Source organism: Acinetobacter tianfuensis, from assembly GCF_003611465.1.
GTDB lineage: Bacteria > Pseudomonadota > Gammaproteobacteria > Pseudomonadales > Moraxellaceae > Acinetobacter > Acinetobacter tianfuensis.
On sequence record NZ_RAXV01000011.1, the window covers coordinates 1 to 56553 of the forward strand.

Annotated in this window: 61 protein-coding genes and 2 pseudogenes (1 of these 63 only partly in view); 24 read left to right on the forward strand and 39 right to left on the reverse strand. The window is 43.3% G+C overall.

Features of this window, described 5'->3' with window-relative positions; all coding sequences use genetic code 11:
* The 5 genes from D7V32_RS06510 to D7V32_RS06530 all read right to left on the reverse strand — a co-directional run.
* Positions 1-138, reverse strand: a 138-nt coding sequence (locus tag D7V32_RS06510) for a GTP-binding protein (protein WP_228200181.1), incomplete at its 3' end; no start/stop codon positions are given.
* 94 nt (positions 139-232) lie between these two features.
* Complete coding sequence (gene fusA, locus D7V32_RS06515; protein ID WP_120402082.1) at positions 233-2368, reverse strand: elongation factor G; 2136 nt, start codon at positions 2366-2368, stop codon at positions 233-235.
* 128 nt (positions 2369-2496) lie between these two features.
* Positions 2497-2967, reverse strand: a complete 471-nt coding sequence (rpsG, locus tag D7V32_RS06520; RefSeq protein WP_120402083.1) for a 30S ribosomal protein S7 — start codon at positions 2965-2967, stop codon at positions 2497-2499.
* Between the two features lie 179 nt (positions 2968-3146).
* A complete protein-coding gene (rpsL, locus tag D7V32_RS06525; protein ID WP_000246374.1) occupies positions 3147-3521 on the reverse strand; it encodes a 30S ribosomal protein S12 in 375 nt (124 codons plus the stop codon).
* A gap of 153 nt (positions 3522-3674) precedes the next feature.
* The gene (locus D7V32_RS06530) at positions 3675-5075 is read right to left on the reverse strand and encodes an EcsC family protein (RefSeq protein WP_120402084.1); all 1401 of its coding nucleotides are present in this window, start codon (positions 5073-5075) and stop codon (positions 3675-3677) included.
* A gap of 276 nt (positions 5076-5351) precedes the next feature.
* Between D7V32_RS06530 and D7V32_RS06535 the strand changes: the two genes are divergently transcribed.
* The 4 genes and pseudogenes from D7V32_RS06535 (at position 5352) to D7V32_RS17760 (ending at position 7924) form a co-directional block, all read left to right on the forward strand.
* A complete protein-coding gene (locus tag D7V32_RS06535) occupies positions 5352-6581 on the forward strand; it encodes a beta-ketoacyl synthase N-terminal-like domain-containing protein (RefSeq protein ID WP_120402085.1) in 1230 nt (409 codons plus the stop codon).
* Positions 6582-6648: 67 nt separating this feature from the next.
* The gene (locus D7V32_RS06540; RefSeq protein ID WP_120402086.1) at positions 6649-7101 is read left to right on the forward strand and encodes a CopD family protein; all 453 of its coding nucleotides are present in this window, start codon (positions 6649-6651) and stop codon (positions 7099-7101) included.
* A 135-nt stretch (positions 7102-7236) separates the two neighbouring features.
* Positions 7237-7452 (forward strand): annotated as a pseudogene (locus D7V32_RS17755) (sporulation protein); the annotation flags it as partial.
* Positions 7453-7612: 160 nt separating this feature from the next.
* Positions 7613-7924 (forward strand): sporulation protein, encoded by a 312-nt coding sequence (locus tag D7V32_RS17760; protein ID WP_322898856.1) that lies wholly within the window; start codon positions 7613-7615, stop codon positions 7922-7924.
* A 46-nt stretch (positions 7925-7970) separates the two neighbouring features.
* Here D7V32_RS17760 and lysM read toward each other — a convergent pair whose 3' ends face one another.
* The 6 genes from lysM to D7V32_RS06575 all read right to left on the reverse strand — a co-directional run bounded on the left by lysM (position 7971) and on the right by D7V32_RS06575 (position 11705).
* Positions 7971-8444, reverse strand: coding sequence for a peptidoglycan-binding protein LysM (gene lysM / locus D7V32_RS06550; protein WP_120402087.1), 474 nt, complete (start codon positions 8442-8444; stop codon positions 7971-7973).
* A gap of 202 nt (positions 8445-8646) precedes the next feature.
* The gene (acpP, locus tag D7V32_RS06555; RefSeq protein WP_120375630.1) at positions 8647-8883 is read right to left on the reverse strand and encodes an acyl carrier protein; all 237 of its coding nucleotides are present in this window, start codon (positions 8881-8883) and stop codon (positions 8647-8649) included.
* Between the two features lie 83 nt (positions 8884-8966).
* Positions 8967-9701: a 3-oxoacyl-ACP reductase FabG gene (fabG, locus tag D7V32_RS06560; RefSeq protein WP_120402088.1), complete on the reverse strand. Its 735-nt coding sequence runs from the start codon at positions 9699-9701 to the stop codon at positions 8967-8969.
* Complete coding sequence (gene fabD, locus D7V32_RS06565; RefSeq protein WP_120402089.1) at positions 9698-10684, reverse strand: ACP S-malonyltransferase; 987 nt, start codon at positions 10682-10684, stop codon at positions 9698-9700. The genes fabG and fabD overlap by 4 nt, the downstream gene beginning before the upstream one ends.
* Positions 10685-10887: 203 nt before the next feature.
* Positions 10888-11070, reverse strand: coding sequence for a 50S ribosomal protein L32 (gene rpmF / locus D7V32_RS06570; protein WP_120402090.1), 183 nt, complete (start codon positions 11068-11070; stop codon positions 10888-10890).
* 77 nt (positions 11071-11147) lie between these two features.
* Positions 11148-11705, reverse strand: a complete 558-nt coding sequence (locus D7V32_RS06575) for a YceD family protein (RefSeq protein ID WP_120402091.1) — start codon at positions 11703-11705, stop codon at positions 11148-11150.
* Between the two features lie 97 nt (positions 11706-11802).
* Between D7V32_RS06575 and D7V32_RS06580 the strand changes: the two genes are divergently transcribed.
* From D7V32_RS06580 to D7V32_RS06590, 3 genes are all read left to right on the forward strand, one after another.
* Positions 11803-12465, forward strand: coding sequence for an elongation factor P hydroxylase (locus D7V32_RS06580; protein WP_120402092.1), 663 nt, complete (start codon positions 11803-11805; stop codon positions 12463-12465).
* Positions 12466-12548: 83 nt separating this feature from the next.
* Positions 12549-13166 (forward strand): L-threonylcarbamoyladenylate synthase, encoded by a 618-nt coding sequence (locus D7V32_RS06585; RefSeq protein ID WP_120402093.1) that lies wholly within the window; start codon positions 12549-12551, stop codon positions 13164-13166.
* A gap of 31 nt (positions 13167-13197) precedes the next feature.
* Positions 13198-13467 (forward strand): hypothetical protein, encoded by a 270-nt coding sequence (locus tag D7V32_RS06590; protein ID WP_120402094.1) that lies wholly within the window; start codon positions 13198-13200, stop codon positions 13465-13467.
* Between the two features lie 117 nt (positions 13468-13584).
* On the opposite strand, the gene D7V32_RS06595 is transcribed toward D7V32_RS06590, so the two are convergent.
* Both D7V32_RS06595 and D7V32_RS17695 read right to left on the reverse strand, forming a co-directional pair.
* Complete coding sequence (locus tag D7V32_RS06595; RefSeq protein WP_228200179.1) at positions 13585-14133, reverse strand: hypothetical protein; 549 nt, start codon at positions 14131-14133, stop codon at positions 13585-13587.
* Between the two features lie 248 nt (positions 14134-14381).
* Positions 14382-14513, reverse strand: a complete 132-nt coding sequence (locus D7V32_RS17695; protein ID WP_265936380.1) for a hypothetical protein — start codon at positions 14511-14513, stop codon at positions 14382-14384.
* 137 nt (positions 14514-14650) lie between these two features.
* On the opposite strand from D7V32_RS17695, the gene D7V32_RS06600 reads away from it, so the two are divergent.
* From D7V32_RS06600 to rluB, 3 genes and pseudogenes are all read left to right on the forward strand, one after another.
* Positions 14651-15445: a segregation and condensation protein A gene (locus D7V32_RS06600; RefSeq protein WP_120402095.1), complete on the forward strand. Its 795-nt coding sequence runs from the start codon at positions 14651-14653 to the stop codon at positions 15443-15445.
* Positions 15442-16032 carry an SMC-Scp complex subunit ScpB gene (scpB, locus tag D7V32_RS06605; protein WP_120402096.1) on the forward strand — a complete coding sequence of 197 codons (591 nt, stop codon included), beginning with the start codon at positions 15442-15444 and terminating at the stop codon, positions 16030-16032. Before D7V32_RS06600 ends, scpB begins: the two co-directional genes overlap by 4 nt.
* A gap of 42 nt (positions 16033-16074) precedes the next feature.
* Positions 16075-16959: pseudogene (rluB, locus tag D7V32_RS06610) on the forward strand (23S rRNA pseudouridine(2605) synthase RluB); the annotation flags it as partial.
* Between the two features lie 475 nt (positions 16960-17434).
* On the opposite strand, the gene bioD reads toward rluB, so the two are convergent.
* From bioD to D7V32_RS06635, 5 genes are all read right to left on the reverse strand, one after another.
* Positions 17435-18076: a dethiobiotin synthase gene (bioD, locus tag D7V32_RS06615; protein ID WP_120402098.1), complete on the reverse strand. Its 642-nt coding sequence runs from the start codon at positions 18074-18076 to the stop codon at positions 17435-17437.
* Positions 18077-18850 (reverse strand): malonyl-ACP O-methyltransferase BioC, encoded by a 774-nt coding sequence (gene bioC, locus D7V32_RS06620; protein ID WP_120402099.1) that lies wholly within the window; start codon positions 18848-18850, stop codon positions 18077-18079.
* 1 nt (position 18851) lies between these two features.
* Positions 18852-20021, reverse strand: a complete 1170-nt coding sequence (locus D7V32_RS06625) for an 8-amino-7-oxononanoate synthase (RefSeq protein ID WP_120402100.1) — start codon at positions 20019-20021, stop codon at positions 18852-18854.
* On the reverse strand, positions 20018-21310 hold the full coding sequence (gene bioA / locus D7V32_RS06630) for an adenosylmethionine--8-amino-7-oxononanoate transaminase (protein WP_120402101.1): 1293 nt from the start codon (positions 21308-21310) through the stop codon (positions 20018-20020). The genes D7V32_RS06625 and bioA overlap by 4 nt, the downstream gene beginning before the upstream one ends.
* An 84-nt stretch (positions 21311-21394) precedes the next feature.
* A complete protein-coding gene (locus D7V32_RS06635; protein WP_120402102.1) occupies positions 21395-22138 on the reverse strand; it encodes an alpha/beta hydrolase family protein in 744 nt (247 codons plus the stop codon).
* Positions 22139-22452: 314 nt separating this feature from the next.
* Between D7V32_RS06635 and D7V32_RS06640 the strand changes: the two genes are divergently transcribed.
* Positions 22453-23025, forward strand: a complete 573-nt coding sequence (locus D7V32_RS06640; protein ID WP_120402103.1) for a peroxiredoxin — start codon at positions 22453-22455, stop codon at positions 23023-23025.
* A gap of 122 nt (positions 23026-23147) precedes the next feature.
* Here the strand turns inward: D7V32_RS06640 and ftn are convergent, their stop codons facing one another.
* From ftn to D7V32_RS06655, 3 genes are all read right to left on the reverse strand, one after another.
* Positions 23148-23612, reverse strand: a complete 465-nt coding sequence (gene ftn / locus D7V32_RS06645) for a heteropolymeric bacterioferritin subunit Ftn (protein WP_120402104.1) — start codon at positions 23610-23612, stop codon at positions 23148-23150.
* A 371-nt stretch (positions 23613-23983) separates the two neighbouring features.
* The gene (rlmF, locus tag D7V32_RS06650) at positions 23984-24958 is read right to left on the reverse strand and encodes a 23S rRNA (adenine(1618)-N(6))-methyltransferase RlmF (protein WP_120402105.1); all 975 of its coding nucleotides are present in this window, start codon (positions 24956-24958) and stop codon (positions 23984-23986) included.
* Between the two features lie 386 nt (positions 24959-25344).
* Complete coding sequence (locus D7V32_RS06655; RefSeq protein WP_033917544.1) at positions 25345-26679, reverse strand: ISNCY family transposase; 1335 nt, start codon at positions 26677-26679, stop codon at positions 25345-25347.
* 169 nt (positions 26680-26848) lie between these two features.
* Between D7V32_RS06655 and D7V32_RS06660 the strand changes: the two genes are divergently transcribed.
* Together D7V32_RS06660 and D7V32_RS06665 are read left to right on the forward strand one after the other, a co-directional pair.
* On the forward strand, positions 26849-27559 hold the full coding sequence (locus tag D7V32_RS06660) for an SH3 domain-containing protein (protein WP_120402106.1): 711 nt from the start codon (positions 26849-26851) through the stop codon (positions 27557-27559).
* A 372-nt stretch (positions 27560-27931) separates the two neighbouring features.
* Positions 27932-29017 carry an SDR family oxidoreductase gene (locus D7V32_RS06665; RefSeq protein ID WP_120402107.1) on the forward strand — a complete coding sequence of 362 codons (1086 nt, stop codon included), beginning with the start codon at positions 27932-27934 and terminating at the stop codon, positions 29015-29017.
* A 54-nt stretch (positions 29018-29071) separates the two neighbouring features.
* Here the strand turns inward: D7V32_RS06665 and ligA are convergent, their stop codons facing one another.
* The 5 genes from ligA to D7V32_RS06690 all read right to left on the reverse strand — a co-directional run bounded on the left by ligA (position 29072) and on the right by D7V32_RS06690 (position 37291).
* Entirely contained in the window at positions 29072-31102 is a 2031-nt protein-coding gene (ligA, locus tag D7V32_RS06670) for an NAD-dependent DNA ligase LigA (RefSeq protein ID WP_120402108.1), read from the reverse strand.
* Positions 31103-31195: 93 nt separating this feature from the next.
* Positions 31196-32170: a cell division protein ZipA C-terminal FtsZ-binding domain-containing protein gene (locus D7V32_RS06675; protein ID WP_120402109.1), complete on the reverse strand. Its 975-nt coding sequence runs from the start codon at positions 32168-32170 to the stop codon at positions 31196-31198.
* Between the two features lies 1 nt (position 32171).
* On the reverse strand, positions 32172-35624 hold the full coding sequence (smc, locus tag D7V32_RS06680) for a chromosome segregation protein SMC (RefSeq protein WP_120402110.1): 3453 nt from the start codon (positions 35622-35624) through the stop codon (positions 32172-32174).
* A gap of 10 nt (positions 35625-35634) precedes the next feature.
* The gene (locus D7V32_RS06685; protein WP_120402111.1) at positions 35635-36330 is read right to left on the reverse strand and encodes a GntR family transcriptional regulator; all 696 of its coding nucleotides are present in this window, start codon (positions 36328-36330) and stop codon (positions 35635-35637) included.
* A gap of 157 nt (positions 36331-36487) precedes the next feature.
* Positions 36488-37291, reverse strand: a complete 804-nt coding sequence (locus tag D7V32_RS06690) for a sulfite exporter TauE/SafE family protein (protein ID WP_120402112.1) — start codon at positions 37289-37291, stop codon at positions 36488-36490.
* Between the two features lie 29 nt (positions 37292-37320).
* Between D7V32_RS06690 and D7V32_RS06695 the strand changes: the two genes are divergently transcribed.
* Both D7V32_RS06695 and D7V32_RS06700 read left to right on the forward strand, forming a co-directional pair.
* Positions 37321-38088 (forward strand): biotin--[acetyl-CoA-carboxylase] ligase, encoded by a 768-nt coding sequence (locus D7V32_RS06695; RefSeq protein WP_120402113.1) that lies wholly within the window; start codon positions 37321-37323, stop codon positions 38086-38088.
* Between the two features lie 2 nt (positions 38089-38090).
* Positions 38091-38831, forward strand: coding sequence for a type III pantothenate kinase (locus D7V32_RS06700; RefSeq protein ID WP_120402114.1), 741 nt, complete (start codon positions 38091-38093; stop codon positions 38829-38831).
* Positions 38832-38912: 81 nt separating this feature from the next.
* Here D7V32_RS06700 and D7V32_RS06705 read toward each other — a convergent pair whose 3' ends face one another.
* Together D7V32_RS06705 and ffh are read right to left on the reverse strand one after the other, a co-directional pair.
* Positions 38913-39491: an RBBP9/YdeN family alpha/beta hydrolase gene (locus tag D7V32_RS06705; RefSeq protein ID WP_120402115.1), complete on the reverse strand. Its 579-nt coding sequence runs from the start codon at positions 39489-39491 to the stop codon at positions 38913-38915.
* Between the two features lie 224 nt (positions 39492-39715).
* On the reverse strand, positions 39716-41122 hold the full coding sequence (gene ffh / locus D7V32_RS06710) for a signal recognition particle protein (protein ID WP_120402116.1): 1407 nt from the start codon (positions 41120-41122) through the stop codon (positions 39716-39718).
* A 138-nt stretch (positions 41123-41260) separates the two neighbouring features.
* On the opposite strand from ffh, the gene D7V32_RS06715 reads away from it, so the two are divergent.
* The 7 genes from D7V32_RS06715 to D7V32_RS06745 all read left to right on the forward strand — a co-directional run bounded on the left by D7V32_RS06715 (position 41261) and on the right by D7V32_RS06745 (position 48372).
* Entirely contained in the window at positions 41261-42070 is an 810-nt protein-coding gene (locus D7V32_RS06715; RefSeq protein ID WP_120402117.1) for a cytochrome C assembly family protein, read from the forward strand.
* Between the two features lie 690 nt (positions 42071-42760).
* Positions 42761-43180 (forward strand): type IV pilin protein, encoded by a 420-nt coding sequence (locus tag D7V32_RS06720; RefSeq protein WP_120402118.1) that lies wholly within the window; start codon positions 42761-42763, stop codon positions 43178-43180.
* A 1-nt stretch (position 43181) separates the two neighbouring features.
* A complete protein-coding gene (locus D7V32_RS06725) occupies positions 43182-43706 on the forward strand; it encodes a pilus assembly FimT family protein (protein WP_120402119.1) in 525 nt (174 codons plus the stop codon).
* Positions 43678-44088: a type II secretion system protein gene (locus D7V32_RS06730; protein ID WP_120402120.1), complete on the forward strand. Its 411-nt coding sequence runs from the start codon at positions 43678-43680 to the stop codon at positions 44086-44088. The genes D7V32_RS06725 and D7V32_RS06730 overlap by 29 nt, the downstream gene beginning before the upstream one ends.
* Positions 44089-44090: 2 nt before the next feature.
* Positions 44091-44723 (forward strand): PilW family protein, encoded by a 633-nt coding sequence (locus tag D7V32_RS06735; protein WP_120402121.1) that lies wholly within the window; start codon positions 44091-44093, stop codon positions 44721-44723.
* A gap of 19 nt (positions 44724-44742) precedes the next feature.
* Positions 44743-47241 carry a hypothetical protein gene (locus D7V32_RS06740; protein ID WP_120402122.1) on the forward strand — a complete coding sequence of 833 codons (2499 nt, stop codon included), beginning with the start codon at positions 44743-44745 and terminating at the stop codon, positions 47239-47241.
* A 198-nt stretch (positions 47242-47439) separates the two neighbouring features.
* Positions 47440-48372, forward strand: coding sequence for a tRNA dihydrouridine synthase (locus D7V32_RS06745; protein ID WP_120402123.1), 933 nt, complete (start codon positions 47440-47442; stop codon positions 48370-48372).
* Between the two features lie 37 nt (positions 48373-48409).
* Here D7V32_RS06745 and D7V32_RS06750 read toward each other — a convergent pair whose 3' ends face one another.
* The 5 genes from D7V32_RS06750 to sugE form a co-directional block, all read right to left on the reverse strand.
* Entirely contained in the window at positions 48410-48769 is a 360-nt protein-coding gene (locus tag D7V32_RS06750; RefSeq protein ID WP_120402124.1) for an SseB family protein, read from the reverse strand.
* Between the two features lie 237 nt (positions 48770-49006).
* Positions 49007-49342 (reverse strand): hypothetical protein, encoded by a 336-nt coding sequence (locus D7V32_RS06755; protein WP_120402125.1) that lies wholly within the window; start codon positions 49340-49342, stop codon positions 49007-49009.
* Between the two features lie 30 nt (positions 49343-49372).
* The gene (locus D7V32_RS06760) at positions 49373-49855 is read right to left on the reverse strand and encodes a methylated-DNA--[protein]-cysteine S-methyltransferase (protein WP_120402126.1); all 483 of its coding nucleotides are present in this window, start codon (positions 49853-49855) and stop codon (positions 49373-49375) included.
* Between the two features lie 37 nt (positions 49856-49892).
* Positions 49893-50210 carry a DMT family transporter gene (locus tag D7V32_RS06765; RefSeq protein WP_120402127.1) on the reverse strand — a complete coding sequence of 106 codons (318 nt, stop codon included), beginning with the start codon at positions 50208-50210 and terminating at the stop codon, positions 49893-49895.
* Positions 50211-50314: 104 nt separating this feature from the next.
* On the reverse strand, positions 50315-50632 hold the full coding sequence (sugE, locus tag D7V32_RS06770; RefSeq protein ID WP_120402128.1) for a quaternary ammonium compound efflux SMR transporter SugE: 318 nt from the start codon (positions 50630-50632) through the stop codon (positions 50315-50317).
* Positions 50633-50901: 269 nt separating this feature from the next.
* On the opposite strand from sugE, the gene D7V32_RS06775 reads away from it, so the two are divergent.
* On the forward strand, positions 50902-51339 hold the full coding sequence (locus tag D7V32_RS06775) for a DUF6985 domain-containing protein (RefSeq protein WP_228200180.1): 438 nt from the start codon (positions 50902-50904) through the stop codon (positions 51337-51339).
* A gap of 73 nt (positions 51340-51412) precedes the next feature.
* Here D7V32_RS06775 and D7V32_RS06780 read toward each other — a convergent pair whose 3' ends face one another.
* The 5 genes from D7V32_RS06780 to rpe all read right to left on the reverse strand — a co-directional run bounded on the left by D7V32_RS06780 (position 51413) and on the right by rpe (position 55981).
* Positions 51413-52357, reverse strand: coding sequence for a copper resistance protein B (locus tag D7V32_RS06780; RefSeq protein ID WP_120402130.1), 945 nt, complete (start codon positions 52355-52357; stop codon positions 51413-51415).
* Positions 52344-52589: a hypothetical protein gene (locus tag D7V32_RS06785; RefSeq protein WP_120402131.1), complete on the reverse strand. Its 246-nt coding sequence runs from the start codon at positions 52587-52589 to the stop codon at positions 52344-52346. Before D7V32_RS06785 ends, D7V32_RS06780 begins: the two co-directional genes overlap by 14 nt.
* Positions 52576-54318: a multicopper oxidase domain-containing protein gene (locus D7V32_RS06790; protein WP_120402132.1), complete on the reverse strand. Its 1743-nt coding sequence runs from the start codon at positions 54316-54318 to the stop codon at positions 52576-52578. Before D7V32_RS06790 ends, D7V32_RS06785 begins: the two co-directional genes overlap by 14 nt.
* A 45-nt stretch (positions 54319-54363) precedes the next feature.
* Entirely contained in the window at positions 54364-54828 is a 465-nt protein-coding gene (locus D7V32_RS06795) for a hypothetical protein (protein ID WP_147394211.1), read from the reverse strand.
* Positions 54829-55294: 466 nt separating this feature from the next.
* Positions 55295-55981: a ribulose-phosphate 3-epimerase gene (gene rpe, locus D7V32_RS06800; RefSeq protein WP_120402134.1), complete on the reverse strand. Its 687-nt coding sequence runs from the start codon at positions 55979-55981 to the stop codon at positions 55295-55297.
* Between the two features lie 172 nt (positions 55982-56153).
* Here rpe and D7V32_RS06805 point away from each other — a divergent pair, with 172 nt between their 5' ends.
* On the forward strand, positions 56154-56441 hold the full coding sequence (locus tag D7V32_RS06805; RefSeq protein ID WP_120402135.1) for a DUF2218 domain-containing protein: 288 nt from the start codon (positions 56154-56156) through the stop codon (positions 56439-56441).
* An 83-nt stretch (positions 56442-56524) separates the two neighbouring features.
* Here D7V32_RS06805 and fghA read toward each other — a convergent pair whose 3' ends face one another.
* Positions 56525-56553 carry the end of an S-formylglutathione hydrolase gene (gene fghA, locus D7V32_RS06810; protein ID WP_120402136.1) on the reverse strand. It continues 808 nt past the right edge of the window, so only the last 29 of its 837 coding nucleotides appear in the window; its start codon lies beyond the right edge, outside the window — the gene reads right to left on this strand; it ends in the stop codon at positions 56525-56527.

A 56553-nucleotide genomic window follows, 5' to 3' on the forward strand; every position in this document is an offset into this window, starting at 1 on the left:
ATCACGCGCTTCGCCACCGAATTTTTTTGCACAAACAGTTGCAATTGCAGCTGTTAAAGTTGTTTTACCATGGTCAACGTGACCGATTGTGCCCACGTTTACGTGTGGCTTATTACGTTCAAACTTAGCCTTAGCCATGTTTATCTTCCTTTGTAGATTACTCATGCAGGAAACCTGCATGAGCATTAGATTTTAACTATAAAATTAGTTAGGCAATATAGTAATCGAAAGATTACTCGTCGTCACCTTTTTTACCGCCAGACTGGAACTTAGAAATGATGCCTTCAGCCACGTTACGCGGAGTTTCAGCATATTTAGCAAATTCCATTGAGTATGTCGCACGACCTTGAGACATAGAACGCATTTGAGTCGCGTAACCAAACATCTCAGCAAGAGGAACTTCAGCACGAATCGCTTTAGTACCGCCAGGAAGATCGTCCATACCTTGAACCATACCGCGGCGACGGTTTAAGTCACCCATGATATCGCCCATGTAGTCTTCTGGAGTTTCTACTTCAACTTTCATGATCGGTTCAAGCAAGATAGGATCTGCTTTCATGAAACCGTCACGGAATGCGTAAGAACCTGCCATTTTGAACGACAATTCATCAGAGTCGACATCATGGTAAGAACCGTCAAACAATGTCGCTTTGATGCCAACAACTGGATAACCAGCAAGGACACCATTCTTCATACGTTCTTGGATACCTTTGTCAACGGCACCGAAGAATTCTTTCGGTACTACGCCGCCAACAACTTCTTCAGCGAACTCGTAGTCTTTTTCTGAGTCTTCAGGCATTGGTTCAAGACGTACGTATACGTGACCGAATTTACCTTTACCACCAGTTTGACGAACGAATTTACCTTCTTGTTCAACTGACTTTTTGATCGTTTCACGGTAAGAAACCATTGGTTTACCAATGTTCGCTTCAACACCGAATTCACGCTTCATACGGTCAACAATGATGTCAAGGTGAAGTTCACCCATACCAGCAATAATTGTTTGACCTGATTCTTCATCAGTACGTACGCGGAACGATGGATCTTCTTTCGCAAGACGGCCTAAAGCAACTGACATTTTTTCTTGGTCAGCTTTAGTTTTAGGTTCAACAGCAAGCGCAATTACTGGCTCTGGGAATTCCATACGCTCAAGTGTAATTACTGCATTTTCGTCACACAGCGTATCACCAGTCGTCGTATCTTTAAGACCTACACATGCCGCGATGTCGCCCGCACGAATTTCTTCGATGTCATGACGGTCATTTGCGTGCATCTGTACGATACGGCCTACGCGTTCACGTTTCATTTTCACAGGGTTGTAGCATGGGCTACCTGCTTTAAGCACACCTGAGTAAACACGTACGAACGTTAAGTTACCAACGAATTTGTCGTTCATGATTTTGAACGCAAGTGCCGCGAACGGCGCATCGTCAGACGCTTCACGAGAACCTTCTGTTTCGTCTTTGTCGTCTAAGATACCTTTGATTGCTTCAACGTCTGTTGGCGCTGGAAGGAATTCAATAACAGCATCCAACATACGTTGAACACCTTTGTTTTTGAACGCCGAACCACAAAGCATTGGCTGGATTTCGTTAAGCAGTGTGCGCGCACGAATACCTGCCACGATTTCTTCTTTAGTCAACTCGCCTTCTTCTAGGTACTTATCCATGAGCTCTTCTGATGCTTCTGCAGCAGCTTCGATCATGTTAGTACGCCATTCGTTCGCAAGCTCAACTAAATCAGCAGGGATGTCGCCATATTCGAACTTCATACCTTGAGATGCTTCATCCCAGATAATCGCTTTCATTTCGATTAGGTCAACAACACCCTGGAAGTTTTCTTCAGCGCCGATTGGCACAACGATTGGCACTGGATTACCGCCAAGACGTGTTTTAACTTGCTCTACAGCACGGAAGAAGTTCGCGCCAGTACGGTCCATTTTGTTAACAAACGCAATACGAGGCACTTTATATTTGTTAGCCTGACGCCATACAGTTTCAGACTGAGGCTGTACACCGCCTACAGCACAGTAAACCATGCATGCGCCGTCAAGAACACGCATAGAACGCTCAACTTCGATTGTGAAGTCAACGTGTCCCGGTGTGTCAATTACGTTAATACGGTGTTGTTCGAATTGGTTACCCATACCTTTCCAGAAGCATGTTACTGCTGCTGAGGTAATAGTAATACCACGTTCTTGCTCTTGTTCCATCCAGTCAGTTGTTGCTGAACCTTCGTGTGTTTCACCTAGTTTGTGAGACTCACCTGTGTAGAACAAAATACGTTCAGAAGTGGTTGTTTTACCTGCGTCAATGTGCGCAGAGATACCAATGTTACGGTAACGCGAAATTGGAGTTTGACGTGCCATGATTTCTAGCATTCCTAAATTTTGTTGTTTAAAACAGGACGCTTTAAGCTGCTAAGTAACTTAAAGCGCTTGAGTGACAAAACAATGACTGCGTCATCACCTTCCTGACTAAGGCCTGTTTTAGTTGCTTAGAAACGGTAGTGAGAGAACGCTTTGTTGGCTTCAGCCATACGGTGCACGTCTTCACGTTTTTTGATCGCTGCGCCTTTGCCTTCAGCTGCATCAAGCAGCTCGCCAGCAAGACGTAAAGCCATAGTTTTTTCAGAACGCTTAGCAGCAGAGTCTACTAACCAACGCATAGCTAGAGCAGTACGACGGGATGGGCGTACTTCCATAGGTACTTGGTATGTAGCACCGCCAACACGGCGAGCTTTTACTTCAACCATAGGACGAACTTTTTCAAGCGTAGCTTCAAAAAATTCAACTGGGTCTACTTTTGATTTTTCTTGAACGCGGTCTAAAGCACCGTAAACGATACTTTCAGCAATAGATTTTTTACCATCTTGCATTACGTGGTTCATGAATTTAGCGATTGTTTGGCTGCTGAACTTAGGATCCGGAAGGATTTCACGGGCAGCAACTACGCGACGTCTTGGCATTTTAATACACCTAATAAATATGACACTTCAGGTTTATCCAGCATTAGTGCAAAGTGTCATGCACCCTTCGCTGGCCTTACTATACGTCGCTTGGAATTTTCACAATAAAATGCAGAAATCAGACAAGCGAGACGATAAAGGATTGCGGTTCTAGACCTTAAGATTTAATTCTTAACGAATTATTTCTTAGGACGTTTAGCACCGTATTTAGAACGTGACTGGTTACGGTCTTTCACGCCAGCACAGTCTAAAGAACCACGAACGGTATGGTAACGTACACCCGGTAAGTCTTTAACACGGCCGCCGCGGATAAGAACAACACTGTGCTCTTGCAGGTTATGGCCTTCACCGCCGATGTAGCTAGAAACTTCAAAACCAGAAGTTAAGCGAACACGGCAAACTTTACGCATTGCTGAGTTAGGTTTTTTAGGTGTAGTTGTGTAAACACGTGTACAAACACCACGACGTTGTGGACAAGCCTTCAACGCAGGAACTTTAGATTTTTCAACTAAAGTTGTACGACCCTTACGGATCAACTGATTTGTTGTTGCCATTTGGCAATTCTCCCGTTAATAAAAAGCCCCAAAAACATACTGCTTTTTGAGGGCATACAATTGTAATTCAGGATAAATAAATGGTCAAGATTCAGCTGATCATGATTTTCCGCTCAAACTCAGCATTTGCTGCTTTTATACAGCAAAATCACCTTATTCAGCTTTGTCTGCATTTGGTGTTTTTTTAGGCTTACGCTTCACTGCAGCTTTGGCGCTAACCGTTTTATCATCCTGCTGTAAAACAGCATCATCTGCATTATTCAGCGGCTGCGCAGATTTACTTGACGCCAGCTCTTTTTCCGCCAGAGCAGTGAATTCCTCAAAAATCTTTTCTTCTGCTGCCTCAGCATCAGTTTCGGCCTGCGCTGCATCAGCTTTTTTTACCAATTTAACTTGGCTAATATTGCAGTTGCCCTCAAGTTCTATGGTTTGATTCACCACTGGCTCAGCCATATGCTGCTCCAGCGGCTGAATAGAACCCAGCAGTTTTGGCGCTGCCTGAGCCAGCAACTCCACAGATTTTTCATATGCTGCCAAAGGTGTCAGCTGCAAGTCTTTATGCTGAATCAGATAAGCCCGCGCACTTGAAAATACTTGCTGCGCCTTAACATTTGCTTCGTCAACTAAACGGCGGCTATATATGGCACTGACTCCAACATTTGCCAGCGGTGTCAATTTTGTTAAGCGATCCAGCAAAGATACCTTCGGTATCTGATTCAGCCACTGCCACTTATATTGACCATCTTCAGCCAATAAGAATTTTTTAAGCGCCTCAGCATCATTGCTTGACCCCAGCATTTGCTGAAGCTGGCTGATGTCACTGTTCTGAATGGTCTTTTGCAGCGCCTTTAAAGCCATAAGCAGCGCCTGCTTTTCTGCAATAATCCCCAGATCAATTTGCCTAAAAATATATTGCACAATGTCTTGGTCGCTTTCTTTACTTAAGTCAAAACCATATGAACGGCCAACCTGATAAATAACCCGCAGCGACATCACCAAAGAGGCAGGAATATCGATACTTGAACCAATTGCGCCAGTAGCGCCAGTAATTGCGCCCTGCAAAACCGCAATCCATTTATTTTGTTCCGTCAAAGCCTGACTCAAGCGCTTCGAGCGGTCTACGTCTTGTGTCAGCTCTTCTAAATCACGCAAACCCGCCTGATCCAGCACATCATCTACAGAACTTAAGTTATTGCTGAATTGATTCAGCTGTTCAAAAAGGTAGTCTGAAATACGGTCGGAAAATTGCGGCGATACAAAATTCACTGCATTATTGACTTTGCTGTAATGCCGCCCCAAAAGCTGGCGCGATACATCTGGCAGGTGTGAACGCAGCATCTGCTGCGGATTGTCATATGTTTTTGATGCAAAGATGCTTGCTGGCTGTGACTGCCCTTCAATTACCTGATTTGACTGCAGCGGCTGCGTCAGCTTCGCAACCGAGTCTGGCGCAGCATGATTCAACATCGACATACCTGTACTGCTGAGCTTTTTAGCCACTCCAAATGCATTCGAAAAGAAACTGCTTGATTGCTTATTATTCGAGTTCGCCATTCCTTACCCCATGATTGATGTTCTTTCAATTCTTGATAAATACTAGGTGCAGTCAGTATTTAACTCAACCTGATTATGTATCTTTTAGTTAAAGCGACTCAGTTTTACACATGCAGGCAAATCACTGAAAATACGCATAGGATTTGCCATAAGCAAACAAAATTCTTTCTGCTATTATGACTGCAATTGAAATATTCGAGTAATGCTGCGCTCTTCAGTCGTCATGGCGGATGGCCGCGCATTCACACTCACACGAAAGCGATAAAGGATCTGCAGATGAAACGTGTTGTTATCACCGGTATGGGCATTAATTCATGCATTGGCAATACTCTAGAAGACGTGACTCATTCTTTACAAAACGGAATTTCTGGAACACGCGCAAATCCAACTTATGCTGAACTCAATTTTAAAAGTCATGTCAGCGCAGCCGCTGAACAAGACTTTGACGGCATTGACCGCAAATTAAAACGCTTCATGGGCGTATGCGCAATGTATGCCTACAACTCAGCTTTAGCTGCTGTAGAACATGCAGGCTTAACCGCAGAGCAAATTGGCGGCAACCCGCGTTACGGCATTGCTGGCGGTTCAGGCGGCGGCTCTACAGCGTCAGTTATTGAAATGAATGAGCTCCTTGAAACCAAAGGCGCACGTAAAGTCGGCCCATTCTTTGTGCCGCGCAATATGACCAACACCATTACTGCCAACGTTGGCGTTGCATTTAAAATGCAAGGTGTTGCTCACTCAATTACCAGCGCATGCGCAACTTCTGCAGATGCAATTGGCTATGCCTACAACCTGATTCAATTGGGCAAACAAGACCTCATGCTTGCAGGCGGCGGCGAAGAAGATCACTGGTCTCAAAGCTTACTGTTTGATGCAATGGGCGCATTATGCGCTAAATACAACGATGCGCCTGAAACTGCATCACGCCCTTACTCAGCTGACCGTGACGGTTTCGTGATTGCAGGCGGCGGCGGTTTTGTTGTTCTAGAATCACTTGAGCATGCTCAAGCGCGCGGCGCAAACATTTTGGCTGAAGTCGTTGGCTATGCTGCAAACTCTGATGGCGCTGACATGGTTGCGCCGTCTGGTGAAGGCGCTACCCGCTGTATCCTTATGGCGCTAGAAGAAGCTAAACAGCATGGCGCAGACAAAATTGACTATGTCAACACGCACGGCACATCAACACCTGCAGGCGATGTAACAGAACTTAAAGCAATGGAGCGCGCATTCGGTGAAGGTCAAGTGCCGCCACTTAGCTCGACTAAATCGATGACTGGCCACAGCCTTGGCGCTGCGGGCGTACAAGAAGCCATCTATTCTGTACTGATGATGCAAAATGACTTCATTGCCCCAAACATCAACGTGACTGAACTGGATGAAGGCGCAAAACCATTTGATATCGTACTTGAAAAACGTGACACAAAATTGAATACTGTGATGAGTAACAGTTTCGGTTTTGGCGGTGTAAATGCTTGTCTCGTTTTCAAAAAATGGGAAGGCTAATCTAAAAGTCTGCCAATTGGCGCTAGTGCGCCAATTGGCACACCCACCGCCCTATTTAGGGTAAATTATGGATGCTCCTTCAGATGCTTTCCTCTGGGTCAAAGCATTACATATCATCGCTGTAGTCTGCTGGTTCGCAGCGCTTTTCTACCTTCCCCGCTTATTCGTTTATCACGCCATGAGTGATGATGCGATCAGCCATCAACGCTTTGAAGTTATGGAACGCAAGCTGTACCGCGGCATTATGTGGCCAGCGATGATTGCAACCTTAGTTACAGCACACTTCCTTGTCGATTGGGGCGACGCAACACGCCATTACCATGAAGCGCTTTGGTTCTATCTAAAAGTCGGCCTCGTCGGTTTATTAGTGATTTACCATTTGGTTTGCGGCTATTACCGCAAAAAACTGATTGGCAATGCACACCTCAAACCGCATCAATTTTGGCGCTTCTTTAATGAGATGCCAACCTTGATTTTATTTGCTGTCGTCATTTTAGTGGTTGTGAAGCCAAGCTTCTAAAAACACAAATCAAAGCCTCGGAAATTCGGGGCTTTTTTATTCCTTAGATTCTCAAATAAACAACAGCACAGCACTCTAACTCTCATCTCTTTGTATAATTTCAGCATTCTTTAGCTCATCTATATTTCAAACTTCATGCTAAATAAAGCCTTATCCAGCCTAGGCCTGCAAGGCATCAAAACTGACACTCTGCTCCGCACACCGCAGCTTTACCCCAGTCAAAACCTGCAAGGGCAAATTCACTTCCAAGGCGCATCGGTCAATAAAAATATTAACGGCATCTACTTACAGCTCATGACCGAAGCAGAATCTGGCGACCATGAACGCAAACAGGAACTATGCATTGCACAATGGCATATCAGCGGCGCTTTTCAGCTTCTAGCAAATCAGTCAACACAGCTGCAATGCGCGCATAATACAACCCGTGTTTGGCTGCATACTCATTTAGACGCAGACTGGGGCTCGATGACACCGATCGCGGCGATACACCCAAACCTTCCCGCTTCCTGCTATGCAAAACTTTGTACAAGCCATGCAGCACTGCGGTTATCAGATAGTATCAACCAATGTAGAGCGCGGACAGCTGAATGGCGGTTACTTCCGCTCAAGTATTGGCTGCTACCAAGAAATAGAATTCGAACCCAAACAAAGGCTGTCAGGCATCAATGAAATTGAAGTTTCATTTATTACCGATGCACAGCAAGTACATATACTTCTAGAAATTGACCGCAAGTTCCGCGGTGATGGTTATAAAACACTTTCCATTCCACACCAAAACACCAACCCGCAACAATTACTTGCTGAACTTCATTTGAGAATCTAAGGAATAAAAAAGCCATTCGATATGAATGGCTTTTGATATGCAAAAATTAAGCAGGAATACGCAATACCTGACCCGGGAAAATATCATCCGCATTTTTCAACAAAGGACGGTTGGCCTCAAAAATTTTATTATATTGATTTGCATCACCATAGAATTCTTTCGAAATTTTAGATAAATTATCCCCCGGCTTTACGGTATAAAATTTACTTTCAGGCTCCGGACTGACCACAGTCAGCTGATCATCCACTTGAGCCACATGATCAATATTCCCCAAAGCCAAAACAATTTTTTCACGGTCAGCCTGTGTCTGCACCTGCCCCTTAACAGCTGCTAAATCAGATGCGCCATTATAGCTGACTGACAAACCTGTAATTGGAAGCCCTAAGCTTTTCACATGACCTAATAGTTTATTCGCCACTTCCTGAGCAGACGGCTCTGCCGGAGCTGCTGGCGCCGCCTGAGGTTCTGCAGGCGCTGTATTTTTCTTACCAATACCTTTTACAAAATCAAAAAGACCCATTTTATTCTCCAGCTTTTATGTGTTTTATACATTATTGAAACGCACAAACAGTTATAGCGAAAAAGTCTCTTGAAAAAAGGCTGCCATTGGTGACAGAAACGTTAAAGATTGTAATTGTATCCAGCAGCAATCATTCAGGCATAAAAAAAACCGCCTGAAATCAGACGGTTTTTTTAGAATTCAGCAATGCTGAACATCCGCATTAACCAAGTTTTTTAGTTACATAGTCAATTGCAGATTGAACAGTTGTGATTTCATTAGAATCTTCATCAGGAATAGTGATGTCAAAATCATTTTCGAAAGACATAACAAGTTCAACTAGGTCTAGAGAGTCTGCACCTAAGTCATCCATGAAAGATGCTTCGTTTTTAATTTCTTCAACTTTAAGGCCAAGTTGTTCTGAAACTGCTTGCTTAACGCGTTGTTCGATATCGCTCACAGGAATTCTCCTCATTGCTTGTGGCGTTTTTAATGCCGTTAGTTTAATTCAATCTAAAAAATTTGGAAAGTTTATACTTGAGCTTAGCTCATGTATAAACCGCCATTTACATGTAAAACAGTGCCAGTAATGTAACTTGCTTTTTCTGAAGCCAAGAAACTTACAGCATTCGCAATATCTTGCGGCTCACCTAAACGGTTTAAAGCCACCTGATCACTCATTTTCTTACGAATTTCTTCACTTAACTGTTCAGTCATTTCTGTTGCAATAAAGCCCGGCGCCACACAGTTTACTGTGATTTGACGGCTGCCCATCTCTTTTGCAAGGCTGCGGCTGAACGCTTCAATACCGGCTTTAGCAGCCGAATAGTTCGCCTGACCAGGGTTAGCAAAATGCGCAACGACAGAACTGATATTAATAATGCGGCCAAAGCGCGCGCGCGTCATGCCTTTTAATACACGCTTAGACAAGCGGTATACCGCTTTCAGATGAATATTTAAAATATCATCCCAGTCATCTTCCGACATGCGCAGCAGCAAGTTATCTTTGGTAATACCGGCATTATTGACTAAGGCTAAAATTGGGCCATAATTTTGCTCAATTTCTGAAACCAAAGCTTCAATTGCTTCAGCATTGCGCACATCCAGTACCTTGCCAGCACCATTTTCAGCATAAAGCGCAGCAAGTTTTTCTGCACCCGCTTCAGATGTCGCAGTACCTACAACAAAATAACCGTCTTGGATCAGCTGCTGAGCGATGGCTGCGCCAATCCCTCGGCTCGCGCCAGTCACCAGCGCAACTTTGCGTTCTTGTGTCATGCAATTTTCCCTTCCGCCACTAAAATGGCGCTTAAGGCATCCTCCATACGACTCTTAGAGTCAAGCGGGAATGCTTTTTCGATATTTGGCAAACGTTTCGCAAGATTCGCAAGCACATTGCCTGGACCGCATTCCACAACATACTGAATGCCCTGATCCTGCACGAACTGCATGGTCTTCGTCCATTGCACAGATTGGTACAGCTGCTCAGTTAAAGCCTGACGCAATGCTGCCGTATCCGCTGCGATTTCTGCGTTGACATTTTGTATTACAGGAAGGCTAGGCAGCTCAATGGCAGTTTGTTCCAAAGCTTCTGCAAACTGCTCGGCAGCTGGTTTCATCAGCGTACAATGTGAAGGCACAGACACTGGAAGAGAAATTGCTTTGCCGCCGTTTTCTTTCGCCGCAGCCATAACCGCTTCAACTTCCGCCTTATCTCCAGCAACAACCACTTGACCTTTTGCATTGTAGTTTGCCGCTTGAACAGAGCCCTCACCTGCAGTGCTCGCTTTCGCGCACAGTTCTACAACCTGCTCATCTTCAAGACCTAAAATAGCAGCCATAGCACCCTTGCCTTGAGGCACAGCAGTCTGCATCAGCTTACCGCGCAGATTCACCAGCTTCACCGCATCACCCAAACTCATTGCGCCAGCAGCAACCAATGCGCTGTATTCACCTAATGAGTGGCCCGCCAAGTATTTTGGCATTACACCGCCCAGCTCCAGCCAAACACGCCATAAAGCAATACTTGCTGTCAGCAATACAGGCTGTGTAAATTCAGTTTGATCTAAACCTTCGCCGCTTTGCGCGATATGCCACAGATCAAAACCCGCTGCCGCCGATGCTTCAGCAAATGTCTCCTGCACAGCCGAAAACTGTTCTGCAAGTTCAGCGAGCATGCCTGCTTTTTGCGAACCTTGACCAGGGAACACAAAAACTGTTTTCATTGCTTGAGCCGCTTGCTCGATTTGTTTAGCAGACATAAATAAATCCTTTAATTTAGACGAATGGTATCTCTAAATGATTAAAATACCAGCAAGCCCTCATATACGCTTATGTTCGGTGCAGAAATTTAACACTTAATTTTGTATTTAGTAATTGCCAAATACAACAAAATCAACCGCAAAAAAAAGGGAGCTTTCGCTCCCATTTTTTCTACTAAGCTTGACGCTTAATACATCTTCAATTATTCAGCAGTTGCTTTAGCGAATAATTGACGACCACGGTAGATACCATCTTTAGATACGTGGTGACGACGGTGAGTCTCGCCAGTAGCTTGGTCTACAGTTAATGCATTCTCAGTTAAAGCGTCATGTGAACGGCGCATGTCACGGCGAGAGCGACTTTTACGGTTTTGCTGAACGGCCATGATGGCTCCTTACAAATATCGAAAAAATGGATCAGAACAAATTCGATTGTCTTATACGTGTGAGTATAACACAAAAATTAGTTAAGTTTACCCTTTAAAGACGCCAAAACATCAAACGGATTATCCCGCTTTTCTTCGGCAGCCTCTTCAACGGCAGGCTGATGCTTATGTTCACACGAGTCGTGCTTAGGTGAAAAAGGCATCAGCAATAACAATTCATCTTCTATCAGTGCAAGTAAATCCGCGGTCGCAGGCGCATCATAGCTGCCTTTAACCGTTGCTTCACTCTCACCTAAAACGATGAAATCAGCATCCTCATCCAAGCGCTCTATCAGTGACTCATCATCCACAAGCGCCAGATGAAAATCTGAAACAAGTTCAATTTCAACAGATTCCAGACAACGCTGGCATTCCATTGGAACTTTTGCTTCAGCATGGCCATCCAGCCATACAATACGGTGATAAGCATCCATTGATAGCTTACAGTCTATGTTAACCAATTGATCATCAATTGATCCAACAGCTTCACGAGCAATACGAACAAGACGGGACAATGGCAGTGTTCCTGACCATGTATAGCCCTGTTCAGCCCATTTAAACGGCTCTATCTGTGCCGGAAAGGTATTTGCTGACATAATTAAGGCGGCAATTCTACAAATTCATCATTACTCTGTCAAAGATTAAGATACAATTTTGTTCTTATTTAGACAGACCATTTGGGTAATTTACGTTATGCATCTGTTGCAGCCGCAAACAGAAGTGAGTATTTCATCACTTGTTAGCACAATTTCAACCATAGATTCTGACAGCTCACCGCAGCAAGTGCAACACTCGCAGCAGGCGGATTCGGCAGCAGAAAATCAGCAGGTCGATTGGCTCATCTTACACTTTAATATGTGGTTTTCCCATCTAAATGTGGTTTTAGTCCGCGGCGACTTTGAACCCGAGTATTTTCCAGCGGCAGAAAACAGCCCTGCCCGCATTCAGTTTGCGCATGGTTTTTTTAACAGCGCCCTGCATGAAATCAGCCATTGGACCATTGCTGGCGACAAACGCCGCCTGCTGCCAGACCTAGGCTATTGGTATGCGCCAGATGGCCGCACTGCAGAACAGCAAGCGCTGTTTGAGCAAGTTGAAATTAAGCCGCAAGCTATTGAGTGGATGTTTTCTAAAGCCTTTGGCCTCAAATTCCGTGTTTCTTTAGACAACTTGACGGGTGACGGCGGTGACGGCAGCCGCTTTAAAGACAATGTCTATGCTCAAGTGCAGCGTTATTTTCAAGGCGAAGCAAAACTTCCGCGTGACGCAAAACATTTTATTGACTGCATTTGTGCGCATACACGCCAAGGCAAGTCGCTTCAAGCAGTGGAATTTAAGCGCGAAATGCTTGATTAAATTACACAAATCTACGTGTTATCACTTGCATACTGCATTCACGCGGTCACATAATAAGCAAAGGCACGATCTGGAGGACATCTATGCTTCACTTAAGAGTACATCCTGACAATCCTCAGCCGCGTTTAATCAGCCAAGCCGTAGAACGTATCCGCGCAGGCGATGTGGTGGTCTACCCAACCGATGCAGCCTATGCGATTGGCTGCCAGATTGGCAATAAAAATGCCATGGAGCGTATTGCTCAGATCCGCAGGCTGGATGCGAAGCATCAGTATGCCATTATCTGTTCGGATCTTTCCGACATTGCAACTTATGCCAAAGTTGACAATGCTATGTACCGCCTGCTGAAAAATAACACACCAGCCGTAACCACTTTCATTTTACCCGCGACCAGCGAGGTGCCGCGCCGCTTAATGCATCCTAAAAAGAAAACTATTGGCCTGCGTATTCCAAGCAACCCGATTTGCCAAATGTTACTGAAAGAGCTGGGCGAACCGCTGCTGACATCTACACTGATTCTGCCAGGGCAGTCCGAACCGATTGATGACCCGTATGATATTGAAATGCAATTAGGCAAGCAGATTGATGTTTTGATTGACGGCGGCTTAGGCACTTTGCACACAACCAGCATTATCAATTTAGCAGGCGAATATCCAGAAATCATCCGCCGCGGCATAGGCGATGTCAGCGCTTTTGAATAGATTTAAAATATAGCTTGGAAAGGCATTCAATATGGATATATTTCAGGTATTGCTGAACATCAGCCGCTTTAAACGCAATAAAACCATTTATGCTGTTGAGCCTTGGACACCGGAGTCTGAGGCCCAAGTGGTTCTTGAACCCGCAGAAGGCCTTATCCACATCATCCGCGGCGATTTAAGATTTGAATATTTTTTAGAGGTCAGCTTAGCCCAAGACCTTTTACAGCAGAATCAACATTCCAGCCTCTGCATGCGCGATCAGTGCCTGCGCATGATTGAATATGCAATGCAGAATACATAGAAAGCCGTTTGATTCTATACGCGCTCCGCAGAGGCGCTGAAAATAGTATCTCCTTCTCAATAAACATTAAAAAACAGCAAACTGAGGTTTGCTTTTTTACGCCCTAACACCATTCGCTCAGCCGCCATTTTCCAGCCGCTCATTTAACTGTTTTGTTTCTTCAGAAACAGCTGCGCTTTCTGGAGCCTGCTGAATCGCATCATCCTGAATACCGGTCACGGACGCAAAATTCGGACAATCCATTAAAACCTGCTTATGCTGATAGAGCGCCTTGCCGTATTTATTTTGCAGCATATAAGTCGATGCGACTTGATCATCCTTATAAACAGCCAAATATGCCTTCACCATGTCCGGTTCTTCATTTCTAAGCTTTTCAACCTGCATACAGCCAAGCTGATTGATATAGCTTTGTATTTCAGCTGGCGCTTGTGTACCGGTAAAATCGGTCAGTTTGATATAAGTAATGATATTGGGATACTGATTTAAAATATCGCCATCCACTGGAAAGCCCGTATTTTGAATGTGCTGCTTAAATGCCTGATCCGCCCGCAGGCCCTTGAGCGTACTGCGTACCTGTTCTTGAAATTGATGCTCCCAGTATTTTTCTGTACCAAAAAACAAGCCTGCAACCGCCAGCACCCCAGCCGCGATAAATTTTAGATTCATACGAACTCTTTTTTATAAATATTTAAATTGTTTTAAACGGCTTTTTTTACTCTGGCTCAGCCTGAACAAGCTATCCCCCGCCTTCTTAAATTTTACATTTTCACTATAAATTTCACAGCATAAGCATGATTTATTTTTAATTATTCCGCTGAATGGCGAATCACTTCACCAAAATATATTTTCAATATTGCCAACAGCAGTCAAATGTCTGCTTTTTAAAATTGCGCCTGCACATGCGGATGTCAAAATCAGCGGCCCTGAATTTGCATATCCAGCAGACGGTATGAACTGAGCACTGACTCCGCCGCAGATAGCGCAAGGCCTGCCGCTTCTGCCGCATTCAGAAGATAAACCTTAATTATTTTCAGGTTTTTCGTCATTTAATCTCTGAATTAATTTATTTGAGCGCAAATTTGAATTACACTACCCGACATTATCTATGTGCTTTTTCTTTTCGATGAGATATCGAAGAAAGAGTCTCGCATGCCTTTGAAAATTCGCGTGGCCTATAACTGCAATGAATCAACCTATCCATGAAATAGTGGAGCAATCTGCACACATCCGTGTATTGGATGAGTGGCAAGATACGATTCCAGAGGATTTATACATCCCGCCTGCAGCATTTGAAATTCTATTAGAGCATTTCGAAGGACCACTCGACTTTTTAATTTACCTGATTCAAAAAAATGGCTTCGACTTGCTTCAAGTTGATATTGCGCCCATTGCAGCGCAGTACCTGTCTTATATGGATGCCATGAAATCCTTAAACATCGAACTCACTGCCGACTATATGGTCATGGCTGCGCTGCTTGCAGATTTAAAATCGCGCCTGCTGCTGCCGAAACCAAAGTCATTGCAGGCAGCTGAAGATGATCCAAAACAAGAACTGATTGAACGTCTGGAAAATTATCTGCGCATTAAGCAAGCTGCAGAACGCCTTGGACACATGCCCGTTTTAGAACGCGATACTTTTGACACCAATGTCAGCCTTGGCCATACTTTGCAAGTCAATGAGGGCTATAGCGCCAGCCAGCTGCGTGATGCCATGCTGTGCATCTTTAACCGCCCAGAACCTGTCGTGCATCAAGTGCTGCAAGAGCCTGTACTGCTAGAAGAACGGATTGCCTATATTGAAAGCAAACTGCAAAACGGCGAAGTGCTTGAATTTGAAGCACTGCTCAAACCTGAACAAGGCCGTATGGGCATGGTGGTGACCTTCATGGCAATTTTAGAACTGACCCGCCAGCAAAAAGTTCAAATTATTGCATCAGGCATTGAAGCCCCGCTTGCCATTCAAGGAGCTCAAGCATGATTCAAGAACAGCTGCTGCCGCAAACACCTGAAGAAGATCTGCATGAAATGCTCATGCAGCTGGAAGCCATTATTTTTGCCAGCGAAACTGCAGTGTCTATTGCACGCTTAAAAGAAGCGTTCCAAGACCGCTACAGCAAAACAGAACTGCGCCAATATTTGCAGCAGCTGTCTATGCTGCAGCATGGCAGATCAATTGAACTTGTTGAAACCGCTCAAGGTTTCCGTTTTCAAGTTCGCGCAAAATATCGTAACATTATTGCTCAAACTTGGCCTGAGCGACCATCTCGCTTATCGCCATCTTTGCTCGAAACCCTTGCTGTGATTGCTTATCATCAACCAGTAACCCGGGCAGACATAGAGCAAATCCGCGGAGTAACCAATAACAGCCAAATTTTACGTACGCTGTTTGAGTGGAGCTGGATCAAAGAATCCGGATTCCGCGAACTCCCGGGAAGGCCTGCGTTGTTAGTTACAACGCCTCAATTTTTAAACGCATTTGGCTTAACTACTTTAGGTCAATTGCCTCCCCTGCAGGATGCCAAGGAAGCTTTTATGGCCCTCGACGCGAATGCGCCGAAGTCATAAATAGGTGAACTGTTGAATGATAATTTCTAAGGTTATGCTGTCATGAGTGAAAAATTGCAAAAAGTGCTTGCACGTGTTGGGCTGGGTTCTCGCCGTTATATGGAAGAAGTCATCGCCGCCGGCCGTGTAAGCGTAAATGGTGAGGTTGCCCAAGTGGGTGAACGCATTGAGCCGGGAGATGAGCTTCGCATCGATGGCCGTAAAGTACAATTTCAAATTGAAGATGAAATCCGCCGCCGTGTGCTGATTTACTATAAGCCAGAAGGTGAAATCTGCTCACGCAACGACCCTGAAAACCGTCCGACTGTATTTGAGCAATTGCCTCAGATTCCCGGCGACCGCTGGGTCATGGTGGGCCGTCTGGATATCAACTCTACAGGTCTTTTACTGTTCACAAATGACGGTGAAATGGCAAACCGCTTAATGCATCCGTCAAATGAAATTGAACGTGAATATGCAGTGCGCGTCATGGGTGAAGTAACCCCTGCGATCATTAAAAATATGACTACAGGCGTGACCTTAGATGACGGTCCTGCAAAATTCGAATCATTCTCTGAAATTGGCGGTGAAGGTATTAACCGCTGGTTCCAAGTGGTTGTAAAAGAAGGCCGTAACCGTGAAGTACGCCGTATTTTTGAATCACAAGGCCTAAAAGTAAGCCGCCTGCTCCGTACCCGTTACGGTACAGTTATTCTGCCGCGTGAACTGCGTACAGGCCGCTGGATGGAATTGGACAAAAATGACATCGACAACTTAACTAAACTCGTTGAGTTGAAGCCGCGCCAAGGCACTGGCCTTTACGGTATGGCAAAACGCCGTAATGAGCGCATGCAAGAAAAACCAATGGCTGCACGCCGCGGCGGTTTCTTACGTCAGCAACGCCGTGATAACGAAGAACAGCCTGTGAACATGGGACGCAGCGAACGCCGTGATGACAGCCGTTCTAGCCGCCCGGAAAATCAAAATGGTTCTCACTTTGCACGCCGTGACAACCGCGATGGCAACAATTTCCAGCGCCGCGACAACCGCGAAGGCAATTCATTCCAACGCCGTGAGCCGCGCAATGAGCAAGGTTTTAACCGCCGTGAAGAACGTGATGAAAATGCGCCGCGTAAACCATACGGTTTTAATAAAGGTTTCAAAAAATTCTAATTTTTGAATCTTTTATAATAAAAAAAGACAGATTTAAAATATCTGTCTTTTTTTATTTGAGAGTCCAAGTTTTCAAGCTTTACTGCAGCTTCCGCCAAAATACATAAAGCTCAGTATCTGCAGACTTTCACTGCTTAAAATTTAAGCTACCTTATTCACATTGGCTTTAGCAAGCTGAATGGCTTGCTGCAAAACACTTGATCAGACACAAAAATACGTTCAATTTCAGACTTTCCCAAACCAAACTTTATTATGCTAAAACAGGAATATCAATCCACAAGCTATGAGGAAAGTGTTTCGTCAAATATGCCTGCAAGTATGCAGCCGTATCTTTTGAAATCAGCTCATCCTGTGATTCATCATTTAAATTATAAGCTATTGCATACAGCTCTAAGCCTCGGCTTTTTAGGGCTTCCAAGCTTAAAATGGTGTGGTTGATACTGCCTAAACGGCCCGAAGTGACTAAAATCACGGGATGTTTTTTCTCTGCCGCATAATCGATCGTCAATAAATCTGCAGTCAACGGCACCATCAAACCGCCTGCGCCTTCCAATAAAACTACATCATACTTTTCAGCCAATTGCGCTGCAGCATGTTCAATTTTTTGAAAATCAATTTCACGGCCATCAATTTTCGCGGCCAAATGCGGTGACGCAGGATAAGTAAAAATCTCTGGCATAGTCAGCTTCATTTCATCTTCAGGAAACCAGCCCATACCCATAATGTCACGATGCTGTGCAATGTCTTCAGAAATATCAACATTGCCCGTTTGAATCAGCTTTTGGGTAATGGTTTTTTTGCCCTGCTCATTCCACAATTTCGCTAAATAACCCGTCGCATAAGTTTTCCCGATGCCGGTGTCGATTCCACTGATAAAGTAAATTTGGGACACTTATTTTTTCCTTACAATACACTGGATGGGGTGATAGGTGAGCGGATACTGAAGCGCTTCTGAATCTGGGGCATGCACAAACTGCGCATAATCCCGATAAAACTGCTGCAAAGCGCTTTTTGTCCAGCGGTGCTGCGCCGTTGCAGTCACTCCCGTTGCCTTAATATGCTGAAGCACATCGCGGGGATGCTCAAAATACAATGGCTGTACCTCTTGCTTCATCATGACAAATTCAAAACCGCAATCCATCAAAAACCGCTGCAGTATATGGATTTCAAAATACTCCAAACCGCAGCCTGTCAGCTGTTTCATTTCACGCAGATTTTCCGTACCAAAACTGCTGAATACAAAATAACCTTGGGGCTTTAAAGCGTCATATATTTTGCTGAACAGCTGCGGTAAATCGGACATCCACTGCAAAGCAGAACTTGAAATAACCAAATCTAAATTTTGCGGAAGCGCCAGCTGTTCAATATCCCCCATCAGCAGATGGGTATGGGTCTGTTGTAAAAAAGCAGCATCTTGCAAAGCAGCGATATTTTCAGACAGATCATTCAAATACAAAGTATCAATTGAACAATGCTTAAGCACTTCCTGCGTCAGCATTCCTGTACCGCAGCCGATTTCCAAAGCCTGATGCCAATGTTTTTGCCCGACATACTGACCCATCAGTCCAGCCAGCTCTATGCAAATTCTTTTTTGAACCACTGCCTGCTGATCATAAGTCAACACCGCTTTAGAAAAACGCTGCTTAATTTGAGATTTATCCAGCATCTTAGTCTGCCATCAGTTGCTTGATTAATGTATGCAGCTCTTCTTGACCAATATTTGAAGTCAAAGAAATGCGTAAGCGTGAGCTATGTTTCGGTACAGTCGGCGGGCGTACAGGCATAATATAAAAACCGGCCTTTTGTAGGGCATGGGCTTTTTCTACCGTTTGATTCGACTCGCCAATAATGACTGGAACAATATGCGAGCTTGAAGGACAATCAAAACCTCTGGCTTGAACCGCTTGCTGCAAACTTTGACTGATCTGCTGTAAATGTTGCCGTTCAGCTTTTAAATTTAAAACTTTCTTGAAGATAAAATCCGTCCATGCCATACAGATCGGAGGCTGCGCAGTACTGAAAATCAACGGGCGCATGGCGTTAATTAAATAGTTCCGAATGATCGGATGACAAATCAAATAACCGCCCACTGAAGCAATCGCTTTACCAAAAGTTCCAGCTAAAAGATCAATATTATCCATGACCTGATATTGCTGCGCGCAGCCTAAACCCTGCTCACCGCGAACACCAATTGCATGCGCTTCATCGACATACAGCATGACTTTTCTAAATTGCTTTTTGATCCGTACTAATTCAGCCAAATCAGTTTCATCGCCATCCATACTGAAAATGGATTCAGTCACGACAATGATCCGTTCAAAAGCTTCATCGTCATGATATTTATGTAAAAGCTGTACCAGATGCGCCAAATCATTATGGCGATAGCGCACATATTTGGCAGTGGATAAACGGATACCGTCAATCATGCTGGCATGAATCAGCTTATCTGCAAGAATTAGAGTTTTACTGTCCGCAAGTGCAGGTAAAATCCCAATATTCATGTGATAGCCGCTGTTAAACACCAGCGCTGCGCGCCCATGAAAAGCTTGACTTAAACTTGCTTCAAGCTGTTCATATTCTGGAAAATTCCCTGTCAGCAAACGTGAAGACGCGGAACTCATCCAGCGATGTGCATTTGGAGTTTCATCAAAGAATTGCTCACGAAGGTGAACATTGGATGCCAAACCCAAATAGTCATTTGAAGCTAAATTCAACATTTTATGATTATGAATGGTGATGTAGCGATCTTGCTGAACATTAGCAGTGAATTGACGTAAATTACCTTGCTGTTTCAGCTGATCAAGCTGCTCTGAATAATGCTCAAGTAAATGCTTCACGCCGCATTCTCCATTTGCTTAACCACTGCAGCCAACTGTTCCAGCAATGTATTTAATTCCTGTTCAGAAATAACATAAGGCGGCATCACATACACCAGCTTGCCAAATGGACGCACCCAGATGCCGCGGCGGACAAACTCTTGCTGCAGGCTTTTCATGTCGACATTAAAGGTGAGTTCCACCACACCGATTGCACCTAAAACACGAACATCATGTACATAATCAAGCTGTGCAAGCGGCTGCAAATGCACAGATAACTGTTTTTGAATACGATCGATATTGCCTTGCCAATCTTGAGAAATCAGCATTTCAGTACTTTTGACTGCCACCGCACAAGCCAATGGGTTTGCCATAAATGTCGGGCCATGCATAAACACGCCTGCTGCGCCCTTGCTAATGGTTTCAGCAACATTTTTACTTGTCAGTGTTGCAGATAAAGTCATATAACCGCCTGTCAGCCCTTTGCCGATGCACATAATGTCAGGTTCAACACCCGCCCATTCCCAAGCAAAGAGCTTGCCAGTTCGGCCAAAACCTGTGGCGATTTCATCAAAAATCAGCAGGATATTATATTTTTCACAAAGCAGTTTAGCTTGACGCAAATATTCGGGATGGTAAAAACGCATTCCCCCTGCACCCTGCACAATCGGCTCAAGAATCAGACCGGCAATACTTTCATGCTGTTCAGCCAGAGTCTTTTCCAGTTCAGCAATATCTGCCTGATTCCATTCTTCATGAAAGCCAACTTGCGGCGCAGGAACAAAAATTCGATTCGGCAAACTTGAGCCAAAAATTTGATGCATCCCTGTCACTGGGTCACAGACAGACATCGCATTCCACGTATCTCCGTGATAGCCCGAACGCGGTGTCACAAAGTTGGTTTTCTGAACCTTGCCTTGCGCCTGCCAAAACTGTACAGCCATTTTCAAAGCCACTTCCACAGCCACAGAACCCGAATCTGCATAAAATATTTTATCCAAACTTGGCGGGCTAATTTTCAGCAGCACTTTACCCAGCTGAATCGCAGGATCATGAGTAAAACCGCCAAACATGATATGCGACATGTTCTGCAGCTGATCGGTCACTGCCTGATTCAGCTCAGGATGGTTATAACCGTGAATTGCGCACCACCAAGACGACATCCCATCTATGAGCTGACGGCCATCTTCAAGTTCAATCATGGCACCAAATGCTTTTTTTACCTTAAAAGCCGGCAGCGGCTGAGTCATAGAGGTATAGGGGTGCCAAATGTGCTGCTGATCAAATTGCAGATCGGTTAATTCGGTCATCCATTACTCCACGCCTAAGGCTGCATTGCATTTTTTTGCATGTTAAACCTGCAGGAGTCAAAAATAAATTGCGATATAGACCAGTTATCCGTTTGTTTGTTTGATTTTCTGTAAATATTGGCAGATTTTGTCACTTATGCTTTCAAATTGAAAAATAGGTAAGCCATGTGAGCCGCTAAGCAGTTCTATTTCTAAAAACTCTGCATTTAACTTTTGAATATTTTCAGCAACTTTGTAACTAACTAAGAAATCTTGTTTTGCAAAAAAATGATACTGATACCCTGCATAATTTTTCAAGATATTGACAGTATTCAGTTGCTCCAAACAGTCTAAGCCCTGTTTTAACCGCTCTAAATTTTGAGGCTGAATCAAACTTTGTAAAACTTGAAAATCTTCTTTCGTGGTTTTTACCCCCTGACAAACCATAAAGCCAAATTTCTTTAAAGTAGCAATCGCATCATGTTGAAAGGACTGTTTAAAGTTTTGAAATGCCTCCTCAGACATCGCTGTATGCCATTCTGCATGTTCAACACAGCTTTCGACAAAACATGGATTTGAAGCCAGCGTGATCAAAACTTTCTGCTGATGATATTGTTTAGAAATTTGATCCGCCAATAAGGCCGCAAGCTGCCCGCCCAAAGACCAGCCGATGATCACATCAAAAACTTTGGCTTTTTCAGCCTGCTGCTGTAACTCTTTTTCATCCAAGGCATTAAAAATATTGATCAGCTCTACCGTATGGCCTTTATATTCCAAAGCCTGTTTAAGTGAATTGAGCAGTTTGGTTCCGCCGCCCCAGCCTGTAATAAGTAAAATTTTTTGATTCAATGGAGGACTCTTATCTCAATAAAATACTCATATTATGAAATAATTTCATACCTGTTTCTATGATCAATATGCTTGATCAAGTGCAATTTAATGCGCTATTGCGGCATTAATTGCTGTTTGTCATGCTGCCGCATTTTCAGCCCATCGAACGTAAGCTGCATCAGCACTGTGTCAGCATCGGTATTTTATTGCTGCTTATTTTCAATGGATTTCCAGCATAAAATGATCATCAAAGAATACCGACATTTCACGTCCCGCAAATTCAATAAAACTTGCTACACTCAAATTCAGACTAAAGTAAGGGAAATATCATCATGCCATTCCAAAAAAAATTTAGCCTCTGTCTGCTTTCCCTTTCTGCCATATGCAGCTTAACAACGGTTAGCCATGCTGAAAATTCAATTTTCTCTCAAGCTTCATCTAAGCAGCGGCAATGGGTAGGTAAAACTGCGCCAGCCTTTAAGCTGCAAGACCAAAATTCAAAATGGCATGAACTTAGTCAATACAAAGGCAAATGGGTCGTTCTCTATTTTTATCCCAAAGATAATTCGCCTGGCTGCATACAAGAAGCCAATGAGTTTAAATCTTTATATCCGCAGTTTCTCAAAAATAATGCTGCCGTCTTTGGTGTGAGCTTGGACGATGTCACATCACATCAAAAATTCTCTCAAAAACTGGGGCTGAACTTCCCTATTTTGGCAGACAGCCAACATCAGCTGGCCAATCAGTTTGGAATTGTCCGCAATCTAGGGATTACAAAAATTGCAAAAAGGGAAACTTTTTTAGTCGACCCAAATGGCATGATTGTCTATCACTACAGCAGCGTGAATACACAGACCCATGCCAAACAAGTCTTGGCAGATATTCAAAAATTTTCTAAAAAATAAGAATAAGTCACGCCCATACAAAACGACAGACCATAAAAAGGCCTTCAGATTCTCATCTAAAGGCCTTTAATTCCACCTCATCCCAACCTTCCCCTCATAGAGAATGCTGGAATGAAGCAATCTTACATTTGTGATTGAATATAGTTTTGTAGACCAATCAGCTGAATTAAACGCAATTGTTTTTCCAGCCAATAAGTATGATCTTCTTCTGTATCAGACATTTGCTGACGAAGCATATCGCGCGTAATGTAATCGCCTTTTTCTTCGCAAAGCTTTACGCCTTGAGCCAGCTTTTCACGTACTTCATACTCAAGCTTCAAATCGGCTTTTAAGCAAGAAACAACGTCTTCACCCACTTCAATGTCATCACGCTTCATGTTTGGCGTGCCTTCAAGGAACAAAACACGGCGGATAATCGCATCAGCATGCTGTGCTTCTTCCTGCATTTCATGATCAATGCGTTCAAAAATTTTGCTCAAACCCCAGTCTTCATACATACGGGAATGAATCAGGTATTGATCACGAGCAGCCAGTTCGCCGCCAATCAACATATTTAAGTAGTCTACGACTTCTGGATTGCCACGCATATTAAAACTCCATACCCTTTTCAAATATTATGGACAACTTTCTCTGTCTTTGCAAAATCTAAAATGTGTAAGTTTATGATTTATATATATTTTAAATGATAAGCATACGCATTTGCAGTTCAATTCCGCTTAATTTTCACATAAAAAATAAGAACTTGTGCAAATTTCAACTGCCTGTACAAGCTGATTGTTCAAAAAATAAGTGCCGATTAATTTTGTAACTATTCACAATGCTTCTTATTTAACGCAAACATCAGCTGATTGATTCAACACGCCAAACTTGCGCTGCTGTATTTTTATATAGGGAGCACAGTACTGATGCTTCATGTATTGCAATTAAAACAAGGTTAAAATTCCCAGCGAAAACAAACTTAAGCTGAAATCCAACGCGCATTCTTCCACGCTTGCTGCTGCTTTGAATCTAAAAAAGTCCAAGCGACAAAACGGCTTTCTTTTTGCCCCTGTGTCATTTTTATAGTTTTCATATCCACTGCGCCGCTCTTCGCTATAGCTTTTAAGAGCACTGGCAATGTTGTTTTCTTGGAAACCAGCGTACTAAACCAAAGGCATTGCTCTGCAAACTGAGTGCTCTCTTGCACCATTTGGCAGACAAATCGTTCTTCGCCGCCATCACACCAGAGTTCGTTTTTCTGACCGCCAAAGTTTAACACCACCTTTGTCCGATCAACTGGCTTGCCTAGCTTTCTTAATTTTTGAGTTGCGGTCGCGTTGGCTTCATCTTGTGAGGCATGAAATGGCGGATTACACATGGTCAAATCAAATCGATCTGAAGGTTTAATCACACCATTGAAAATATTGCTCGCTTTTTTCTGCAATCGAATCTGAATGCCTTTACGCAGATTCGGATTTGCCTCCACAATAAATTGAGCACTTTTAACCGATGTAGCATGTATATCTGAGCCGACAAATTTCCAGCCATAACTGCGATGACCAATGATCGGATAAATACAGTTCGCGCCCACCCCAATATCTAACACTTGAACGGCGTGTCCTGTTGGAATTTCCCCCTTATTGTTAGCACTCAGCAAGTCAGCTAAGTAGTGGATATAGTCGGCTCTGCCCGGAATAGGCGGGCAAAGAAAATTTGGAGGAATATCCCAATATTGAATGCCATAAAAATGCTTGAGCAATGCTTTATTGAGCATTTTCACAGCGTGCGGATCAGAAAAGTCGACCGAAAGATCGTTATATTTATTTAGGCTGACAAAAGGTGCAAGTTCCGGACAACTCTTGATTAACTGAGGAAAATCGTAACGACTGCTATGCAGATTTCGTGCATGTAATTCCGATTTTTGTTGCGGAAAAGATTTCTTTGCTTGCGCCATGTGTATGCCAATATTCAATGGGAGAACAGAATCATCTGATAAGGCAGGATCTATACCTGCAAATTAGTCAATATTGTACGTGAATTTGACCATCAATGACGCCCCAGTCCTTTTATTTGTCTATCTGCAAAATCAATAACCACTTGGACATCTATTCTTATTTTATCTGGACATTCTTGTTTGCTATAGCATTTAATCTCATTAAAAAAAACCGTGGAACATTGATTGAATAATGATCATGGAACATGAAGAATCAACAAAAAAGTCCAATCGGTGATGACTGGACTTTTCACATCAGCATAAGATAATGATTTATATCAGGTAAAAATTTATGTTATTCACCAATTAAAATGTCTATGCGATAAACCATTTAAAATGTCCTGTTTTTAACCATAAGAGTCAAGCACAGGATTTAAATTTCTTTGTTCAATAACAGCTTTCTGAGCTTTACGGCTCGGCATACTTTTCTTGAGACGGGAACGTTTATTCTGTTTTTCCAACTCTTCGTGTTGTTGTTGAATATGAGCTAGGACTGCGCCTAACCGTTTATTCTCAACCACTTCATTTTGCTGCAGTCCAGCCAGTTTATTGAAGACGCTATAGTTGATCTTCCGTCCTTCATGCATGATGGCCACAGTGCCATCTGGATACTCCAGAAATGAAATGTATTGCCCAACCAGCTTATGATTCAGTACTGTTGGCTCAAGCATATAAATACATTTGTCATAGGTGATGGTCAGATTCTTAGTGACCTTACGTGGTTCCTGCCAGGTGAAAATATCCTCCAGTTCAAGATCAGATTCGGTTAAAGGGCGATGCAAGTTCTTGGAATTTCTCGCACACTTGGCGAACTTCTGATTGAAATGCTCAATAAAGCAGGGCAGCCATGCATTGGCTTCGGCAATCGAGCAGATGCCTTCCAGGCGCATTTCCTTGATCAGACGATCCTGCAGTGTCCTGTTAGCACGTTCCACACGACCTTTGGCCTGTGGGGAGTTGGCAAAGATAATATCAATGTTTAACTCATTCAGAATCCTGCCAAATTGTGTGATCTGACTGTCCTGACTGGATTTCTGGTTCACTCTGAATACCGAATGTTTGTCACTATAAAAGGCCAGCGGCTTGCCGTATTGTTCAATGTAGGCTCGGGTGGAAAGCATATAGTCAAAGGTGGTTTCAGCCTCACAAAAGCGCAGATGCAACAGCTTTCCAGTGGCATCATCGATATAAACCAGCAAGCAGCATTTTGCAGCTCGACCTTCAAACCAGTCATGATATGAGCCATCAATTTGGATCAGTTCACCGAAGCAATCCCGCTTATATCGAGGCTGATATGGCCGTTTCAGACGCTTGGATCGCGGAATCCAGAGTTCATTGGCAGTCATCCAGCGACGAACCGTTTCCACAGGAATATTCAGGTCAAACATGCTGCTGAGCTTCTCATGCGCCAAGGTTGGACCAAAGCCCAGCAGATGTTCAGAAATAAGGGAAAGGCATTCAGACTTTACGGCTTCATCATGGCGACGATGACCCGGTTGACCACGACTGGCATGTGTCAGGCCTGAAATACCGTCTTGCTTGAGCTTGTGCAATAACCGGGTAATTTGACGGGTTGAAAGATTCAGAATTTCAGCAGCACGGACTTGTGTAATACGTCGATCTCGAACATCTTGCAGCACTGCAATACGTTGTATTTCCTTGTCAGACATAGTGATCAGCATCTCGATTCATATCCAGTCCATGATGTTGATGCGCATCATAGACCAGACATTTTTATTGGTGAGAATACAGACACTTTAAATGGTTTCTAACAATTTAATTTCGTATAACATGTATTATGTTAATTTTAGAAAATATCAATAATTCTATTTAATCGTAGGAAACATAAAATTGTCTATTCCACTAAGTGAAATCGAAAAGTTGACTAAGAACCCTGAATGGCAAAAAAACATTCAAATAATTAATCAAATCCTGATAAATTTTCAAATGGGTCTTACTTCCTTTTTTAATAAACCTGAAGTGCAACAAACATTAATAGCCATCCAAAATGCCTCTATTGCTCTTAATAAATATTTAAATGATCCGAGAGTTCAAAAAAATCTACAAAATTTCCAAATGTTAGTAGTTGATATTGTGAACAATCAAAATTTTCAGAAAAACTACATCAACAATCAAAAAATTGATAACAAAGAGAATTTTATTTTTTTTGAAGAAAGTATTCGTGATGAAATTAATTTTTCTGATGAACTTCAATCTTTTGAAAATGAGGAAGAGAAAAATAAGTTTTTAGATTTTTTTATACAATTTGTCTTTATTATTTTTATGTTTCATATAGATAACTTAGAAGTAACTTCTGACTTTAAGGAAACCTATGTTTACTATCTTAATAAGATTGAATCAAAAGGTGTAACTATTTCTCGTGTTAACTTAAGAGAAGCTCCAAATTTTCAAAGTGAATCGATTATTGTTATTCCTAGAAATACACCGTTGAAAGTATATAAAGAAGTTACCAATGGATGGATTAAAGTTTCTGTGAATATAAATAATATAGATCTTGATGGGTATGTATCTGAGGCTTATATAAAAAAAGTTAAAAATTAATATGATTTAAACTCTTTTTTAGCCGTTGATGGCAAATAGATGAGTGCTCAATCATAAGGATAAGATTTAATATAATAGATTCTATACGAAATGAAGAAGCCTAGACCGAAGATCTAGGCTTTAAATTAAAGGACACAAGTTAGATACGACTCTTCGTCCATTTATTTGTGAGATTTTGCGTCCACAATAAGAAGAATATGCATCTATCCAACATTCATCCCATCTCAGCGTTTTTTGAAATCAACAAAAAATCGCTTTTGCAGCGCTCTCATGAGATTTCTGCTGAATTTAGAGCACATTAAACTCAATAATAAAAATATATTTTTTCAAATTAATCAAAGACAAAACTTAATATTCTCAATATGATAAAAAATGCGTCAATTAAAGTTGAAGAACATGAATACCAAGACAACACCAATACTCGTTACAGGCGCCACAGGCTATATTGCCAGCTGGGTCATTAAACAATTGCTCGAAAAAGGACACACCGTACACGCCACCGTTCGAGATTTAAATAAGAAAAAGAGTTTTGCTCATCTGGAAAAAATCGCCGCGCAAAGTTCAGGCTCACTGCAGCTGTTTCAAGCCAATTTGCTGGAACCGGGTTCATTTGATCAGGCCATGCAAGGCTGTGAAGTTGTTCTGCATATGGCTTCGCCTTTTGTGGTGACCAATTATAAAGATGCCGTTAAAGACATTATTGAACCCGCTGTTTTAGGCACTGAAAATGTCCTGAAAAGTGTCAATAACATTGAATCGGTCAAGCGTGTGGTCGTCACCTCAAGCATTGCATCGACCTATGGCGATGCCATTGATATCCGGCAGACAGCCAATAATGAATTTGATGAATCGCACTGGAATACCACCAGTTCCGAAGCGCATCAGCCTTATCCATACTCAAAAGTCATGGCGGAGCGTAAAGCGTGGGACATGCAAAAGGCACAAAGCCGTTGGAGTTTAGTCTGCGTCAATCCAGCGCTGGTTCTTGGCCCTTCACTGACAGCCATGACTAAATCAGGCAGTGTAGAAGTGCTCGAGCAGTTTGCAAACGGCATGACCCTTGCAGGTGTACCGCCGATGTGGAATGGCATTGTCGATGTTCGTGATGTTGCCGATGCTCACTTGCAGGCAGCCTTTAACCCAAATGCAAAAGGCCGTTATATCATCAGCGGCGGCACGCTCAGCCTGCTGGAAATGGGTAAAATTCTGCGCCAAAACTTCGGCCCTAAATTCCCCTTCCCGCGCAATCAATTGCCTAAAGTGGCATTCAAGCTATTTGGCCCATTGGCTGGCTTTTCCAAGTCTTTTGTTGAACTGAATATGGGCTACCCTATTTACTTTAATGCGTCTAAGAGCCAAACCGAATTGGGTATTCAATATCGCAATATTGAAAACAGCTTAGTTGAGCATTTCCAGCAGCTGCTGGATGACGGTGTTGTGAAAAAATATATTCCTTAAAATGCAAAAGCCACCCCTAAAGGTGGCTTTTTACAGTACATTTGCTTGGCGTCTTTAGCCTTGGTACTGCTGCATAAACTCAAGGAAAGCTGCCTCATTCATGACTGGAATCCCCAGTTTTTCGGCTTTTTCCAACTTAGAACCCGCTTTCTCGCCGGCAACCACACATTTTGTTTTACTTGAAACACTGCCGCTGACACGAGCGCCCAATCCTTGCAATAATTGGGTCGCCTCATCACGCCCCATGGTACTGAGTGTCCCTGTCACCACCCAGCTTTCGCCATTTAAAGGCTGGCGGCTTGGCGCAACAGGCGCATCCCAATGAATACCTGCAGCCAATAGACGGTCAACCACTTCCAAGTTATGCGGCGCTTGGAAAAAGTCGATAATCCACTCTGCCGTGATCTCACCCACATCAGGGGTTTTCTTTAGGGCCTCAATATCTGCATTGCGCAGCGCGTCAAAAGTCTGGAAAGTATTGGCCAGCATACGTGCCGTGGTTTCACCTACCCCGCGAATACCCAAGGCATAAATAAATGCGCCTAATGTGGTTTTTTTACTGTTTTCAATTGAGTCAATTAAGTTCTGAACAGACTTCTCGCCCATTTTTTCAATGGTAAGCAGCTTTTCACGGTGCTCATGCAGGCTGTAAATATCCGCGACATCTTTCAGCAAATCCAAATGCAGCAATGACTCTGCCCAGCGGTCACCAAGACCTTCAATATCCATTGCTTTACGGGAAACAAAATGGCGAATTGCTTCAATACGTTGCGCGGCGCAATATAGCCCGCCTGAACAGCGCGCCAATGCTTCACCTTCCGGCATCACTACAGGAGATGCACATACTGGACACGCCTCTGGTAAATTCACTTCAAGCGCATCTGCAGGACGAAACTCTGGCCAAACCTTTTCCACTTTTGGAATCACGTCGCCGCTGCGGTATACACTGACGGTATCGCCAATGCGCACATCTAAGCGGTGAATTTCACCAATATTATGCAGAGTGACATTGGAAACCGTTACACCGCCCACTGCAACAGGATTTAAACGCGCGACTGGCGTTAATGTGCCAGTACGCCCTACTTGCCAGTCAATATTTTCAACTGTTGTTAAAGCTGCAACTGCAGGGAATTTATATGCTGTCGCCCAGCGCGGTTCACGGCTTAAAAAACCCAAAGTCTGCTGCTGTTTCAAATCATTGACTTTAATGACCATGCCGTCAATTTCAACACTTAAATTCGGGCGCTCTGCATTCATTTGCTCATAGGCCTGCTGCACCGCCTGAATGCTGTCACAGACAAAATGACGCTCACCAACAGCAAAACCAAACTGGCTCAGCCATTCAAGGCTTGCCGACATTGTGCTTTGCCCATGATTCGGCTCACACTGCGCAATACCATAAGCATAAAAAGCCAATGGACGCGATGCCGCAATACTTGGGTCGAGCTGGCGCAAGCTGCCTGCCGCCGCATTGCGCGGATTGGCAAAGGTTTTTTCGCCCTTGGCCTCATTTTCCGCATTCAGCTTTTCAAAACCAGCTTTCGGCATTAATACTTCACCGCGGACTTCTAATAAAGCCGGAATTTCTCCAGATGCTGCCGTGAGCACTTTTGGCAAGTTGCGAATAGTTTTTACATTTTGGGTAATATCTTCACCTGTTTCACCATCGCCGCGGGTCACACCGCGCACCAGCACACCCTGCTCATACCACAGAGAAATTGCCAAGCCATCAAACTTCAGCTCGACATCGTATTCAATCTTTTGATTCGGCAATCGCTCTTCAATACGGCGCGCAAAGGCAAATAATTCTTCTTGGTTAAACACATTGCCCAATGACAGCATCGGCACAGCATGCGTAATGCTTTCAAACTTTGACAGCGCTTTGCCTCCGACTTTATTGGTTGGCGTATCAGGCTGCACCAACTCAGGATGATCCTGCTCCAATGCTTTTAGCTGGTGAAATAACTGATCATATTCACTGTCTTCAATTGTCGGCTGATCCATCACATAGTAAGCATGATTATGCTGTGCCAAAATTTGAATCAGCTTGCGCATTTGCGCAATGACAGGATTGGTTTGAGTCATATATTCACCATAAAAAAGGGCGGTAAATCGACCGCCCTTTAAAAATTTCAGTATCTGGCCGTATTATAAAAATCAGCTCAGACAGTTGCAATGCTAAGCTTCAACAGCTTGCCCTGAACGGTAGTCAATTGCCTGATGGCGCCAATGTTCACGCAGCTGCGGCGTAAATTCTTGGTTATTCTGATCATAAACAGTACCGTCAATTTCACGTGCAATTAAGCGGGAAATACTGTCCATGGTATCAAAAGCATTTTGTACGTCGCTATGCGGCAGCGCTAAGAAAAAGGCCAAACCTTTCACCTGTTCTGAAGATAAGCTTTCTAAATCAAATCCTGCTGCGGCGCCATCGTTATTAATCTGCAATACCGAAAACAACAACTTGCTGCCGTCTTCGCTGTAACGGTGGAAACAAGCCATTTCGCCAAAGCGCAGACCGTATTTCATTAAAACTTTTAATGTTTTTTCACCAGAAAGCACACGGCTGTCTGGGTAAATATTCAATGCAATATAGGTTTCAGCAGTGGCTAAATCACTTTCATCATCCACTTGCTTCTGTTCATGCAAATGTGCATCTAAAATATTGCTTTCATCTTCAAATTCTGTGATTTCAGCTTTTTCAATCTGATTCAAGCTCAGTTCCTGCGCTTTTTCAGGCGCTTTCTCAACTGGTTTTTCAGCTTCTGTCTCAGCAGCCTTTTCAGATGCTTCAGCTCTGAGCTCAGTATCCGCCTCTGCCTCAGCGGCCGCTTTCTGTTCTACAGCCTGTTCAGCCGATACCTTCACGCCTTCTACAGGTTTGGTTTCAGCTTGCGGTTCAGCTTTCACCTCTTCCGCATTGATTGTTTCTGGAACTTCATTCTGCAACGATGGCTCTACACGTTCTGCTGTATCTGACTGCAGCTGATCACGTACAAAACGCGGCAGCACAGGCTGCTGTGAGTCAAGGTGAATATGCAGATCCGATTCTAATGACGGTGTTTCCTCTGCCGGCTTTTTCAGCAGCAGGCGCGCGCCCAGCAGCATAATAATCACTGCTGCAATGATCCCCAGAATTGTGGTGATTTCCATACTATGACTCCGCAACTAAACCGTATTCTTTTGCCTGCTCTAAATTCACAGTCACTAATTTCGAGGTTCCCGGTTCAGGCATGGTCACACCGAGCAAATCAGTTGCCATGGTCATCGCCAGTTTATTATGTGTAATGTAAATGAATTGAACTTGTTCAGACAGTTCTTTTACCAAATTACAAAATCTTCCTACATTGGCATCATCCAGCGGCGCATCCACCTCATCCAGCACGCAGAATGGCGCCGGATTGAGTCTGAATATCGCAAAAACCAATGCCAATGCTGTTAACGCTTTTTCACCGCCTGACAGCAACGCCAATGAACTGTTGCGCTTGCCCGGCGGTCGTGCCATCAGTTTTACACCTGATTGCCAGTCATCTTCAAGACTTAAACTCGCTTCACCGCCATTAAATACTTTCGGGAACAAGTCTTGCAGCTCTGCATTCACCCGATCAAACGTATTCATAAACAATTTACGCGTTTCCTGATCGATGCTTTTCATCGCGCCGCGCAGCTGTTCAACAGTTTTTTCTAAATCTTGCATTTGATGACTGAGCTCATCATAGCGCTTTGAAACTTCTTCATATTCTTCAGAAGCCGCAAGGTTCACCGCGCCCAATTTATCAAACTGCTTTTGCGCCTGTTCCAGTTTCTGCTGATGGCTGCTGATGTCAATATTCAGCCCCGTCAGCATCTCACTGTTCAGCTCTTTCAGCTGTTCGCTATAGTGCTGTAAATCTGACTGCGCTGCCTGCCATGCCAAACGCTTTTGCTCCAGCTCTGTACGCAGTTTTTCATCCTGCTGCTGATGGCTGTGGCGCTTTTCCGTCAGCTCGCACTGCTTGGACTGCACATTGTTCAGCTCCAGCTGCCATTCAGTCCATGTTTTTTGCAATTTTTCAGCAACAGCAGACTGGTCAGCAAACTGCGCCTGCAATGCAGGGAGTTCAAGCAATACTGGATCAACAAATTTCTGCGCCTGTTCCATTTGCGCCGCAATCTGCTGACGCTGCGCTTTTAAAAACACACTGTCTTTTTCTAAAAGCTCAATCTGCTGCGCTGCCTGCAATACCTGACGGCGGACAATTTCCAGTTCTTGCTGCGCCTGCTGTGCCACTTGCTGCGTGTCTTCCAGCTGGCCTGTCAGTTCTTCAGCTTGGAACTGCAAGGTTTTAAAATTAGGCAAGGACTGTTCCAGCTTCATATTTAATGCATGCAGATCAATTTCCAAATCATCTTTCTGCATCGCATCTTCTTCAAGCTGCGCCTCAATTTGCGCCAGCTGATCTGACAGCTGCTGCTTCTGCAGCGCAAATGCCTGCGCTGTGCTTTGAACTTTAGCAATTGCGACATCAGCCTGCTGCCACGCCTGCTGCTGCAGTTTGAAGGCTTCTTGTGCAAGCTTTTGCTCTTGCTGCAACACTTGAATCTGCGCTGCCGCTGCAGGAAGCAAAGACTCAGCCTCTGTAAACTTCGGCAATTTGTCTGCCAGCAGCTGTTCAATTTCATCTAAACGGATACGGTGGCTCAATGCGCCCTGAGCTGCTTGACTGTCTTCATCATAGTGCAGGCCAACCACCCAATCTGGCCCAACATGGTAACCATCCAGCGTCAAAATGGACTGTCCTGCAAGCAAGACTGTCTGATGGTTCAAAGCAGCCGCCAAATCATCTGCAATAGCAACCTGCTGCCACAAAGAATATTGCGGCGTGTCAATCCAGTCAGCCAAACAGCTTAAGCCAGATAGCTGAATTTTACTGTGCTGGCCTTGCGCTTTCAGCTGACGCGCCGTGCTGTCTTGAAATGCCGATGTTTGCTCCAGCACTTGCGCATGCAGCCATTTGGCTAAGAACTTCTCTACTAAAGCTGCCTGACCTTTTCCTGCAGCCGTCAGCTGCAAAGCCTGCATCAAACTTACCGTCTGCGCTGGCACTTTGGGCGCCGACTTAATTAACAGCTGGTTCAGGTTTTTCTGTTCAGACTGCAGTACCTGAATTTCTGATTTCAGCTCCTGCACAGCCGCTTTGTGCTGTGCGTGCACAGTATTCTGCTGCTCGACTTGCTGCTGCAAAGCGGCGATCTGCTGCTCGCTATTTTCCAGCTGCTGCTGAAGCTGCTGTTTATTGTATTCCAGCGTTTCAAGTTCGTCTTGCTGCGCCTGATTTAAAATTTGCGAAGCCTGCTGCTGCAGCGTGGTTTTCTGCTGTTCTAAACGGCCAATATTTTTGCTCAGCTGCTCACTCTGCGCCAGCATCTGCAGTTTTTGCTGCTGCTGTTTATCTACAAGGGATTTAACTTGCTCAAACTGCTGCTGCACAGCGCTTTGCTGCGCTTTTAAATCGCTCAGCCCCTGAGTACGCTCCTGACTCTGGCTTTCTTGTTTTTGCAGCTGCGCGGTTTGATCTTCTTGCTGCTGATGCAATGTTTCCAGCTGCAGTTCAATCAGCTGCAGACGTTCTTTGGTCTGTGCCCGCTGCTGTTCCAGCTGTTCTAAACTTTCCGAATTTTGACTGTACAGCGCCTTTTTCTGCTCGAGCGACATTTTCAGTTCAGACAGCTTTTTCTCTTCCTGCTGCCATTCATTTTGCAAAGGCGTAGACTGCTGAATCAGGCGCTGAAACAGCTCACTGGTCGATGTCAGATCATGTTCTAAAGTGGTCAGTTCAGAGCGGACAAGTTTGAACTGTTCGCCAAGATCATTCATCTGCACCGTATATTCTTGCTGCAAGCGGCTGCTTTTTTCACACTGAAATGACAGCACTTCAATTTTGATGCTGCGGATCTGCTTTTCTAAATCTTTATACTGCACTGCGCTTTCAGACTGGCGCTTCAGTGTTTTCAGCTGCGACTTCAGCTCAGACGCAATATCTTCTAAACGCGATAAATTCTGCGTGGTATGTTCCAAGTGCTGTGTCGTTTCACGGCGGCGCGCCTGATAACGCGACACGCCTGCAGCCTCTTCCAGAAATACCCGCATTTCTTCAGGCTTAGCATCGACCATACGGTTAATCATGCCCTGTTCAATAATTGCATATGAACGCGGGCCCAAACCTGTGCCTAAGAAAATGTCCGTAATGTCTCGGCGGCGGCATTTAGCGCCATTTAAGAAATATTCAGATTTGCCGTCACGGTTGACCTGACGGCGCACTGCCAGTTCATTATAGGCATTATACGCACCGCCCAACTTGCCATAAGTATTGTCAAAGCGCAGTTCTACACTGGCCACACTTACAGGCTTGCGTTTTGCAGTACCCGTAAAAATAACGTCCTGCATGCTGCCGCCGCGGAGCTGGCGCGCGCTGGATTCACCCATCACCCAGCGGATAGCGTCAATGACGTTGGATTTTCCGCAGCCGTTTGGCCCAACCACGGCGGTACGGCTGTCTTTAAATTGCAATGTCGTGCTGTCGGCAAAAGATTTGAAGCCGGAAAGTTTTAAACTGCTTAAACGCATAGTGTCCTGATTATCGCCGTGAGCGTCTTGCCCACGCGAGTTCGATTTGTTTCATCCGTGTCAGCGATTCCAACACAAGGTTGCGTAAGTGTCGACAAAAATCTTCCATAAATAAAGTGGCTTGTTGTGATTTTCGAATCAAAATTGCATCAGTCACCAGCTTAAACAGCTCGAAAGATTCTTGCAGCTCCCTGCGCGAGATATTCAGCGTTAGAAAATAGCTGCGGCGCAGTGACGGCAGCAGCTCTTGGTAATAACGCATTAAGTAAGCATTGCCTACCATTTCATGCTGCCGCGCCATACCTTGAAAGATCAAATCATAAAACTTTTCTGCATTGCCTTGGCGGGTTTCTGCATCTAAATGCTCTAATAATAGCTGAATACGCTCAGCTTCATGGCTGCGCCAAGTTTCCGACATGCGCTGCACAATCTGGCCCAGCAGCAAAGATGCCATATCAAATAAAGCTCTGACTTGCAGTGCGGACATTTCAGACACGATGGCCCCGCGGCGCGGAAAAATTTCGATCAGCTGTGTCCGCTCTAAAATCAGCAAAGCTTCGCGCACAGAGCCGCGGCTGACATCCAGCTCTGAAGAAATGCGCAATTCCTGTATGCGCTCGCCTTCTACCAGCTCACCGCGGATAATCTGCTCGCTGATGTGCTTGGCAATTTGTTCGGATAAACTCTCCGCTTCTTGTTGCTGCATACTGTTCCTGTATTTTTTTTATTACTGCACCAAGTGCATTTTATTATTTCAAACCAGTCTGATTTAACTGTTTTTCTGACTGCAGCGCCATGACATTGTAGGACAATCTTATGTCTATAAAGCCAACTGCAGACAGACTGCCCTGATATTCAGCTTTTTATATCACGCTGACCCCTTGATAAATAAAATATAAGCCTACTGTAGTCAATAAACCTGCAAAACATTTTTTTAACATGGCTGGTGACAGTATATGTGCCGCTTTTGCCCCTAATTTCGCCGTAATAAAGCTCATGGCACTAATACCGATAAAAGCATAAATATGCACATAGCCAATTGTATTCGGCACTTCAACATTGGACTGGCCAAACCACATAAAACCGAGAGCGCCAGCAACCGCAATGGGCAAACCGCAAGCTGCTGAGGTCGCGACCGCCTTTTGCATGACCACCCCATGACGGTTTAAATACGGCACCGTTAAACTGCCGCCGCCAATACCGAAAATGGCTGAAGCAATGCCAATGCCGCCGCCTGCCGCCAATTGCATTGGCTTACTCGGTAAAGTCTGCGCGGGATCAACCGCTACATGCGCGCCTTTAAACATTTTAAAAGCAACCCACACAGCAAAGAAACCGATCAGCAGCTGCAGGCCCTGACCAGACATATAGTCAGCAATGCCCGCACCTAAAAATGAGCCTGCAACTAGGCCCGGCGCCAAGTTTCTAAACACAGACCACATGACAGCGCCTTTCTTATGATGCGCAGAAACCGAACTGATGGACGTTACAATAATGGTCGCCAAAGATGTGCCGACCGCCATATGCATAATAATGGCTGGATCATAGTTCAGCTGGGTAAAGACAATGAATAAAATAGGTACAATAATTAAACCGCCGCCAACCCCAAATAGCCCCGCAGCAAAACCAGCGATTGCGCCGATCAGTAAATATATGATTAACTCCATCAATACTTTTCCACAATTCTCAGATTCAAATGGATTTAGAGACTCGACTCTTACAGCAAATCTTGACTGAAGCAGGTCAGCTTCCTGAAGTGCTTCTGCTCAAGCCTGTCACAGCATCAACCAATGATGATGTACGCGAAATCGCGCTCAAAGGCGTACAGCAGGTTCTCGTGACCAGCGTACGGCAAACCCGAGGCCGCGGTCAGCGCCAGCGCCAGTGGGTTTCACCTGAAGGCAATATCTATTTAAGCACACTGCTCAATACCCGAACACCCATTGATGGCCGTTTAGCGCTGGAAATTGCGTTAAATATCCTGCAAATGCCAAGCCTGAAAGACCTTCATCTGCAGGTGAAATGGCCAAATGACCTTTATAGCCTGCAAGGAAAATGGGGAGGCATTTTAGTTGAACCCTTAAATGCGCATCAAGCCGTGGTCGGTGTCGGCTTAAACGTGCTGCCCATCCCCAAAGAAGGGATTGAACAGGCAGCCAGTTCGCTCACAGAGCTTGGACTGGAGCAATTTGACCGCATTCAGCTCACAGCAGAACTGTATTTGGCCATTCAGCAAGCTGGTGAATGGTTCAGCCATAACAGCTATAATTTGGCTGCCCGTTTTAATCATTATGCAGCGTTTAAAGATCAGCCCGTTGAAATCGAACATCTTCAAGGCATTAGCCAAGGTATTTTCCTCGGTATCCGCAATGACGGTGCAATCGAAATTCAGCACAACGGCAAAATTGAACACCATTTCCAAGGCCGCTTGCGCTTACAGACCGCACAGCAGCCAGAGCACTGAACATGAAAAATTTATGGCTCGATATCGGCAACACGCGCTTAAAATATTGGATCACGGAAAACACAGAAATCATTGAACATGCAGCCGAACTGCATCTGCAGTCTCCTGCAGAACTGCTGCTGGGTTTAGTGCAGCATTTCAAAGCTTTGGACTTGCATCAAATCGGCGTTTCATCTGTACAAGACAAAAAAAATAATGACCGCATTTTAAAGATTTTAAAATTTTTAAATGTGCCCATTACATTTGCCCAAGTACATGCCGAATACCAAGGCTTGCGCTGCGCCTATGAAGACCCGTCAAAACTCGGTATTGACCGCTGGCTGCAAATGCTGGCTGTTGCGCATGATCCCAAACAGCAATATTGTGTGATCAGCTGCGGTACAGCGCTGACGATAGACCTATGCAATGGCATGCAGCACTTGGGCGGCTATATTTTGCCAAACCTCTATTTGCAGCGTGACTCTCTCATTCAAAATACCAAAGGCATTAAAATTCCAGATGCTTCGTTTGACGAACTGTCCCCTGGAAAAAATACCATTGATGCAGTACATCATGGCATTTTGCTCAGCTTAGTCAGCACTATTGAAAAAGTTTTGGAAAAGTATCCAAGCAAGCTGATTTTAACTGGCGGCGATGCGCCGCTATTTGCAAAATACCTTATAAAATATCAGCCTGAAGTAGAGCAGGATTTACTGCTCAAGGGTTTGCAAAACTATCTGTCTCATCAGGAAGCGCTTGTTTAAGCCCTTGAAAAAATTACTTTGCATGAAAAAAGCAGTGCTCATAGAGCACTGCTTTTTCTTAAACTGAACACAGCAAGGCTTTTATAGCAGCGGTTTCAAAACATCATAAAGGCGCTGAAACTCAGTATAGCCATCATTCGCCATAAAGTGCCCTGCATTTTTAATTTCTACAGTCTGCGCCTGAATAAAGTTAGCCAGCTGAATCGTTTGCGGCGGCGCGACATAAGTATCATTGCTGGATAATAAGCACACTGACAAAGGTATATGCTTAGCAAGCAATGAACTGTCTAAATTTACCTGCTGAATAAAACTGTCCAGCTCTGGCAAAGCCCGCAGCGGAGACATAAAGCCTGCCACAAAAATACCGGCCCGAATTTTACCGCGGTGCTGCCTGAAATAATCAGTTAAATAATGCAGCGCAGCAATACAGCCCAAACTATGGGCAATAATGATGCTGTTTGCATCCAGCTTAGACAGCTGTGACGCTAAAAGTTTTTGCCAATATGCAAAATTCGGCTGTGCAGACTCCGCTAAGATAATCCGCTTTGATACATGGCCAGACTGATTTAGCTGCTGGCTCAGCCATGGAAACCAATGATCATTTGGCGATGCCTGATAGCCATGAATAATATAAATATTTCTTTTTTGTTTTGAGATCATTACTGTTTCATTCTTATTTACTGTCACTGTTATTGTTCTAGACAAACTTCTAAGAAGAACAATCTGCCTGTTTATTATTTTGTACTGCAATATACGGTTTTGACAAGTGATGAATGGTGCACGTTTCATCATTTTTTCTCATCATCTGATCGACCTGCCTCCCGCTGATGATTTTGGATCAAGCATAAAAAAAGCGCCTCACAGCGCTTTTTTAAAAGTCCAAATTATTTTGGATCTTTATTGCCGAACAGCGGGCCCATACCGCCGCCGCCGCCAAACTGCTTTTGCATATTGCCTAATGATTTCATCATTTTTGCCATACCTGACGGATTAGCAAATTTTTTCATCATTTTCGCCATTTGCGCATGCTGTTTAATCAGCTTGTTCACTTCAACCACATCCATACCGCAGCCAGCTGCAATACGTTTTTTACGGCTTGGGTTCATGAGGTCCGGGTTACGGCGCTCTTTAATGGTCATCGATTGAATAATCGCTTCCATTTTTTTCACTTGCTTTTCAGGGTTCGCTTGCGCCAACGCATCTTGAATCCCTGCACTGTTCATACCAGGCAGCTTATCCAGAAAGCCCATCATGCCGCCCATTTTATTCATTTGCTCAAACTGCATCAGCATATCTTCAAAGTTGAAGCTGCCGCCTTTTTGCAGTTTTTTCGCCATTTTTTCGGCTTTTTCTTTGTCGACTTTACGTTCAAGCTCTTCGACTAAAGAAAGTACATCCCCCATACCCAAGATACGCTGTGCAACACGTTCAGGGTGGAATGGCTCTAAGGCATCCAGCTTTTCGCCCATACCTAAGAATTTGATTGGCTTGCCTGTAATTGCACGAACAGAAAGCGCTGCGCCGCCGCGGGCATCACCATCCGTTTTGGTCAGAATCACACCCGTTAACGGCAATGCATCATTGAAGGCTTTGGCTGTATTGGCCGCATCCTGACCCGTCATTGCATCGACAACGAATAAAGTTTCAGTTGGCTTAATCGCCGCGTGAAGTTCTTTAATCTCATCCATCATCTCGTCGTCTACGTGTAAACGACCTGCTGTATCGACAATCAGGACATCCGCAAATTGGATTTTCGCCTGTTCAATTGCGCGGTTAGCAATGGTAATCGGTTTTTCGTCTGCGCTTGATTCAAAGAAAATCGCGCCAACTTCGCCTGCAACGGTTTGCAGCTGTTTGATCGCCGCTGGACGGTATACGTCGGCAGAAACCATTGCGACTTTTTTCTTTTGGCGTTCTTGCAAAAAGCGCGCTAATTTTGCAGCGGTTGTGGTTTTACCTGCACCTTGTAAACCTGCAAGCAAGACAACAACTGGCGGTTTAGCTGCAAGGTCAAGGCTTTCATTCGCCTCACCCATCATTTTTGTTAATTCATCATGTACGATTTTAACAAATGCTTGGCCAGGCGATAACTGAGTCATCACTTCCTGGCCCAATGCTTCTTCCTTAACTTTCGCGATGAACTCACGAGTTACAGGCAGCGCCACATCGGCTTCAAGAAGTGCCATACGCACTTCACGTAACGTATCTTTAATATTGTCTTCGGTTAGCTGCCCAGAGCCAGTAACATTTCTTAAACTCTGCGTGAGTCGTTCTGTTAAGGTATCAAACATTGCAAAATCCGCTTAAAATAGCCACGAGCAAAAAATTGTTTCTTAAAATAGAAAATTTATGCATAGAATGCTATAGGATACTGTAGTTCGCATAGAATTTATATAAATGAATACCCATCATCCTGAAAAAGGTTTGACATGATCAGTCTCCCCTTGGTTTACACGATCTTAGCATTAATTGCCTATACCACCTCCTTCTGGTATCTGTTTATGAGCTTAATGTCTAAACGTACTCCAAACCATTGGTTTATTGGCATTATTTTAGGCTTAGGTTTAATTTTGCATGGCGCTGTGCTGTTCGGTGACATGCTCACGCCTATGGGTATTAACTATAATGTATTCAATATATTGTCCTTTACCTCAGGCCTTATGCTGCTGCTGAGCATCCTATTCAGCACTTATCGCCCTGTCATTGCTCTCAATCTAATTGGCATTCCGGTTGCTGCCGCAGGTTTGATTCTTGGATTTGCCTTCAGCAAACATGACCTCTTTATTTCACGCAATTCTATTGGCTTAGACATTCACATTATTCTGTCGCTTTCAGCTTATGCTGTCCTGCTGATGGCAACCATGCATGCGCTGCTGCTTTGGTTCCAAGACCGCGAATTAAAAAAGAAACAGAAGCGCCGTGTTTGGGTCAGCCTGCTCCCATCCTTCCAAGCAATGGAGTCACTGCTGTTTGATATGCTCTTTGCAGGCTTTGGCTTATTAACATTTGCGCTTGGCTTTGGCTTTTTCACCATTGATGATTTCTTTGGCCAGCATCTTGCTCACAAAACTGCATTCAGCATCATTTCCTGGTTCGTTTACGGCGCTCTGCTGATTGGTCATTACAAATTTGGCTGGCGCGGTCAAAAAGCCATTCGCTTTACAGTCATCGGCTTTTTCCTACTTGCTGTCGGCTTTATCGGTTCAAAACTGGTTTTAGAAATGATTTTAGGCCGTTAACCCTCTCCTGCTCTACTTATTGTTTTTTTGGATATCTTTTGAGGCCATATTCAGCTTTTATATTATTAAAAAAAGTACAATTGTGCAGATTTTTATATCAAACTCACCGCAATAAAAAGATAAATACACCCCGAAATATGCAGCAATAGTGAATTCACGCACTAATTATTTATTTTATTAGAATAAATTAAATGGCACTGCTAAAAGCAGCACCATTCCTATACAGGTGTACTTATTTATAGCTTGAATATATTAATCCAAAATGTGACAAAATGATTCAAAAAATGAGAATAAACATGCCTATTCAACAAAAAAACTTTTAGTTCATGATTTTTTAATCATGTAAAAACCAAATATTTATTGAAGCTTGAATTTATAACAAGTCTATTTTTTATCCACAGCTATCAATAACTTAAAAACAAAAAACAAAAAACAAAAAACAAAAAACAAATGAATCACTTTTGCAAATACGATTCGAATATCATTTTTCAGCTGATAAAAAAAATGCTCATTTTGGAAATAAGCACCCATTTTCCAGAAAAAAACAATTACATATTACTTGCAATCAATAACAAATAGATACAATTCTGCAAACCATTTCACACTATTGCCTAAAGTGTGTTTACTGATTACACTGAATTTATTCAATAAAAATACATGACGTAAATAAATTACCGTGCCGGGGGACGTATGAATAACAATAACGGATTCACATTACTTGAATTAATCATCACTGTGGTCATTGTTGCAATATTGGCTTCTATTGCTATTCCAAGCTACCAAAACTATATAACCCGTTCCAAAATCAAAGAAGCTCAATCGAATCTCATTGCGTTATCCCTTTCTGCCGAAAATTATTATCAGCGTACACTGAATTACCCGACGGCTACGATTAACTCTTCGAGCGCTTTAAGCTCAGATACGGTTTTCAAAACATGGGCGCCTTCATCAAATGCATTTGAATATAAATATGCATCGACTGATGGAGCAACGTATACCCTGACCGCCACAGGCAATGACCCCAAAGTATCTGGCTGTACGCTTACACTCACCAATGCAGGCGTGAAAACAGTTGCCAGCTGCGGCTCAGTCACTGAATGGATGAAATGACATGAAAATAAATAATCCAAACATGCACATGGGCTTCACCCTGATCGAACTGATCATCACCATCGCGGTGCTGAGCATTTTACTGATGGCAGGCACAGCGCTGACTCGAAGCTGGGTTGACCGCAGTCAAGTCAACAGTGCATTGGCAACGTTTAAAACCGCCGTATATCAAGCCAAAGCATCTGCGCTGCGCAATACCAATAATCAGCCGCTCAACAACTCAGCGGTAACGGTCTGCTTCGATAGTACAAACAGCACACTCAATATTATACGTACTGCAGTCAATTCAAATGATGTATGTACGGTTCCAGCTGGTTCACCGCCGTCAAGTGACAATATTTTGCTTCGCACTATGCCGCTTTCAAAAGATGTCTTTATTCAACAAGGCAGTACTTCTTTTGAATGCTTATCTTTCAATTCTGCTGGCGTTTTAGTTAAAGCCACTGGCACCTCTTGCATTAACGATGTCACCGCAGCTTTCAAGGTAGGGAAAAACGATGAAACAGCTGAATTTAAAATCTTATAAAGAAAGCGGTTTTACGCTGCTGGAGTCTTTAATTGGGCTGATGCTATTTTCCATCGTGATTCTTGGCAGCGGCGCTGCGATCAGCAAAATGATGACTGCACAGAAAGACTTAAACACTAATTCCATTATTATCAATATGATGCAAAAAAAATTGCAAAATGCGCTGAATAATACCGCTACAGGCAGCGTTTGTAATGCCGTCAACAAAGACAGTTTTGTATTAGCAAACAAAACCTACTACACAGCTTGTGCAATTGAAACAATCAATATGGGCACAACAGACACTGAATGGCCCGTTTTAGCAGTCAGCACGACGCTGGCAGAAGCGCAAACCTGCGCAAACGGCACTGCCAGTGACAACTGTTATGTCGTAGGGAGATAGTCATGCCTAAAAACGGATTTACGATGATCGAATTGCTGGTAGGTATCGTGATTGCGATGCTATGCATGATTACTATGCTGATGCTTTTTAAGCAGTTAACCCATGTCGGGCTCAGTTCAACACAAGATGCTGAATATGATGCTCAGCTGCAATCTGGGATGCTGGCTATTCAAAAATATGTCCAAAATGCAGGCTTTGGCTCAGGCCAGCAAGGAGATATTGCATCGGGCACATATTCTGGCAATCCAGCGATATTCTGGCGCTCAGTAAAAGAACTTAATGTGACGCCTATTGCCTATGAGTGCAGAGGAGTTGGTGAAGTCATCACCACAGAAGACGGTCAAAAAGTACACCGCCTTGTCCTGCTGAAAAAAACAGCTTGCGGTACAAGTGAAGCAATTACAGCTGGAAGCTGGGAAAAAGATCAACCGATTATTGCCATAAGAAACAGTAGTGATGCACCTATTTATCAATATGCAATCGCAGCAGGCAGCGGATGTTCTCCGTTTGGTATCGAAAAAACATCGGCAGCAGGCCTCAAGCAAATTACGCTTACAGCAGCTCGGCAGCATATGACGGGCATAGGTCAAAATATTCAAAACGTTGTCTGTCTTAGCAATATTACAACGACTTAATAAGAATGAGGGATGAGCAATGCATACTTTAAAACAACAACAAGGCATGGCAACCATCTTATTGGTATTGCTCATTGGCATCACTGTCATGCTGCTTACTGCCACTGTCGCAAAAACACTGGTCACTAACCGTGAAGCTGGTGTGGCAGCGCATGCACAAACAAATGCACAGCTTATGGGCTGGGCCGGTGTGAGCGCATTTAAAGAATATTTATTAAATCAAGGCCAATCGAATGCGACGAATATTACCGCATTAAATGGACGAAGCATTACCTTAAGGTCTGAGGCCAATAAAAAAGAAATTATTGCCAAAAATATTCGTGTTTCCGGCTGCGCAGCAGAAGGAGCTGATTGCACGGTCACAGCAAATATCAGCTCGAATAACCTAAGTTCTCAGGCTGCAACCACTATTGAAGTGGTCTATAACCTGACGCTTGCCAATGGGGCTGTTGCTGTCATCAGCGAAAATAGCGCAATTAACTTTGGCGGCAATACTGTATTTTCAGGTGCAACATTAATCGAGTCTGAATCCCCAAATGCCAAGGTGACGCTCAATGTTGACGGCAGTCTTGCATTGAATCTTCTATTTAAAACCAAAAATATCTCTGAGCTGAATATCAATGCAACTGGGGATGTCTATATCGATTGCGGCGCTCAAAACTGCGGTGATGCCATTATTAATGTCACCTCTAGAGGAAAAGTCACGCTGCTGACAGGCGATAATTTTGGAGATATTAAAGCGCTTGGCACTGTAACGCTATATACAAGCGCAACAGCTAAAAATATTCAGTCAATTGGCAATGTCGAACTTAGCGGCTGGTCTAAAGCAGACAATATTGAAACCATGGGCAATGTTACTGTCAGCGCTTCAACAGTAAAAGATGTCAAAGCCAATGGCTGGGTTAGCCTGAACACTGGGGCTAAAGCTGGAAAAATTGAATCAAATAAAGATGTTTCTTTATGGACAGGAAGCAGATCACAAGATATTTTTGCCAAAGGAGAAGTTGAGATTCATACTGACACGACTGCTGGGAATATCAAAGCGGGGAAAAAAGTGACCGTAACGGGAATCAATGCCCGTGCTAAAAATGTAGAAACATTAGGCGCGGTTGAGCTTTGGCTTGGCGGTAAAACCGATGATATTACCGCAAAAGGCAATGTTGAAGTGCACACTGGCAGCACCGCCGGCCACATCAAATCTGCAGGAAAAGTTCAAGTGATTGGGCTTGGCGCAAGTGCACAAGATATTTATACCGTTGGCTCAGATATCGATGTCTCTTTGTTTGCTACATCAGGTTCTACGTATAAGAAGCAGACTCAACTCTCAGCATCTTTTAATGCAATGACAGCCCCAACTGTGACTATTAACGAGCAGAGCATACGGCAAGGCATCAGTGACAGTACCGCATTTGAAACTAAAGTTGATGTAACTGTCTACAAACAAGATGCGAACTATATTTTCACCAAAAGCGGCAAGTTTGACCGTGTTTACCTGAACCAGTTAAAAAACAAAACCAATACTCTGACTTATATTTATGAAAATAATAGTCAATATGTTCTGAATGCGGATGGAAGCAAACAATCTATTAACTCTGAAGGCTTCTCAATTGGTGATTATACCTACAATGGAAAAACTTATACGGGAGCGATTTGCCTTACCATGACCAATGGAAAATGCAGCAGTGAAATCATTGGCTATCTGCCTCGTATCAGCATTGGTAAAACTCTAGGTATAGATGACGACTACGGTTATGGCGATATTTTAAAAAGATGGCGTGTACGCTCAATTCTAAACCCATCTGCATTGGACAATGCCACACTTGCACCTGGGATCATGTATTTTGAAGGCACGCTGGAGTTCGCTGGCGCTGCCAACTGGCAAGCTGACAGTTTAACCAACGCATATACCAATAGTTTCTTAGCAGAAGGAGAAATTTGGTCCATCGCCTTCTCTCCGCGTATCTATGCGCCTTATGAGGTTGTACGTGAAGGTGCGGAGAAAGTTGGCTTGATCTGTAACCGCCGTTTAAAAACAGTAAATAATGCAGACCTTCCAATTACAGCGACAACACCGGCAACATTGTCAGAACGCTACTTAGTGCCAATGAATCTATGTAAAAATGACAATGAGTTCCTGCTTAATATGGACAAAAATCCTGATCAGACCAATAAAAAGGTCACAATTGACGGCAAGTCAATTGATAAACTGGATTTAGGCCGTGTGGCATTAATGGCGAATGGTCAAATTCATATTGGCGCATGTACCCGCATTTATGGTGATGTACTGAGCCGTAAAGGTGTAACAACCTCTGCAGCCTGCGGTATTACAAATAGTCCTAACGCCATTACAGGAAATATTGGGACTCAAGGTGTAAATGGCGGTCTGATTGCCAACCATGTGATGGGCGGTACAAAAATTACTGTTCCATCTAAAAATGGCGATGGATCAGGTACGCCGGGTACTGGCAATGGCTTAAAAGCATCAAGCTCTAAAGTGCAATGGTCTAGGTACTTATAAAACCAGCATCAAGCCAGCTCAACCGCTTTGTTGAGCTGGCTTTTTTATTTTCAAATTTATTGCCTCACTTAAATCTTAAGCCAAAATTTTTCCGCTTATCACGGAGAGTTTTATCTTATAAATTTTAAAATTTTCACCGCTGGACATAAGACCTAAAAAAACGTATAACTCCGTTTTTAAAATTTACAGGTGAACACGTTGAAACTTGTTCTTGCACCCATGGAAGGCTTAACAGATCCGATTATGCGTGATGTGCTCACATCCGTAGGAAGCTTTGACTGGTGTGTGACTGAGTTTATCCGTGTCACGGACAGTGTTCTGCCTGATCATGTTTACCACAGTTATTGCCCTGAGCTGCAAACGGATGGAAAAACCGCTGCAGGCACGCCTGTACATGTACAATTTCTAGGCAACAACCCTGACATGCTGGCAGCCAATGCTGTTCGCGCTATAGAACTAGGTGCGCCTGCCATTGATATGAACTTTGGCTGTCCTGCCAAAACCGTTAACCGCCACCGCGGCGGCTCTGTACTGCTGGATGAGCCTGAAGTCGTACACGAGCTGGTCAAAGCTGTTCGTGATGCAGTTCCCGCTCATATTCCTGTTTCTGCCAAAATGCGTTTGGGCTACATGGACCGGAACTTTACATTGGAAAATGCGCATGCTATTGAAGATGCTGGCGCGGCATGGGTTACGGTACATGCCCGTACTAAAGCAGACGGCTATACCCCGCCTGCTTTTTGGGATCAGCTTGCGCCCATTCGCGAGGCGCTTAAAATCAATGTCATTGCGAATGGTGAAATTTGGAATAATACCGATGCTCGACAGTGTTTGCTGGAATCTGGCTGTCAAGATTTAATGATTGGACGCGGTGCAGTCACGACACCCGATATTACCCAGTGCATTCGTCAAAATACAGATCTGCCTTTAATTACATGGGCAGAACTGATCCAGCTGCAGGTACGTTTTTTAAACGGCCCCTATAAAAAAGAAATCAATATGGTTGGCCGCTATAAGCAATGGCTAGGCATGATGTCCAAACATTATCCTGAGGCAAAACAGCTCTGGGATGAAGTGAAGAAAGTTAAACCTCTCGATGAAATTGTACAAAAATTACAAAGCCATCAATAATCAAACAGCCCTTTTATCAGGGCTTTTTTTCATCACATCAAACCATTTCAGTATTCAGCAAAAAACTAACCTCTTGAGCAGAAAATTCTTTGGAAAACTCAGAGGTCGGATTTAAAACTAAAGTTGCGCCTTGCGTCATTGAAAATAACTTTCTTGCGGCCAATTGAATAAAAGGCTCGTCGCCTAAATCATCGATAATCATTTTTTCGGAAAGAAAAAATGCAATCGCCTGCTCCCCTTGCTCCGTTTCTAACATACGAAATTGAATTCGCCCCTGTGTTTGCTCAAGTCCAAGACAATAAATATCCGACGCTAATAATTGTTTTAAAAATGCTGGTGTGGCTTCAGGGTTTTCTGCTGCTATTTTAAAGAGCATGTCTAGAAATTGTTCTGTCATTATAAATTCTATTCAATCATTTTTATTATCAGACACATCATAGCAAAAGCTCTATAAACTGCAACAGTCTGATTCAGCATATCTTCTTAATGGCCATTCAGAGCAAAATCAAGACTGCGAACGGCCATGCCTTTTGTTGCAAGCTTTCAATATGATTGATAAAGGTACTCAAATTATTTTTAGCTCGAATATTCCTATTTGATGGAATTTGAATCGCCATTTAAAAATCAATTAATTTTAATTCAATTCTTCTAGTGTTGGCGGCATTCGTGCAAACCAATTTAAATTATAAACATTCTCACGATCTTTCATTAGATTATCAATTGTTGTTAATCCATTCCCAGGCTCACCTGTTATCTGATTCACAACAATACATGTTAAAGGCGGTAATTTTTCACGTTCACAATAATTCATGATACGACCTAAAATTGGCGCTAAAACACCTGCTCCTTCAAATTCTAAATAATTTGCTACCATTTTATAAGTAAGAGTTTGACGAGTACTCGCTGCTGCAATTAAAATCTGCCAAACTTGTAATGCACGTTCATTCCGTGTTCTAGAAACCATATTCAACTAATTCAAATATTTTTTAATTTGAATATCTTAATTCAATTTCTCAATTTTTAATAGAATACTTTTATTCTCTAATCCACCTGCAAAACCAACCAGCTTGCCATTTGCACCCACCACACGATGACACGGCGCAATAATCGAAATCGGATTTTTACCGTTAGCGGCGCCAACAGCCCTTACAGCTTTCACATTGCCAACCTGCTCAGCAATTTCCTTATAACTGCGAGTTTCGCCAAAAGGAATCGTCAGCAAAGCCTGCCATACTTTTTGCTGAAACTCAGTCCCTTCAAAATCTAGAGGCAAGTCAAAACGCTGACGCTGTCCTGCAAAATATTCATTCAGCTGCTTTTGCGTTTCCAGCAAAATCGGATGCTGTTTGTCTTCAATCAATTGCGCCAAACGCACCCGTTTCGGGTCTTCATTTTCCCAAAGTACTGCAACCAAAGCAGTCTCGTTCGCAACAAGTTTTAATACCCCAACAGGAGAACTCATTTCTATAAATGAAAGCTGCATAGTCTGATTCCGATATTGAATACATAAATAGATTAATTTAGCTGGAAGATAATTTCATCAAAATTAAACCTGAAATAATCAGCACAGCTGCGAGCATACGCATGGCTGAAGCAGGTTCACCTAAAAAGAAAATTCCAACAGCAAATGAACCAATTGCGCCAATCCCAGTCCAAACCGTATAGGCCGTTCCGAGCGGCAACGTTTTCATTGCATAAGATAAAAGCGCAAAACTTGCAATCATAAACACAATGGTCAAAATACTTGGCGTAAGTTTAGAGAAGCCATCTGATATTTTCATAAAATATGCCCAGATAACTTCCAAAATACCTGCAACAATTAACAATACCCAAGCCATTTCAAATACCTTTAAAACACATCAATACAAAAACTTAAAAATAGAAATTACACAGAAAAAGAGCCATATTATTCAACACAGCTCTTTGCTTTAATTTAAGTGTATTAACTGGATGAAAGCTTCATCAATACCAGACCAGAAATAATCAAAACCGCAGCAAGCATGCGCATTGCTGTTGCTGGTTCACCTAAAATAAAAATACCGACAAGAAAGGAGCCAATCGCGCCAATGCCTGTCCAAATAGTATAGGCCGTCCCCAGAGGTAATGATTTCATGGCATATGCCAATAAACCAAAACTGAGAATCATAAAAAATATGGTGATAATGCTCGGTGTAAATTTACTAAAACCTTCGGACAGCTTCATGCTGTATGCCCAAACGATTTCAAAAATACCTGCAAAAATAAGAACAATCCAAGCCATGATGCCTGCTCCAACTTAAAAGTAGAGTCAGGCCGTCCTGACGAATTTTCTCAAAAGACAAAACAGACGAAAGTCGGTTTAAAATGAGGGAGGTCGTTCCTCCCAAAGAGAGAAGCAGTATAATCAATTTCATATCCAAGTGAAGTGACATTTACATGATTTGACCAAAAATACACCTAAAAATTTTATGGTTTTCATCTAAAAATAGAGGAATATTGAATATGCACCATCCTTTTTGGGGAGACATAACGGAAATTTTTGGTGAATATATGACTGAAATTGTCTTTCAATCCAATTTTTTTCAGCACGGAAATGCATTGTATCTTGGTGATGTATACGATGAAGAAGGTGAAGAAATTGAAAATGCGCCATCTATTGAGCAACTCAATGAGTTTGCGCAAAGCTATCAAGCATTTTTGCAGCACTTAGAATCTTGCCTCGAACAAATTCAACATCGAGCTTTTGAACGCTACATTCAGCTCTATGCTCATTATTATGAAAACCCTGAAAAATCAGGCGAAGCTCCATTAATAATCACCGCCATTGAACAGCATAATTTTTATATTCGGAATTTACTCCATATCCGCATCAGTGACCGGCAAACTGTCCGTTTAGCCATTCGATATGACTTAGATACAGAACATGGTATGGAGTTCAAATTTATCGGCAATCAACTGGTCAAAGTTGCAGGCATTGCTGAAACTTAAGCTATAGAAGCAAAAAGGCCACTTCAATTGAAATGACCTTTTTTAAATTATCTAAAATTGAATTCACTGTCCCTTAGAACTTAAAGCGAATACCAGCACCATATACACCGCCATTTTCAGAATCTGATTTCACTTGCCACGGTGTTTCATCCTTGCCTTTCGAATATGCATAAGCAATGCTGATATAAGGCATGACTTTTTTACTGATTTCATAACGGGTTTCAAGCCCTGCTGCCGCACTGCTCAAACCTGTTTTTTTCGCATATTTAGAATCATCACTAAAAATCACATCCAGCTCTAAGTAGGGCTGCATAATCAGTTTCTGTGTAATCAGCAAATCACGTTCCGTTTCTAAGCTAAACGCTGCGTAGCTGTCTTTACCTGCATACAAATACGCATCGGTTTCAAAGAAGTACGGCGCCATACCATGCAAACCAATCACTGCATCGACATGTTCTTCGGTGTCTTTACGCTGATTGCCTAATTCAATTTTTTCACGGCGGTAACGTGCACCAATTTGCGCATCCCAAAAGTCAGAAATCATACGGCTATATAAAATTTTGGCATCATAATGCGCATCATGCGATTCTTCTTTATCTGCATGAACTTTAATAAAAATTTTATTTTCATCTGTGCCAATACGGGTTTCAAACTCGGACTTTAAAGCACCCACGCCATCTTCATTGACCAACCATTGATTATCGACAGCAGTGACCGCATAAATTTGCGCACCATGTTCTTTACGATGATGATTTTGATGAGAATCAGGATAACCACTTCCATGCTGTGCTTTTTCAACTGTTGCTGCTGACGCAGATAGCGCATGATTGGAATGATTTTGCACAGAGGCTTGAGGCGAATTTAACACAACATTTGGAGTATGCTGTGAGTGATCCATCGGCTCAGCTGTCGTCGATTTCACACTATGATCTTCACCATTATGCGCAAAACTTACCGCACTGATCATTAATAATGATACCGCTAAAACACTTTTAGAAAAAAGATTAATGGTGTGCATGCTGATCTCCTTTCTGCGCCTTTTTATCCTGCGGCTTCTCTATTGTTTTTTGTTGATGCATGTGCTGATGATCTGGACGCTCAGAATGGTTCATTTGAGAGTGATTCACCGGCATAGCGGTCGTAGTCGATTTCACACTATGGTTTCCCCCGTTATGCGCAAGACTCAAGGTACTCACGCCCAAAACTGCAACTGCAAGAAAAGCTTTTAATACAATATTAGTGATGTGCATGTTCAGCTCCTTTTTGTTCAGCTGCTTGATTGGTTTGAGCTGGGTTTGCGCCTTGAATTGGTGTTGTTGAAACCTGTCCATCGCTGACATTTGCCACAATTAACTTGTTCATCATCCCTGCGCTCATGTGATAAAGCAGGTGACAATGAATTGCCCATTCACCTAATTCATCTGCGGTCAGTAAAGCGGTCACAGTTTTACCTGGAGGCACAATCAGCGTATGTTTATTTGGCATATCTACCGATTCTTGACCATTCTCCAATTGCATAAACATGCCATGCAAATGCATCGGGTGCGCCATCATGCTGTCATTGATAAATTTGATACGGATACGCTCGCCATATTTCACTTTCAGCGGTTCAGCATCACTGAATTTTTTACCGTTAATGGTCCAAATATAGCGTTCCATAGTACCGCCCAAACGCACCACCAATTCACTGCTGGCTTCACGAATATCTTTTTGCGGTTTTAAAGATTTTAAGTCGCTATACTGCAAAGCTTTATTGCCCGCAGGTGTCGACGCATTTGCCCAGCCATAAACCACTTGATCATTTTTTTGCGGTTTTACTGCGCTATGCTGTGAATGATCCATGCCTTTCATATCACCATGATTCATTTTCGAGTGATCCATGCCCTGCATATCACCGCCGCCATGCCCCATATCTTCCATGGTTAACAGTGAGCGTGGACGAGGTGCAGGCATATGAATGCCATGTGTCACTGGGTTCAATTCATTGTGCAGTGTGCCAATTGCATAACCTGAACGGTCAATTGACTCCGCTTCAATCTGATAATGTCCGCCTTTCGGTTCGACAATCACATCATAAGTTTCAGCAGTTCCAATACGGAATTCATCCACAGCCACCGGTTTTACAGGCTGGCCATCAGCGCTGACCACGGTCATTTTTAAGTTAGGAATACTGACATCATAAAAAGACATGGCTGAAGCATTCACAAAGCGCAGGCGAATTTTTTCATTCGGTTTAAACATGCCTGTCCAATTTTGTTCAGGTGTTTTACCGTTAATGAGGAAGGTATAGCCTGTCACATCAGACATATCGGTTTTCAGCATGCGCATCTGATTCCACATCTTACGGTCAGACCATGTGGCTTTTACGCCATCACGTTTAACTTGCTTCCAGACATCGCTGAGTGTTTCACGCTGATCTTGATAATATTCCGCAGAAATTTTCAGGTCTTTTTGAATTTGATCACTGGTTTTTTCATGAAAATCTGACAGCATCACTACATAGTCACGCTCGGTTTTTTCATGCGCAGCAAGCGGCTTTTTCCCTTTAGGATAAATCACAAAAGAGCCATATAAACCGTCTTGTTCTTGCCCCTTAGAATGGGCGTGATACCAATACGTACCGCTTTGGCGGATTTTAAATTTGTAGACAAATTCTGCATTCGGCTGAATGCCGTTAAAACCATTAAAGCCTGGTACGCCATCCATAATGCCCGGCAGCAGCAGTCCGTGCCAATGAATAGAAGAATCTTGGTTTTTTAAATTATTTTTCACGCGAATGATGGCTTCATCACCCTCTTCAAACTCAAGCAAAGGCGCAGGAAATTGACCATTTACGGTAATGCGCTTTACAGGTTTTCCAGTTGGGCTGACCACTGCTTCATCAATAACAAGCTGATATTCACGCACTTCGGCAAAAACCAAAGGTGACGACGCAAAACAAATACCTGCCAACAGGTACGAACGAATTTTATGAGACATAACTTAACCTTAATTTTTGAAAATCAATAAATTTTTAAAAATCGGTTAAGCTTTCGGAGGGCGCAGAATTTCCTGCCAATAACCTTTTAGATATTGTTCTGTATAGCGGGATTGGATCGTTTCTACAGTGACATCAGACTTGAATGCATCGAGCTGCTGCGGCTGATAAACATCTAAAGAAAATACACTGATTTGACAATGCCATAGAGCGCAATCACTGCATTGACTTGGCATTGCATTGGCCATAGACATATCGCAATGCGGCAGCGTATTTTGTTCCGCAATCTGCTTCGCATCCAGCATGGCTGGCATATCATGACAGTTGCTGTCTGTATTTGCTTGCGCATTTTGCATAGCATGATGAACAGCAGAACTGCTTTCTTGGGCTGCTGCTTGCTGCATCATTATGCTGTGTATCGGTTTTTGCACCGCAGAGGCAACACTGCTCCAGCTCATGACAAATGCCATAAGCAAAGCAAACGCTGCATGCTGCCGCAATCTTTTCAACACAATATGATCCATCTATGGTCACAGCCCAAATCTCTTTTTAGCTTAAGTCATAATTTTTAAGGGAGCAAGCACTTAAATCTGAATTGAACAAAATGCAGGTTATGCCTCCCTTTTCTGTTTTCCGTCTAATAAAAAACATTGAATGGCTCAGTTTGCCATAACTCTTTTTTAAATTTATTTTAATACTTCAGCAACGGACACACCAAACTGGTTTACTGGTTATAATTATATTTCACTCAGCACAAAAATTAATCATGACAAAATAAAACACTGTTATTTTCATCACTTAACTCAACTAAAAAAGGACTCTTTTGAGTCCTTTTTATACATTTTTTGTCTAATTTAAAAACAATTACAGTGCAAGTGTTTGTAAAATGTCCGATTTATCCACCTAGTTATCTACACAGATATCCACGCCGTTATACACAAAGTTATCCACAGATCATAGTGGATAAATCAGATTTGACTATAGCTGCACCGAGCGAACTTGTGCAAGCTCTGCACGCATTTCATCAATCACAGCTTTATAATCCGGTTTACCAAAAATTGCGGAACCAGCCACAAACATATCTGCACCAGCTTCAGCAATTTCACGGATATTGGCAGGGCCAACACCGCCATCCACTTCTAAACGAATGTCACGGCCTGAGGCATCAATAATCTTGCGCGCTTCGCGTAATTTTTCTAAAGTCATTGGAATAAACTTCTGACCGCCAAAACCTGGGTTCACACTCATTAAAAGAATTTGGTCTACTTTGTCCAGCACATAATCTAAGTAATGCAATGGCGTTGCAGGATTAAAAACTAAGCCTGCTTTCGCGCCGCCAGATTTAATCAGCTGTAAAGTACGGTCAATATGATCAGAAGCTTCTGGATGGAACGTAATAATATCCGCGCCTGCTTCCAAAAAATCACCAACCATGCGGTCGACTGGCGAAACCATTAGATGCACATCAATCGGCGCCTGAATACCATACTTTTTCAATGCCTTACATACCCCTGCACCAAATGTCAAATTGGGCACATAGTGGTTATCCATGACATCAAAATGGACAACATCTGCACCTGCTTCAAGTACATTTTCAACTTCTTCGCCTAAACGGGCAAAGTCTGCAGACAAAATAGAAGGTGCAATTAAATATGGCTTGGACATGGGAGAACCTGGCTAGCGATGAGTTTGATAACCGCAGTATAGCAAAAGCGGCCTTTGCCTGTCTTAACCGAAGATCATTGCATGTATAAAACACTGTGTTGCAAACACACGATTAAATTAAAAATGATTCTCAATTACAATAACCCATCATATCTACAGCGCTGAGAAAAATATGCATCAATATTCTGAAGCTAAAATTGCATCTGCACAGCCTTCCCGTATTGCTAAACGCCTCCTGAATCATTGGAAACACAAATTTGAAACGGCTGAAGATGAACAGCAATTCAGTATTTATATGCCTGCTGCAACCGTGCTGCTGCGCCCTGCCAGCGATGAACTGCATGTACGCATTCAGCTCCAAGATGAAACTGCGGATTTAGGCCATTTAGAAAATGTAGTTTTAGACCATCTGATTCGTATGGGACAGGAAGAATTACAGGCAAATTGGCAGCGAATTTAAACCTTAGCCTGCTCATTTCTCAGAAAAAAGCCAGACGGCAGTCTGGCTTTTCATCTCGCTGAGCTTTTTAAGCTAACCGCAGCTTAACTCTGCAGCTGCACAGCATGGAACT

What these genes read in the sequence shown, in the direction of transcription:
- D7V32_RS06695 (WP_120402113.1), top strand. Translation starts at nt 37,321, where the DNA reads ATGGATTTAGAGACTCGACTCTTACAGCAAATCTTGACTGAAGCAGGT.
- rpe (WP_120402134.1), bottom strand. Translation starts at nt 55,981, where the DNA reads ATGTCCAAGCCATATTTAATTGCACCTTCTATTTTGTCTGCAGACTTT.
- ffh (WP_120402116.1), bottom strand. Translation starts at nt 41,122, where the DNA reads ATGTTTGATACCTTAACAGAACGACTCACGCAGAGTTTAAGAAATGTT.
- D7V32_RS06590 (WP_120402094.1), top strand. Translation starts at nt 13,198, where the DNA reads ATGGATATATTTCAGGTATTGCTGAACATCAGCCGCTTTAAACGCAAT.
- D7V32_RS06775 (WP_228200180.1), top strand. Translation starts at nt 50,902, where the DNA reads ATGACTGAAATTGTCTTTCAATCCAATTTTTTTCAGCACGGAAATGCA.
- D7V32_RS06655 (WP_033917544.1), bottom strand. Translation starts at nt 26,679, where the DNA reads ATGCTGATCACTATGTCTGACAAGGAAATACAACGTATTGCAGTGCTG.
- D7V32_RS06580 (WP_120402092.1), top strand. Translation starts at nt 11,803, where the DNA reads ATGCATCTGTTGCAGCCGCAAACAGAAGTGAGTATTTCATCACTTGTT.
- fabG (WP_120402088.1), bottom strand. Translation starts at nt 9,701, where the DNA reads ATGACACAAGAACGCAAAGTTGCGCTGGTGACTGGCGCGAGCCGAGGG.
- D7V32_RS17760 (WP_322898856.1), top strand. Translation starts at nt 7,613, where the DNA reads ATGCAAAACTTTGTACAAGCCATGCAGCACTGCGGTTATCAGATAGTA.
- rlmF (WP_120402105.1), bottom strand. Translation starts at nt 24,958, where the DNA reads ATGGCGCAAGCAAAGAAATCTTTTCCGCAACAAAAATCGGAATTACAT.
- D7V32_RS06705 (WP_120402115.1), bottom strand. Translation starts at nt 39,491, where the DNA reads ATGATCTCAAAACAAAAAAGAAATATTTATATTATTCATGGCTATCAG.
- D7V32_RS06765 (WP_120402127.1), bottom strand. Translation starts at nt 50,210, where the DNA reads ATGGCTTGGGTATTGTTAATTGTTGCAGGTATTTTGGAAGTTATCTGG.
- D7V32_RS06575 (WP_120402091.1), bottom strand. Translation starts at nt 11,705, where the DNA reads ATGTCAGCAAATACCTTTCCGGCACAGATAGAGCCGTTTAAATGGGCT.
- D7V32_RS06805 (WP_120402135.1), top strand. Translation starts at nt 56,154, where the DNA reads ATGCATCAATATTCTGAAGCTAAAATTGCATCTGCACAGCCTTCCCGT.
- D7V32_RS06760 (WP_120402126.1), bottom strand. Translation starts at nt 49,855, where the DNA reads ATGCAGCTTTCATTTATAGAAATGAGTTCTCCTGTTGGGGTATTAAAA.
- fusA (WP_120402082.1), bottom strand. Translation starts at nt 2,368, where the DNA reads ATGGCACGTCAAACTCCAATTTCGCGTTACCGTAACATTGGTATCTCT.
- ftn (WP_120402104.1), bottom strand. Translation starts at nt 23,612, where the DNA reads ATGCGTGGCAATCCAGAAGTCGTAGACTACTTAAATATGTTGATTGGC.
- D7V32_RS06535 (WP_120402085.1), top strand. Translation starts at nt 5,352, where the DNA reads ATGAAACGTGTTGTTATCACCGGTATGGGCATTAATTCATGCATTGGC.
- D7V32_RS06725 (WP_120402119.1), top strand. Translation starts at nt 43,182, where the DNA reads ATGAAAATAAATAATCCAAACATGCACATGGGCTTCACCCTGATCGAA.
- scpB (WP_120402096.1), top strand. Translation starts at nt 15,442, where the DNA reads ATGATTCAAGAACAGCTGCTGCCGCAAACACCTGAAGAAGATCTGCAT.
- D7V32_RS17695 (WP_265936380.1), bottom strand. Translation starts at nt 14,513, where the DNA reads ATGACGAAAAACCTGAAAATAATTAAGGTTTATCTTCTGAATGCGGCA.
- rpsG (WP_120402083.1), bottom strand. Translation starts at nt 2,967, where the DNA reads ATGCCAAGACGTCGCGTAGTTGCTGCCCGTGAAATCCTTCCGGATCCT.
- D7V32_RS06665 (WP_120402107.1), top strand. Translation starts at nt 27,932, where the DNA reads ATGCGTCAATTAAAGTTGAAGAACATGAATACCAAGACAACACCAATA.
- fabD (WP_120402089.1), bottom strand. Translation starts at nt 10,684, where the DNA reads ATGTCTGCTAAACAAATCGAGCAAGCGGCTCAAGCAATGAAAACAGTT.
- D7V32_RS06700 (WP_120402114.1), top strand. Translation starts at nt 38,091, where the DNA reads ATGAAAAATTTATGGCTCGATATCGGCAACACGCGCTTAAAATATTGG.
- D7V32_RS06595 (WP_228200179.1), bottom strand. Translation starts at nt 14,133, where the DNA reads ATGAATCTAAAATTTATCGCGGCTGGGGTGCTGGCGGTTGCAGGCTTG.
- bioC (WP_120402099.1), bottom strand. Translation starts at nt 18,850, where the DNA reads ATGCTGGATAAATCTCAAATTAAGCAGCGTTTTTCTAAAGCGGTGTTG.
- D7V32_RS06675 (WP_120402109.1), bottom strand. Translation starts at nt 32,170, where the DNA reads ATGGAAATCACCACAATTCTGGGGATCATTGCAGCAGTGATTATTATG.
- D7V32_RS06790 (WP_120402132.1), bottom strand. Translation starts at nt 54,318, where the DNA reads ATGTCTCATAAAATTCGTTCGTACCTGTTGGCAGGTATTTGTTTTGCG.
- D7V32_RS06530 (WP_120402084.1), bottom strand. Translation starts at nt 5,075, where the DNA reads ATGGCGAACTCGAATAATAAGCAATCAAGCAGTTTCTTTTCGAATGCA.
- D7V32_RS06750 (WP_120402124.1), bottom strand. Translation starts at nt 48,769, where the DNA reads ATGACAGAACAATTTCTAGACATGCTCTTTAAAATAGCAGCAGAAAAC.
- bioA (WP_120402101.1), bottom strand. Translation starts at nt 21,310, where the DNA reads ATGACCGAATTAACCGATCTGCAATTTGATCAGCAGCACATTTGGCAC.
- D7V32_RS06640 (WP_120402103.1), top strand. Translation starts at nt 22,453, where the DNA reads ATGCCATTCCAAAAAAAATTTAGCCTCTGTCTGCTTTCCCTTTCTGCC.
- sugE (WP_120402128.1), bottom strand. Translation starts at nt 50,632, where the DNA reads ATGGCTTGGATTGTTCTTATTTTTGCAGGTATTTTTGAAATCGTTTGG.
- D7V32_RS06740 (WP_120402122.1), top strand. Translation starts at nt 44,743, where the DNA reads ATGCATACTTTAAAACAACAACAAGGCATGGCAACCATCTTATTGGTA.
- D7V32_RS06720 (WP_120402118.1), top strand. Translation starts at nt 42,761, where the DNA reads ATGAATAACAATAACGGATTCACATTACTTGAATTAATCATCACTGTG.
- D7V32_RS06685 (WP_120402111.1), bottom strand. Translation starts at nt 36,330, where the DNA reads ATGCAGCAACAAGAAGCGGAGAGTTTATCCGAACAAATTGCCAAGCAC.
- D7V32_RS06780 (WP_120402130.1), bottom strand. Translation starts at nt 52,357, where the DNA reads ATGCACACCATTAATCTTTTTTCTAAAAGTGTTTTAGCGGTATCATTA.
- D7V32_RS06730 (WP_120402120.1), top strand. Translation starts at nt 43,678, where the DNA reads ATGAAACAGCTGAATTTAAAATCTTATAAAGAAAGCGGTTTTACGCTG.
- rpmF (WP_120402090.1), bottom strand. Translation starts at nt 11,070, where the DNA reads ATGGCCGTTCAGCAAAACCGTAAAAGTCGCTCTCGCCGTGACATGCGC.
- lysM (WP_120402087.1), bottom strand. Translation starts at nt 8,444, where the DNA reads ATGGGTCTTTTTGATTTTGTAAAAGGTATTGGTAAGAAAAATACAGCG.
- D7V32_RS06690 (WP_120402112.1), bottom strand. Translation starts at nt 37,291, where the DNA reads ATGGAGTTAATCATATATTTACTGATCGGCGCAATCGCTGGTTTTGCT.
- D7V32_RS06585 (WP_120402093.1), top strand. Translation starts at nt 12,549, where the DNA reads ATGCTTCACTTAAGAGTACATCCTGACAATCCTCAGCCGCGTTTAATC.
- D7V32_RS06735 (WP_120402121.1), top strand. Translation starts at nt 44,091, where the DNA reads ATGCCTAAAAACGGATTTACGATGATCGAATTGCTGGTAGGTATCGTG.
- smc (WP_120402110.1), bottom strand. Translation starts at nt 35,624, where the DNA reads ATGCGTTTAAGCAGTTTAAAACTTTCCGGCTTCAAATCTTTTGCCGAC.
- D7V32_RS06715 (WP_120402117.1), top strand. Translation starts at nt 41,261, where the DNA reads ATGATCAGTCTCCCCTTGGTTTACACGATCTTAGCATTAATTGCCTAT.
- D7V32_RS06540 (WP_120402086.1), top strand. Translation starts at nt 6,649, where the DNA reads ATGGATGCTCCTTCAGATGCTTTCCTCTGGGTCAAAGCATTACATATC.
- D7V32_RS06600 (WP_120402095.1), top strand. Translation starts at nt 14,651, where the DNA reads ATGAATCAACCTATCCATGAAATAGTGGAGCAATCTGCACACATCCGT.
- rpsL (WP_000246374.1), bottom strand. Translation starts at nt 3,521, where the DNA reads ATGGCAACAACAAATCAGTTGATCCGTAAGGGTCGTACAACTTTAGTT.
- ligA (WP_120402108.1), bottom strand. Translation starts at nt 31,102, where the DNA reads ATGACTCAAACCAATCCTGTCATTGCGCAAATGCGCAAGCTGATTCAA.
- D7V32_RS06785 (WP_120402131.1), bottom strand. Translation starts at nt 52,589, where the DNA reads ATGCACATCACTAATATTGTATTAAAAGCTTTTCTTGCAGTTGCAGTT.